The 57671-nt window shown below is 74.9% G+C and carries 42 protein-coding genes and 2 pseudogenes (1 of these 44 running past the window's edge); 28 read left to right on the top strand and 16 right to left on the bottom strand.

What is annotated here, in order from left to right:
* From Sdia_RS00215 to Sdia_RS00205, 3 genes are all read right to left on the bottom strand, one after another.
* Positions 1-875: the 5' portion of a hydroxymethylglutaryl-CoA lyase gene (locus tag Sdia_RS00215; protein ID WP_115069856.1), read on the bottom strand. It extends 103 nt beyond the left edge of the window; only the first 875 of its 978 coding nucleotides appear in the window; it begins with the start codon at positions 873-875; its stop codon lies beyond the left edge, outside the window.
* Positions 872-2899, bottom strand: a complete 2028-nt coding sequence (locus Sdia_RS00210) for an acetyl-CoA carboxylase biotin carboxylase subunit (protein WP_100452638.1) — start codon at positions 2897-2899, stop codon at positions 872-874. The genes Sdia_RS00215 and Sdia_RS00210 overlap by 4 nt, the downstream gene beginning before the upstream one ends.
* Positions 2900-2961: 62 nt before the next feature.
* Positions 2962-4593, bottom strand: a complete 1632-nt coding sequence (locus tag Sdia_RS00205) for a carboxyl transferase domain-containing protein (protein ID WP_100452639.1) — start codon at positions 4591-4593, stop codon at positions 2962-2964.
* 124 nt (positions 4594-4717) lie between these two features.
* On the opposite strand from Sdia_RS00205, the gene Sdia_RS00200 reads away from it, so the two are divergent.
* The 3 genes from Sdia_RS00200 to tesB all read left to right on the top strand — a co-directional run bounded on the left by Sdia_RS00200 (position 4718) and on the right by tesB (position 7683).
* The gene (locus Sdia_RS00200; RefSeq protein ID WP_115069858.1) at positions 4718-5323 is read left to right on the top strand and encodes an SACE_7040 family transcriptional regulator; all 606 of its coding nucleotides are present in this window, start codon (positions 4718-4720) and stop codon (positions 5321-5323) included.
* A 254-nt stretch (positions 5324-5577) separates the two neighbouring features.
* Positions 5578-6735, top strand: coding sequence for an acyl-CoA dehydrogenase family protein (locus Sdia_RS00195; RefSeq protein WP_115069859.1), 1158 nt, complete (start codon positions 5578-5580; stop codon positions 6733-6735).
* Positions 6736-6807: 72 nt separating this feature from the next.
* Positions 6808-7683 (top strand): acyl-CoA thioesterase II, encoded by an 876-nt coding sequence (tesB, locus tag Sdia_RS00190; protein ID WP_124287184.1) that lies wholly within the window; start codon positions 6808-6810, stop codon positions 7681-7683.
* A gap of 57 nt (positions 7684-7740) precedes the next feature.
* Here the strand turns inward: tesB and Sdia_RS00185 are convergent, their stop codons facing one another.
* The 3 genes from Sdia_RS00185 to Sdia_RS00175 form a co-directional block, all read right to left on the bottom strand.
* Positions 7741-8724 (bottom strand): DUF5996 family protein, encoded by a 984-nt coding sequence (locus Sdia_RS00185; protein ID WP_115069861.1) that lies wholly within the window; start codon positions 8722-8724, stop codon positions 7741-7743.
* Between the two features lie 99 nt (positions 8725-8823).
* Positions 8824-9606, bottom strand: coding sequence for a phosphatase (locus Sdia_RS00180; RefSeq protein WP_100453321.1), 783 nt, complete (start codon positions 9604-9606; stop codon positions 8824-8826).
* Between the two features lie 112 nt (positions 9607-9718).
* Positions 9719-11284: a PucR family transcriptional regulator gene (locus Sdia_RS00175; RefSeq protein WP_100452644.1), complete on the bottom strand. Its 1566-nt coding sequence runs from the start codon at positions 11282-11284 to the stop codon at positions 9719-9721.
* A gap of 138 nt (positions 11285-11422) precedes the next feature.
* Between Sdia_RS00175 and Sdia_RS00170 the strand changes: the two genes are divergently transcribed.
* From Sdia_RS00170 to Sdia_RS00145, 6 genes are all read left to right on the top strand, one after another.
* A complete protein-coding gene (locus Sdia_RS00170; RefSeq protein WP_124287182.1) occupies positions 11423-12955 on the top strand; it encodes a sodium:solute symporter family protein in 1533 nt (510 codons plus the stop codon).
* An 88-nt stretch (positions 12956-13043) separates the two neighbouring features.
* The gene (speB, locus tag Sdia_RS00165; protein ID WP_100452646.1) at positions 13044-14015 is read left to right on the top strand and encodes an agmatinase; all 972 of its coding nucleotides are present in this window, start codon (positions 13044-13046) and stop codon (positions 14013-14015) included.
* Between the two features lie 292 nt (positions 14016-14307).
* Positions 14308-16008 carry a thiamine pyrophosphate-binding protein gene (locus tag Sdia_RS00160; protein WP_100452647.1) on the top strand — a complete coding sequence of 567 codons (1701 nt, stop codon included), beginning with the start codon at positions 14308-14310 and terminating at the stop codon, positions 16006-16008.
* Positions 16009-16105: 97 nt separating this feature from the next.
* On the top strand, positions 16106-16459 hold the full coding sequence (locus Sdia_RS00155; RefSeq protein ID WP_115069863.1) for a VOC family protein: 354 nt from the start codon (positions 16106-16108) through the stop codon (positions 16457-16459).
* Positions 16460-16549: 90 nt separating this feature from the next.
* Positions 16550-20413 (top strand): ABC transporter ATP-binding protein, encoded by a 3864-nt coding sequence (locus tag Sdia_RS00150; RefSeq protein WP_371874217.1) that lies wholly within the window; start codon positions 16550-16552, stop codon positions 20411-20413.
* Positions 20414-20595: 182 nt separating this feature from the next.
* Positions 20596-22035: a serine protease gene (locus tag Sdia_RS00145; protein WP_185392999.1), complete on the top strand. Its 1440-nt coding sequence runs from the start codon at positions 20596-20598 to the stop codon at positions 22033-22035.
* Positions 22036-22110: 75 nt separating this feature from the next.
* Here the strand turns inward: Sdia_RS00145 and Sdia_RS00140 are convergent, their stop codons facing one another.
* The gene (locus Sdia_RS00140) at positions 22111-23967 is read right to left on the bottom strand and encodes a glycoside hydrolase family 3 protein (RefSeq protein ID WP_189500422.1); all 1857 of its coding nucleotides are present in this window, start codon (positions 23965-23967) and stop codon (positions 22111-22113) included.
* A gap of 426 nt (positions 23968-24393) precedes the next feature.
* Here Sdia_RS00140 and recD2 point away from each other — a divergent pair, with 426 nt between their 5' ends.
* Positions 24394-26652: an SF1B family DNA helicase RecD2 gene (recD2, locus tag Sdia_RS00135; RefSeq protein ID WP_100452652.1), complete on the top strand. Its 2259-nt coding sequence runs from the start codon at positions 24394-24396 to the stop codon at positions 26650-26652.
* Between the two features lie 198 nt (positions 26653-26850).
* Positions 26851-28140, top strand: coding sequence for a citrate synthase (locus Sdia_RS00130; protein WP_100452653.1), 1290 nt, complete (start codon positions 26851-26853; stop codon positions 28138-28140).
* 537 nt (positions 28141-28677) lie between these two features.
* On the opposite strand, the pseudogene Sdia_RS00125 reads toward Sdia_RS00130, so the two are convergent.
* The 3 genes and pseudogenes from Sdia_RS00125 to Sdia_RS00120 all read right to left on the bottom strand — a co-directional run.
* A pseudogene (locus Sdia_RS00125) lies at positions 28678-29580 on the bottom strand (heavy metal translocating P-type ATPase); the annotation flags it as partial.
* Positions 29581-29780: 200 nt separating this feature from the next.
* A pseudogene (locus Sdia_RS30660) lies at positions 29781-29888 on the bottom strand (cation transporter); the annotation flags it as partial.
* Positions 29889-30070: 182 nt separating this feature from the next.
* Positions 30071-30373, bottom strand: coding sequence for a heavy-metal-associated domain-containing protein (locus Sdia_RS00120; RefSeq protein ID WP_115069867.1), 303 nt, complete (start codon positions 30371-30373; stop codon positions 30071-30073).
* A gap of 279 nt (positions 30374-30652) precedes the next feature.
* Here Sdia_RS00120 and Sdia_RS00115 point away from each other — a divergent pair, with 279 nt between their 5' ends.
* Positions 30653-31738 carry a zinc-dependent alcohol dehydrogenase family protein gene (locus tag Sdia_RS00115; protein ID WP_115069868.1) on the top strand — a complete coding sequence of 362 codons (1086 nt, stop codon included), beginning with the start codon at positions 30653-30655 and terminating at the stop codon, positions 31736-31738.
* A gap of 47 nt (positions 31739-31785) precedes the next feature.
* Here the strand turns inward: Sdia_RS00115 and Sdia_RS00110 are convergent, their stop codons facing one another.
* Positions 31786-31977 (bottom strand): MerR family transcriptional regulator, encoded by a 192-nt coding sequence (locus Sdia_RS00110; protein ID WP_100452656.1) that lies wholly within the window; start codon positions 31975-31977, stop codon positions 31786-31788.
* Between the two features lie 196 nt (positions 31978-32173).
* Positions 32174-33097 carry a sugar phosphate isomerase/epimerase family protein gene (locus Sdia_RS00105; RefSeq protein WP_100452657.1) on the bottom strand — a complete coding sequence of 308 codons (924 nt, stop codon included), beginning with the start codon at positions 33095-33097 and terminating at the stop codon, positions 32174-32176.
* 287 nt (positions 33098-33384) lie between these two features.
* Here Sdia_RS00105 and iolC point away from each other — a divergent pair, with 287 nt between their 5' ends.
* The 5 genes from iolC to Sdia_RS00080 are packed head-to-tail and all read left to right on the top strand — an operon-like array spanning position 33385 to position 39554.
* Positions 33385-34323, top strand: a complete 939-nt coding sequence (iolC, locus tag Sdia_RS00100) for a 5-dehydro-2-deoxygluconokinase (RefSeq protein ID WP_100453323.1) — start codon at positions 33385-33387, stop codon at positions 34321-34323.
* Positions 34320-35303, top strand: a complete 984-nt coding sequence (locus Sdia_RS00095) for a Cgl0159 family (beta/alpha)8-fold protein (RefSeq protein ID WP_185392998.1) — start codon at positions 34320-34322, stop codon at positions 35301-35303. Before iolC ends, Sdia_RS00095 begins: the two co-directional genes overlap by 4 nt.
* Before the next feature lie 5 nt (positions 35304-35308).
* Positions 35309-36157 carry a 5-deoxy-glucuronate isomerase gene (gene iolB, locus Sdia_RS00090; protein WP_185393741.1) on the top strand — a complete coding sequence of 283 codons (849 nt, stop codon included), beginning with the start codon at positions 35309-35311 and terminating at the stop codon, positions 36155-36157.
* Positions 36154-38040 carry a 3D-(3,5/4)-trihydroxycyclohexane-1,2-dione acylhydrolase (decyclizing) gene (gene iolD / locus Sdia_RS00085; protein ID WP_115069869.1) on the top strand — a complete coding sequence of 629 codons (1887 nt, stop codon included), beginning with the start codon at positions 36154-36156 and terminating at the stop codon, positions 38038-38040. Before iolB ends, iolD begins: the two co-directional genes overlap by 4 nt.
* 14 nt (positions 38041-38054) lie before the next feature.
* Complete coding sequence (locus tag Sdia_RS00080) at positions 38055-39554, top strand: CoA-acylating methylmalonate-semialdehyde dehydrogenase (protein ID WP_189500421.1); 1500 nt, start codon at positions 38055-38057, stop codon at positions 39552-39554.
* Between the two features lie 905 nt (positions 39555-40459).
* Here the strand turns inward: Sdia_RS00080 and Sdia_RS00075 are convergent.
* On the bottom strand, positions 40460-41395 hold the full coding sequence (locus Sdia_RS00075) for a peptidoglycan-binding domain-containing protein (protein ID WP_229831554.1): 936 nt from the start codon (positions 41393-41395) through the stop codon (positions 40460-40462).
* Between the two features lie 111 nt (positions 41396-41506).
* Positions 41507-41698 carry a hypothetical protein gene (locus tag Sdia_RS00070; RefSeq protein WP_100452661.1) on the bottom strand — a complete coding sequence of 64 codons (192 nt, stop codon included), beginning with the start codon at positions 41696-41698 and terminating at the stop codon, positions 41507-41509.
* A gap of 322 nt (positions 41699-42020) precedes the next feature.
* Between Sdia_RS00070 and Sdia_RS00065 the strand changes: the two genes are divergently transcribed.
* From Sdia_RS00065 to Sdia_RS00025, 9 genes are all read left to right on the top strand, one after another.
* Positions 42021-43151 (top strand): sensor histidine kinase, encoded by a 1131-nt coding sequence (locus Sdia_RS00065; protein ID WP_229831553.1) that lies wholly within the window; start codon positions 42021-42023, stop codon positions 43149-43151.
* Positions 43144-44232, top strand: coding sequence for a hypothetical protein (locus Sdia_RS00060; protein WP_229831552.1), 1089 nt, complete (start codon positions 43144-43146; stop codon positions 44230-44232). The genes Sdia_RS00065 and Sdia_RS00060 overlap by 8 nt, the downstream gene beginning before the upstream one ends.
* Complete coding sequence (locus Sdia_RS00055; protein WP_100452662.1) at positions 44220-44867, top strand: response regulator; 648 nt, start codon at positions 44220-44222, stop codon at positions 44865-44867. Before Sdia_RS00060 ends, Sdia_RS00055 begins: the two co-directional genes overlap by 13 nt.
* Positions 44868-44931: 64 nt before the next feature.
* Positions 44932-45165, top strand: coding sequence for an SDR family oxidoreductase (locus tag Sdia_RS00050; protein ID WP_124287175.1), 234 nt, complete (start codon positions 44932-44934; stop codon positions 45163-45165).
* Between the two features lie 410 nt (positions 45166-45575).
* The gene (locus tag Sdia_RS00045; protein WP_100452663.1) at positions 45576-48239 is read left to right on the top strand and encodes an alpha/beta fold hydrolase; all 2664 of its coding nucleotides are present in this window, start codon (positions 45576-45578) and stop codon (positions 48237-48239) included.
* Entirely contained in the window at positions 48236-49114 is an 879-nt protein-coding gene (locus Sdia_RS00040) for an ABC transporter permease (RefSeq protein ID WP_100452664.1), read from the top strand. Before Sdia_RS00045 ends, Sdia_RS00040 begins: the two co-directional genes overlap by 4 nt.
* A 99-nt stretch (positions 49115-49213) precedes the next feature.
* Positions 49214-49873: a GntR family transcriptional regulator gene (locus tag Sdia_RS00035; RefSeq protein ID WP_100452665.1), complete on the top strand. Its 660-nt coding sequence runs from the start codon at positions 49214-49216 to the stop codon at positions 49871-49873.
* Between the two features lie 78 nt (positions 49874-49951).
* Complete coding sequence (locus Sdia_RS00030) at positions 49952-50293, top strand: PadR family transcriptional regulator (RefSeq protein ID WP_181844151.1); 342 nt, start codon at positions 49952-49954, stop codon at positions 50291-50293.
* On the top strand, positions 50290-51027 hold the full coding sequence (locus Sdia_RS00025; protein WP_100452666.1) for a hypothetical protein: 738 nt from the start codon (positions 50290-50292) through the stop codon (positions 51025-51027). Before Sdia_RS00030 ends, Sdia_RS00025 begins: the two co-directional genes overlap by 4 nt.
* A 43-nt stretch (positions 51028-51070) precedes the next feature.
* Here the strand turns inward: Sdia_RS00025 and Sdia_RS00020 are convergent, their stop codons facing one another.
* Together Sdia_RS00020 and Sdia_RS00015 are read right to left on the bottom strand one after the other, a co-directional pair.
* On the bottom strand, positions 51071-52789 hold the full coding sequence (locus Sdia_RS00020; RefSeq protein WP_229831551.1) for an FUSC family protein: 1719 nt from the start codon (positions 52787-52789) through the stop codon (positions 51071-51073).
* Between the two features lie 1406 nt (positions 52790-54195).
* Positions 54196-55770: an alpha/beta fold hydrolase gene (locus Sdia_RS00015; protein WP_241193733.1), complete on the bottom strand. Its 1575-nt coding sequence runs from the start codon at positions 55768-55770 to the stop codon at positions 54196-54198.
* Positions 55771-56265: 495 nt separating this feature from the next.
* Here Sdia_RS00015 and Sdia_RS00010 point away from each other — a divergent pair, with 495 nt between their 5' ends.
* Positions 56266-57270 (top strand): helix-turn-helix domain-containing protein, encoded by a 1005-nt coding sequence (locus Sdia_RS00010; protein ID WP_100452669.1) that lies wholly within the window; start codon positions 56266-56268, stop codon positions 57268-57270.
* Positions 57267-57671, top strand: a 405-nt coding sequence (locus Sdia_RS00005) for a helix-turn-helix domain-containing protein (protein WP_262417641.1), incomplete at its 3' end; no start/stop codon positions are given. The genes Sdia_RS00010 and Sdia_RS00005, both read left to right, overlap by 4 nt.

Here is a 57671-nt window from a genome sequence, read left to right as displayed (position 1 = left end):
CCGGTGTCGATGCCGAGGCCGTGCAGCATCCACACCAGATCCTCGGTGGCCAGGTTGCCGGTGGCGCTTCGGGCGTACGGGCAGCCGCCGAGGCCGCCGGCGGAGGCGTCGACGACGGTGACGCCGTGCTGGAGCGCGGCGAGGGTGTTGGAGAGCGCCTGGCCGTAGGTGTCGTGGAAGTGGACGGCGAGGGAGCCGGGGCCGACGCCCGCCGCGTGCAGGGCGCGCAGCAGCGAGCCGACCTGGCCCGGGGTGGCGACACCGATGGTGTCGCCGAGGGACAGCTCGTCGCAGCCCATGGCGTGCAGGGCGGTGGCGACCTGGACGACCTGGGCCTCGGGGACCGGGCCTTCCCACGGGTCGCCGAAGCACATCGAGAGGTAGCCGCGCACCCGCAGGCCCTCGGCCTTGGCGCGGGTGACCACCGGCTCGAACATGGCGAGGGACTCGGCGACGGTCCGGTTGAGGTTGCGGCGGGCGAAGGTCTCGGTGGCGGAGGCGAAGACCGCGACGTGCCGGGCGCCGAGCGCCAGGGCCCGGTCCAGGCCACGGGCGTTGGGGACCAGGACCGGCAGGTCCGTGCCGGCCTCGCGGAGGTCGTCCAGCATCGGGAAGAGCAGTTCGGCGTCGGCGAGCTGGGGCACCCACTCGGGGCGGACGAAGCTGGTCGCCTCCACGGTGGTGAGCCCGGCGGCCGCGAGCCGCCGTACGAACTCGGCCTTCACCTCGGTGGGGACGACCGTCTTCTCGTTCTGGAGGCCGTCGCGCGGGCCCACCTCGTGGACGCGGACCCGCGCGGGCAGCCCGTCGGCGCGGACCACCATGGGCAGGCCCGGGGTGCCGGGCGCGGCGGCGGGGGCGGGTGATTCCGTCATGCCTGGGCCTCCTCGGCGGGGGTGGCGGGAGCCCGCCGTGCGCCGGCGGCCTCGGCGGGGGCTTCCCCGGACGGGGCCTCGGGGGCCTCGGGCGGGGCGACCACGGCCAGGACCTGGTCCATGGCGACCGTGGTGCCCGGGGAGACGTCGAGTTCGGTGACCGTGCCGGCGTGCGGGGCGCGGATGAGGTGCTCCATCTTCATCGCCTCCACCACCAGCAGGCCCTCCCCCTCCTCGACCTCCTCGCCGACGGCGACCTTGACCAGCGTCACCGTGCCGGGCATGGGCGCGGTCAGCGCCTTCGCCCCGGCCGCCCGGTCGGCCCCGGCCAGCGCCTCGGCGACCGGGTCGACGTCGGTGACCTGCCAGGCGTCGCCCTCACGGGCCAGCCACTGTCCGGCCCGGCGGAAGGAGTGGCGTACGCCGTCGAGGGTGACGGCGACGGTGTCGGCGGTGACCCGGTGGGTGCCGGGGGCCTCGGCGGTGTACGCCACGGTGTCCTGGCCGGGGACGCGGAGATGGTGGACGACCGGCGCGGGCGGGCCGGCCAGCCGCCAGCCGTCGGTGGCGGCGAACGGGTCGCTCCAGCCCCGCGCGTCGGGCACCGGGGCCAGCTCGGCCAGGCGGACGGCGGCCGCCGCCTCGTACACCTCCGGCGGGACGCCCGGGTCGGCGAGGGCGTCGGCCTCGCGGGCGACGAGGCCGGTGTCGAGGGCGCCCGCGACCACGTCCGGGTGGGCCAGGAGGCGGCGCAGGAACCCGGCGTTGGTGGGAACGCCGAGGGTGACCGTGTCGGCGAGTGCGGCGCGCAGACGGCGCAGGGCGGTGGGGCGGTCGGGGCCGTGGGCGATGACCTTGGCCAGCATCGGGTCGTAGAGGCTGGTGACCTCGGTGCCCTCGTCGAGGCCCGAGTCGGTGCGGACGCCGGGGCCGGCCGGCTCGGTGAGGGCGAGGACGGTGCCGCCGGAGGGCAGGAAGCCGCGGGCGGGGTCCTCGGCGCAGAGGCGGGCCTCGACGGCGTGGCCGGTGAGGGTGATGGAGTCCTGGGTGAAGGGGAGCGGTTCGCCGGCGGCCACCCTCAGCTGCCACTCGACCAGGTCGATGCCGGTGATCAGCTCGGTGACGGGGTGTTCGACCTGGAGGCGGGTGTTCATCTCCATGAAGCAGTACCCGGCCGGGTCGTCGCCCGGGACGATGAACTCGACCGTGCCCGCGCCGGTGTAGCCGCAGGAGCGGGCGGCCTGGACGGCGGCCTCGCCCATCGCGGCCCGGGTCGCCTCGTCCAGCAGGACGCTCGGCGCCTCCTCGACGATCTTCTGGTGGCGGCGCTGGAGCGAGCACTCGCGCTCCCCGAGGTGCACGACGTCGCCGTGGCCGTCGGCGAGCACCTGGATCTCGATGTGCCGGGGCCGGTCGATCCACCGCTCCACCAGCAGGGTGTCGTCGCCGAACGAGGCGCGGGCCTCGCGCCGGGCGGCGGCGATCTCCTCGGCGAGCGCCGCCTCCTCGCGGACCAGCCGCATCCCCTTGCCGCCGCCGCCCGCCGAGGGCTTCAGCAGGACGGGCATGCCGATCTCGCGGGCGGCGGCGGCCAGCTCGGCGTCGGTCAGGCCGCTGCCCGAGGAGCCGGGGACGACCGGGACGCCGGCCGCGCGCACCGTCTCCTTGGCACGGATCTTGTCGCCCATCAGCGCGATGGCCTCGGCGGGCGGCCCGATGAAGACCAGCCCCTCCTCGGCGCAGGCCCGCGCGAAGGCGGCGTTCTCGGCGAGGAAGCCGTACCCGGGGTGGACCGCCTGCGCGCCGGTGCGGCGGGCGGCGGCCAGCAGGGCCGGGATGTGCAGGTAGCTCTCGGCGGCGGCCGGCGGTCCGATCCGTACGGCCGTGTCGGCCTCCCGGACGTGCCGGGCGTCGGCGTCGGCGTCGCTGTGGACCGCGACCGAGCGCACCCCCAGCTCGCGCAGGGTGCGGATGACGCGGACCGCGATCTCGCCCCGGTTGGCGACGAGCACCGTGTCGAACATGGTTCTGGCTCCTCCTGGTGCGGCGGGGGCGCTGGGTGCTGCCTGGTGGATGTCCATGCCGCTCACATCCGGAAGACGCCGAAGCCCTGGGCCTCGCCGTCGCGTGCCGGGACCGGCGCCTGGGCGCAGGCGGTGAGGGCCAGGCCGACGACGCGGCGGGTCTCCAGGGGGTCGATGACGCCGTCGTCCCAGAGACGGGCGGTGGCGTAGTAGGCGTCGCCCTGCGTCTCGTACTGGGCCCTGACCGGGGCCTTGAACTCCTCCTCGGCCTCGGCGGGCCACTCCTCGCCGCTCGCCTCCAGCTGGTCGCGCTTGACGGTGGCGAGGACGGAGGCGGCCTGCTCGCCGCCCATCACGGAGATCTTGGCGTTGGGCCACATCCACAGGAAGCGGGGGCTGTAGGCCCGGCCGCACATCGAGTAGTTGCCCGCGCCGTACGAGCCGCCGACGACGACGGTGAGCTTGGGGACGCGGGCGCAGGCGACGGCGGTGACCATCTTGGCGCCGTGCTTGGCGATGCCGCCCGCCTCGTAGTCCCGGCCGACCATGAAGCCGGAGATGTTCTGGAGGAAGAGCAGCGGGATGGAGCGCTGGTCGCACAGCTCGATGAAGTGCGCGCCCTTCTGGGCGGACTCGGAGAAGAGGATGCCGTTGTTGGCGACGATGCCGACCGGGTGGCCGTGGATCCGCGCGAACCCGGTGACGAGGGTCTGCCCGTACTCCTGCTTGAACTCGGCGAAGCGCGAGCCGTCGACGATCCGCCCGATGACCTCGCGCACGTCGTACGGAGTACGTGAGTCGGCCGGGACGGCGCCGTAGAGGCCGGCCGGGTCGAGGGCCGGCTCCTCGACGGGGAGCAGCTCCCAGCTCGGCTCGGGGGAGGGCGGCAGGGTGGCGACGATGTCGCGCACGATGCGCAGGGCGTGCGCGTCGTCCTCGGCGAGGTGGTCGGTGACGCCGGAGGTGCGCGAGTGGACCTCACCGCCGCCCAGCTCCTCGGCGGTGACGACCTCGCCGGTGGCCGCCTTCACCAGCGGCGGCCCGCCCAGGAAGATCGTCCCCTGGCCGCGCACGATGACCGCCTCGTCGCTCATCGCCGGGACGTACGCGCCGCCCGCCGTGCAGGAGCCGAGGACGGCCGCGATCTGGGCGACGCCCGAGCCGGAGAGCCGGGCCTGGTTGTAGAAGATGCGGCCGAAGTGGTCCCGGTCGGGGAAGACCTCGTCCTGCATCGGCAGGAAGGCGCCGCCGGAGTCGACCAGGTAGAGGCAGGGGAGCCGGTTCTCCAGCGCCACCTCCTGGGCCCGCAGGTGCTTCTTGACCGTCATCGGGTAGTACGTGCCGCCCTTGACCGTGGCGTCGTTGGCCACGATCACGCAGAGCCGGCCCGAGACCCGCCCGATGCCGGCGATCACCCCGGCGGCCGGGGCGCCTCCGCCGTACATCCCGTCGGCCGCCAGCGGGGCCAGCTCCAGGAAGGGCGAGCCGGGGTCGAGCAGGGCGTCGACCCGGTCGCGGGGGAGGAGCTTGCCGCGGGCCACGTGCCGGGCCCGGGACCGCTCACCGCCGCCGAGACGGGCCGCGGCCAGCTTCTCGCGCAGCCGGGCGGCGAGCTCGGTGTGTGCCTCTTCGTTGGTCCGCCAGGTGTCGGACGCCGGATCGGCGGCGCTCCCCAGCACTGGTGCCTCTCGCATGGCCTGTGGCTCCCTTGCCGTGACCGGGGCGGCCTCCGGTGGGGCGACCGCTCCGGCGTTAATGACCGTTAACGCGCTGTCGACAGGTTAACGACCGCTAACGACCCTGTCTAGAATGAGTTCCATGACTCCCACCGCCGCCCCCACCCGCCGCGAGCAGATCCTCAAGGAGGCCGCCCGCCTCTTCGCCGAGCGCGGCTTCCACGGGGTCGGCGTGGACGAGATAGGGGCCGCCGTCGGCATCAGCGGGCCCGGCCTCTACCGCCACTTCGCGGGCAAGGACGCGATGCTCGCCGAACTGCTCGTCGGCATCTCCGAACAGCTCCTGGAAGGCGGAAGGCGGCGCACCGAGGCGGCCGGACGCGCCGCGCCGGAGGCCGTCCTCGACTCGCTCATCGCGGGCCACATCGACTTCGCCCTCGACGACCGCCCCCTGATCACTCTCCACGACCGCGAGCTGGACCGCCTGCGTGACGCCGACCGCAAGCGGGTCCGCCGCCTCCAGCGCCAGTACGTCGAGCTGTGGGTCGAGGCCGTGCGCCGCCGCTACCCGGAGTTCCCCGAGCCCGCCGCCCGCGCGTGCGTCCACGCGGTGTTCGGCCTGCTCAACTCCACGCCGCACCTCGGCCGCCCCGGCGCCCTGCCCGGCCGCGCGGGCACCGCCGAACTGCTGCACCGCCTCGCCCGGGGCGCCTTCGCGGCCGGTGCCGAGGTGCCGGCAAGGGGCTGACGGGAGCGGTGGGGCTCGGCTTCGCCCAAGCGACGCGCCCTGTGGGCGAGACCCCGGGTGACGGCCGTCGCACGCCCTGGACAGTCACCGGAACCGCCGGGTAACTTGCGTCTGAGCAAGCGCTTAGCCGGGTGGTCTGTGCTGGTTGGCGAACCGTGCTTGCGCGCCCATGGCCGGACCGGAGACGCGGCCCGGACGAGAGTGGGCCGACCGCCCCCGTGGCGGCCGGTCACGAGCCGACTAGGAGCATGACCATGCGTCGTACGGTGTACAACGAGGACCACGAGGCGTTCCGCGACACCCTCCGGTCCTTCATCGAGGCCGAGGTCGTCCCGGTCCACGACGAGTGGCTCGCCGCCGGCCAGGCGCCGCGGGAGTTCTACCACAAGCTCGGTGAGCTGGGGATCTTCGGCATCGAGGTGCCCGAGGAGTTCGGCGGCGCCGGCGAGGAGTCCTTCAAGTACCAGGCGATCATCTCCGAGGAGTGCGCCCGCGCCGGCGTCTCCTTCGGCGGCTCCGGCGTCCACGTCGCGCTCTGCCTGCCCTACCTCAAGGCGTACGCCACCGAGGACCAGAAGAAGCGCTGGCTGCCCGACTTCGTCACCGGCGCGAGCATGTACGCCATCGCCATGACCGAGCCCGGCACCGGCTCCGACCTGGCCGGCATGAAGACGACCGCCAAGCTCTCGGCCGACGGCAGCCACTACGTGCTCAACGGCGCCAAGACCTTCATCACCGGCGGCGTCCACGCCGACCGCGTCATCGTCTGCGCCCGCACCGCCGCGCCCACCCCCGAGGACCGCCGCTTCGGCATCTCCCTCTTCGTGGTCGACACCACGTCCGAGGGGTACGCCGTCGGCCGCAAGCTCGACAAGCTGGGCCTGCGCACCTCCGACACCGCCGAGCTCTCCTTCACCGACGTCAAGGTCCCCGCCCGGGACCTGCTCGGCGAGGAGAACAAGGGCTTCGCCTACCTCGGCCAGAACCTCCCCCAGGAGCGCCTGGGCATCGCGGTGGGCGCCTACGCCCAGGCCGCCGCCGCCATCCGGTTCGCCCAGGAGTACGTCCAGGACCGCGCGGTCTTCGGCAAGACGGTCGCCTCCTTCCAGAACACCAAGTTCGAGCTGGCCGCCTGCCAGGCCGAGGTCGACGCCGCCGAGGCCGTCTGCGACCGCGCCCTGGAGGCCCACGACGCCGGCGAGCTGAGCGCCGCCGAGGCCGCGTCCGCCAAGCTGTTCTGCACCGAGGTCGCCTCCCGCGTCATCGACCGCTGCCTCCAGCTGCACGGCGGCTACGGCTACATGAACGAGTACCCGATCGCCCGCCTGTACGCGGACAACCGCGTCAACCGCATCTACGGCGGCACCAGCGAGGTCATGAAGATGATCATCGCGAAGAACATGGGGCTCTGAGACCTCAGGGCCCGGCAGCGGTCCTCACCCAGCAGTCCGTCCAGACCCGACCGGAAGCGGAGCCACCCACAAGTGAACGACGCACTGGCCGGACTGCTGGCCCTGCTCGACCTGGAGCGGATCGAGCAGGACATCTTCCGCGGACAGTCCCGCTCGGCCGTCATCCCCCGCGTCTTCGGCGGCCAGGTCGCCGCCCAGGCGCTGGTGGCGGCCGGGCGGACCGTCCCGGACGACCGGCACACCCACTCCCTGCACGCGTACTTCCTGCGCCCCGGGGACCCGGGCGCGCCGATCGTCTACACCGTCGACCGCATCCGCGACGGCCGCTCCTTCACCACCCGGCGGGTCGTCGCCGTCCAGCACGGCCAGCCGGTCTTCCACCTCTCCGCCTCCTTCCAGAGCGGGGAGGAGGGCCTGGACCACCAGGAGCCGATGCCGCCCGCGCCGGACCCGGAGACCCTCGCCACCGCCGAGGAACTGGTCCCGCGCCACGCCGCCGCCTTCACCGACGAGGGCGTCGCCGACCGCCTCCTGGAGGCCCGGGCCGCCGTCGACCTGCGCTACGTCCACGAGCCTCCGTACGCCACCCGCGGCACCCCGCGCGACCCCCGCTCCCAGGTCTGGTTCCGCACCAACGGCAAGCTCGGCGACGTCGACCCGCTCACCCACGTCTGCCTGACCACGTACGTCTCGGACATGACGCTGCTCGACTCGGTCCTGCTCGCGCACGGCCGGGGCGGCTGGGCCACCGGCGACATCACCGGAGCCAGCCTCGACCACGCCATGTGGTTCCACCGCCCGCTCCGCGCCGACGACTGGCTCCTCTACGACCAGTACTCCCCGTCGGCCTCCGGCGGACGCGGGCTGGGACAGGGCCGCATCTACACGCGGGACGGGAAGCTCGCCGTCACGGTGATCCAGGAAGGGGTCATGCGCGTCCCGCGCTGACCCGCTCCCGTCTCCGCCCTGGGCCTCGCGAGGACCGGGGGGTCGTTCCGGACGGGGTCAGTCGCGCGCGTGGACGTGCTCGTGCCACTCCTGTTCCAGGCGCTGCACCTCCGCGGTCGGGGTGCGGCTCATGTACCAGCCGTCCACGCGCGGGCAGACCAGGTCGTCGGGCCAGCCCGCCAGGTCGACGGCGGCGGCCTGGACCGCGTCGCCGAAAGCGACGACCGACCGGACGGGGTCCGGGGTCCGCATGAGGGCCGGCCAGGGGAGCTGGACCAGGCCCGCGTCCGGGTGCCAGGCGGCGCCCTCGACGCCCCAGGCGCGGGAGCCGAGGCCGTCGGGCTGGGGCCAGAGGTAGGCGTACATGCCGGGGTGCGGGGACCGGGAACTGCCGAAGGAGAAGCCGACCGAGAGGTACGCGTGCAGTTCGGCGTTCTGCTGGAAGGCGGGCCGGCCGGGGGTGGGGGTGGTGCGCTGGGGGCGCCAGCGGGTGGCCGAGAGGTCGAAGCCGCCCCACATCACGCCCACGCGGGGGCGGTGGCCCAGGTAGGGGGCCTGCCAGGTCTCCAGGCCGTCGGCGGCGAGGTTCACGGCGGTGTTCATCAGGCGGGCCGCGTCGGCGTCCCAGTCGCGCGGGACGCGGTCGTCCTCGAAGGCCGGCGGGGAGCCGGGGATCTCGCAGATCAGCGAGGAGTTGGGCGGGCCGATGCCGAGTCCGGCCGCGGTCCCGCAGAACGCCCGGTAGAAGGAGGCGACCGACTCGTGGCGCAGGGAGAGGGTGCGGGTGCCGCGGTCGGACTCGATCAGCACGTCACCGTCGAGCAGCCGGTAGTGGACCCGGAAGGCGACCTCGGGATGCCGGAAGGTGCGGGTGGAGAGGCCGCGCGGGGTGACGTCGAGGACGACGTTGCCCCAGCCGACCTCGAAGGGCTCGTCGAGGGTGTACTTGCCCGCGACCTGCACCACCCGGTTCACGTAGTCGACCGTGGGTGCCAGTTGCTCGTAGTCGAGGTCGGGCCGCGCGGTGCCGCGTTGGCTCATGGGACCTCCCCGGTGCCGGACGGAGACGGGGTGATGCCTCCATTCTGGCAGCGGGCGCGGGCTTCGGCACGTCCTCCGGACGGGCCGGGCCCCCACAGGTCAGGGCGTCAGCCCCGCCGCGTCCAGCAGGTAGGCCGTCATCGGGTCGTAGAAGCGCGGGTCCAGGACGTGGTCGTCCAGGGGGACGGTGACCTGCATGGTGCCCTCGGCCTCGCCGATGAAGAGGGCCGGGTCGTTGCAGTCGGCGTAGCCGAGCGAGTCGAGGCCGCGCTGGGCCGCGCAGCCCGCCCAGCCGTGGTCGGCGACGACCAGGTCGGGCAGCGGGCTGCCCTCGCGCTCCAGGCCGTCGAGGATGACGGTCATCGGCTCGGGGGAGTGGGTGTGCCAGAGAGTGGCGCCGCGCTCCAGCATCGCCACGTCGGCGAACTGGAAGACCATGCCCTCGGAGGTGCGCAGCCCGCCGGGGATGACGACGATGTCGCAGCCCGCGGCGCGCAGGGCTGCGGCCGTGGCGCGGTGGACGTCGAGGAGGCCGCCGGGGTGGCCGGTGGCGAAGAGGACGCGCTCCTGGCCCTCGGCCGCCTTGCGGAGCCTGGCCGCCATGCGCTCCAGGCCGTCGACGGTCAGCTCCGGGTCGATGGTGTCCTGGCCGTGCCGGTGCTCCGGGTCGTCGCTGACGCCGCACCGCTCGGCCATCACGGCCAGCACGTCCTGCTCGTCGGCCCAGCGGTCGCCCAGCTCCAGCCCCAGCCAGTAGTGGCGGTCACCGTTGGCGAGCCTGCGGTAGTGGTCGAGGTTGTTGTCGCGGGGCGTGGCGACGTCACCGGCGATCCGGGCGCGGACGAGATGCTCGACGAGGGTGGCGCGACTGGGTATCGACATGGAGACCATTGTGCCCGGCGGCCCCGCCCCCTGGGGCGGCTCGCGAGGGTTGGCTGCGCCTTTCGTGCCGGTCGGGCGGGTTCCGCATCGCGTACGCCGCACACCGGCCCCCTCACTCCCCACCCCGCCCCAACGCGAACCACAGCTCCATGCGGACGTCCGCGTCGTCCAGGTCGGTGGCGAGCAGGCGGGCGCAGCGGGTGATGCGGCCGCGGACGGTGTTGCGGTGGACGGCCAGAGCGGTGGCTGTCCGGTCCCAGCTGCCGTGGAGGGAGAGCCAGACGCGGAGGGTCTCGGCGAGTTCCGGGGCGCCGTCGAGCGGGGCCAGCAGATCGCGGGCGTACGCCTCCGCGTCGGCCGGGTCGACCAGCGCCGCCAGTCCCCGGGCGGCGTCCGCCCGGTCGCGGACCAGGGGGTGGTGGGTGGCGCGGGCGCGGTCCAGGGCGCGGGCCGCGCGGGCGTCGGCGGCGGGGAGGTCCGGCGGGTCTCCGGCGGCGGTGGCGGCGCCCAGGGTCCAGCCGCGTTGCGGGGTGGGTTCGGCGCCGGCGGGGAGGAGGACGCGGACCGTGTCGGCGCCGGGTCCCGTGCCGACCAGGGTGGAGCCCAGGGCCGTACCGAGTCCGGAGGCGGCCAGGGGGTCGACCGGGCCGCCGTGCGGGGAGCGGCGGGCCCGGACCACGGTCCACGGGCCGGCGGAGAGGGAGCCGGCGACGGTGGCGGGCGCGTCGCCGAGGAGCAGGGCGACCAGGGCCGAGGTGCGGCCGGCCCAGGAGGCGCCGGGCCGGCCGGCGGTGAGGAGGGAGAGGAGGACGACCGCGATCTGGGCGAGGGCCTGTTCGCCCTCGGTGCCCGCCGGGCAGACCGTGCCCAGGGCGTGGCCGCCGGTGCCGGTCAGCGCGTACACCGCGATGCGGTCGCGGCCCGCCGTCTCCGTGGCCGAGGCGGGGGCGGGGCGGGTGGCCGGGCCCGGGCGGAGCTTGGTGGCGAGGCCGCCGAGCAGGGCGCGGGCCGGGTCCGGCGGGGCGCCCCGGCCGCCGGGGACGAGGATCTCGCCGGTAGGGCCGAGCAGTACCGCGTACCCGTCGAGGAGCGCGGCGAGGCGGGTCAGCACGGCGTGGACCGGGTCGGGTCCGGCGGCCGCCGTGGCCAGGCCGCGCTGGGCCTCGGCGGCGCGGCGCAGCCCCGCGTGCCGGGACTCCGCCATCAGCCGCCACACCGCGCGCGCCACCGCGCTGAACGGGGTCGCCGACGGCACCTCGACCAGCGGCAGCCCCCAGCGGTCGCAGGCCGCGACCAGGCCGCGCGGCACCGCCTCGTGCACCGGCGCCACCCCGAAGCCCAGCGCGGCACCGCCCGCCGCCACGATCCGGCCCACGTACGCGTCGAGGCGGGCACCCGCCCCCGCCGCCTCCGGCAGGTGCAGCCCGGCGCTGAGCAGCAGCTCGCCGCCGAGCAGGTACGGGTACGGGTCCTCCATCTCCGAGGTGTGCACCCACTGCACCAGCCGCTCCCCGTCCCCCTCGTCCACCGGCGGCCCGCCCACCTGACGCAGCCCGAGGCCGAGATCGGCGCGGCCGAGCAGCGCGGAGAGGCGGACCGGCGGGGTCGGCGGCAGGACGGCGGACGGGGGCTCGGCCGGGGAGGCGGCCGAGGAGCCGGGCGGAGGGGTGGTGCTCATGGGTGGACGATCCATCCAGCGAGAGGGGCGAAGAGGGATGAAACCTACACTTCAGCCCGGCCCGGGGGCGACCTAGGGTCGAGCCACGCCCGCGTCCCCTCCTTCCCCTCCTCCGCATCCGGACGAACGGAGCCCCCCGTGGCAGTCGACTACGCGGTCATCCTTCTCTACCTGACCGGCATGCTCGCCATGGGCTGGTGGGGCATGCGCCGGGCCCGCTCCAAGAGCGACTTCCTGGTCGCCGGGCGGCGCCTCGGCCCGGTCCTCTACTCCGGCACCATGGCCGCCATCGTCCTCGGCGGCGCCTCCACCATCGGCGGCGTCGGCCTCGGCTACAAGCACGGCCTCTCCGGCGCCTGGATGGTCCTCACCATCGGCTTCGGCCTGCTCGCCCTCTCCCTCTTCTTCTCCGCGCGCATCTCCCGGCTGAAGGTCTACACCGTCTCCGAGATGCTCGACCTGCGGTACGGCGGCCGGGCCGGGCTCATCACCGGGCTGGTGATGTGGGCGTACACGCTGATGCTCGCCGTCACCTCGACCATCGCCTACGCCACCATCTTCGACGTCCTCCTCGACGTGCCCCGCACCCTCGCCATCGTGCTGGGCGGCGGCATCGTCGTCGCGTACTCGACGCTCGGCGGGATGTGGTCGATCACCCTCACCGACATGGTGCAGTTCGTCGTGAAGACGATCGGGGTGCTGCTCCTGCTGCTGCCCATCGCCGTCGTCAAGGCCGGCGGCTTCGGGGCGCTCCGGGACGCGCTGCCCACCCCCTACTTCGAACCGCTCGGCATCGGCGGCGAGACGATCTTCACGTACGTGCTGATCTACACCTTCGGCATGCTCATCGGGCAGGACGTCTGGCAGCGCGTCTTCACCGCCCGCGACGACCGCACGGCCCGCTGGGGCGGCACCGTCGCCGGCACGTACTGCCTGGTCTACGCGATAGCCGGCGCCGTCATCGGCACCGCCGCCAAGGTCATGTACCCCGACCTGGCCAGCGCCGACGACGCCTTCGCCACCATCGTCACCCACGAACTGCCCATCGGTGTCCGGGGCCTGGTGCTGGCCGCCGCGCTCGCCGCCGTGATGTCGACCTCCTCCGGCGCTCTCATCGCCTGCGCCACCGTCGCCAACAACGACATCTGGTCCCGGCTGCGCGCCGCCGCCCGGGGCGGGGAGCCCGCGCCCGACGGGGGCGCCCACGACGAGGTGCGCGGCAACCGCCTCTTCATCCTGATCATGGGCGCCGCCGTGATCGTCATCGCCATCGCCCTCAACGACGTGGTCCAGGCCCTCACCGTCGCCTACAACCTCCTTGTCGGCGGGCTGCTCATCCCGATCCTCGGCGGCCTGCTGTGGAAGCGCGGCACCGTGCAGGGCGCGCTCACCTCCGTCGCCGTCGGCGGCCTCACCGTCTCCGCCCTGATGGGGCACTACGGCATCCTCGCCGACCAGCCCATCTACTACGGCCTGCTCGCCTCCCTCGCCGCGTACGTGGTCGTCTCCCTCCTCACCCCGCCCACCGACCCGGCCGTCCTCGCCACCTGGCGCGAACGGCTCGCAGGCCGGGGCGCGCCCGAGAGCGCGTACGCCCCGGCGGCTGAGGGAGCCCAGGCCGCGCCCGGCGCGTACGCCGAGGCGCATCCTGGGCCTGGCGACGGACGCTGACCCCCGCGCCGCCGCCGACCCGCCCGTACCCGGGCGACCCGCACCCGCACCCGCCCCCGACCGGGGCCCACGGAAGGAACCCGCACCCATGACCGCATCCGCCTCCTCGCCCCGCCCCGAGCCGCGCGGCCCCGTCGACTCCTCGCGCGTCCCGCGCTTCGCCGGGCCCGCCACCTTCGCGCGGCTGCCGCGGCTGGACGAGGTCGGCTCCGCCGACATCGCCGTGGTCGGCGTCCCCTTCGACACCGGCGTCTCCTACCGGCCCGGCGCCCGCTTCGGCGGCAACGCCATCCGCGAGGCGTCCCGGTTGCTGCGGCCCTACAACCCGGCGCAGGACGCCTCCCCGTTCGCCCTCGCCCAGGTCGCGGACGCCGGCGACATCGCCGCCAACCCCTTCCACATCGAGGAGGCCGTCGAGACCGTCGAGGCCGCCGCCGACGACCTGCTGGCCACCGGCGCCCGCCTCATGACGCTGGGCGGCGACCACACCATCGCCCTGCCGCTGCTCCGCTCGGTCGCCAAGGTGCACGGGCCCGTCGCCCTGCTCCACTTCGACGCCCACCTCGACACCTGGGACACCTACTTCGGGGCCGAGTACACGCACGGCACGCCCTTCCGCCGGGCCGTCGAGGAGGGCATCCTCGACACCTCCGCCCTCTCCCACGTCGGTACCCGCGGCCCGCTCTACGGCAAGCAGGACCTCGACGACGACGAGAAGCTCGGCTTCGGGATCGTGACCAGCGCCGACGTGATGCGGCGCGGGGTCGACGAGATCACCGACCAGCTGCGGCAGCGGATCGGGGACCGGCCGCTCTACATCTCCGTGGACATCGACGTCCTCGACCCCGCGCACGCGCCCGGCACCGGGACGCCCGAGGCCGGGGGGCTGACCTCGCGGGAGCTGCTGGAGATCATCCGGGGGCTCGCCTCGTGCCGCCTCGTCTCCGCCGACCTGGTCGAGGTCGCGCCCGCCTACGACCATGCCGAGATCACGGCGGTGGCCGCCAGCCACACGGCGTACGAGCTGACCACGATCATGGCGCGCCAGATCTCGGCCTGACGGCCGGGGCTCGGGGACTGGGCCTTGCCCGCGCTGGGCTCCGCCCGGTCCCCGGCCTGGGGCGGCCTTAGACGCCGGCCGGGCTGTTGTGGCCTCAAGCGCCGGCCGGGCTGAGATTGGCAGAGCGCTCAGCCACACGACAGCCCGGCCGGCGCTTGAGGCCACCCCAGGCCGCAGGCCGGGCCAACAACCCCCACCGAGGCCAGCCCCCGTCAAGGCACCCCACCCCCCACGACCAGCCAAGTGACACCATGGCCAAAACCCACCGACCCGACACGAGGCCACCCGCACCATGACCCACGACCACCACGGCCCCGAGCTGATCCCCACCCCCGCCCAGACGGCGGCAGCCCTGTCCCCTCCGCCCGGCCGCACCGGTGGTGACCTGGTCATGGAGACCCTGCACGGCCTCGGCGCCACCACCGTCTTCGGCCTGCCGGGCCAGCACGCGCTCGGCCTGTTCGACGCCTTGCGGCGCGCCCCCATGGAGTACGTGGGCCTGCGCGTCGAGAACAACGCCGGGTTCGCGGCCGACGCGTACGGCCGGGTGACGGGTGAGGCGGCCCCGCTGCTGCTGTCCACCGGCCCGGGGGCCCTCACCTCGCTGGCCGCGCTCCAGGAGGCGGCCGCCGCCAGTGCCCCGGTGCTGGCGGTCAGCAGCCAGGTCCCGGCGGCGGGGCTCGGCGGCGGGCGCCACGGGTACCTGCACGAACTGCGGGACCAGCAGGCGTCGTTCCGGGACGTGGTGAAGTCCGTGCACACGGTGCGTACCGCCTCGCAGATCCCGACCGCGATCGCCGAGGCGTGGCGGAGCGCCCTGACCGCGCCGCACGGTCCGGTGTGGGTGGAGATCCCCGCCGACATCCTCAGCGCGCGGACCACGGTGCCGCAGGTCACGGCCCCGGACGCGTTCCCGGAGGAGCCGGCGCCGCGTCCCGAGCTGACAGCGGTGGCGGCGGACTGGCTGGGCCGCGCCGAGCGGCCGGTGATCATCGCGGGCGGCGGCGTGGTCCGCGCCGACGCGGCCGGCAAGCTGACCGCGCTGGCCGAACGCCTCCAGGCCCCGGTGGTCACCACCTTCGGCGGCAAGGGCGCCTTCGCCTGGGACCACCCGCTCTCGCTCCGGTCGTGGATGGAGGACCGGCACACCACGGCCTTCCTGGAGGAGGCCGACGTGGTGCTCGTCGTCGGCTCCGGCCTCGGCGAGCTGTCCTCGCACTACGGGACGTTCACCCCGCGCGGCCGGATCGTCCAGATCGACGCCGACCTCGGCAAGCTGGAGGCCAACTACCCGGCCCTCGGCATCCACGCCGACGCCCGCCTCGCGCTCACCGCCCTGCTGGAGACCGTCCCGGAGCGTACGGACACCGGCGCCCCGGACCGCGTCGCCGCCACCCTCGCCGCGATCCGCGACCGGATCGACGGCCAGGGCCTCGACACCGAGCAGCGCGTCCTGGCCGCCGTCCGCGAGGCGCTGCCCGACACCTCGCCCAGCTTCTGGGACATGACGATCCTCGCCTACTGGGCCTGGTCCGCCTTCGACCCCCGCCAGGGCGCCTTCCACTCGGCCCAGGGCGCGGGCGGCCTCGGCTACGCCTACCCGGCCGCGCTCGGCGCCGCCGTCGCGGACCCGACCCGCCCGGTGCTCGCCGTCTCCGGCGACGGCGGTGCGCTGTACTCGATCGCCGAGCTGGCCACCGCCCGCCAGCACGACCTGGACGTCACCTGGCTCATCGTCGACGACGGCGGCTACGGCATCCTGCGCGAGTACATGCACGACGCCTTCGGCACCACCACCGCCACCGAGCTGAGCCGCCCGGACTACGCGGCCCTCGCCGCCGCCTTCCACATCCCGGCCACCACCACCTCGGTGGAGCACCTGGCCACGGACCTGGCGAAGGCGCTGGCCGCCCCCGGCCCGTCCGTGGTCGTCCTCCCGGTCCACCTGCGGATGTTCGCCGCCACCCACGAGGAGGAGCGCGCCGCGGAGTGACGTACGCGCCCCGTTGTGTTGGAGTGCTCCCGTCGCGGGGCACTCCGGCCGGGAGCCGCCCGGCCCGCCCGCGCGGTCACGGCATGAGGAGCCGATCATGAACGTACGGCGGGTCGTCCCCAACCTGCGGACCGAGGACCCCGAGGCGTGCGGCGCGTTCTACGCCCGCATCGGCCTCAGCCCCGCGATGGACCTCGGCTGGATCACCACCCTGACCGGCACCGGCGGCGGCGCCTCGCCGGTCCAGCTCAGCCTGATGACCGAGGACCTGACCGGCCCGGTCGTCCCCGACCTGAGCATCGAGGTCGACGACGTGGACGCCGCGTACGAGGAGCTGCGGGCGGCCGGCGCCGAGCTGCTCTTCCCGGTCCGCGACGAGGAGTGGGGCGTCCGCCGCTTCTTCGCCCGCGACCCGGACGGCCGCGTCGTCAACGTCCTCGGCCACCGCTGACGGCTCCGCCGCCCGCGCCCTCCCGACTCCCGTCGCACACCCGTGCGCCCCACCCGGTTCGTTGCGGCGGGATGAAATCCCCCGCTCCGGATGTTGGCGCTGGCGGTAGTGCAGGAGACCGGACGACGGAAGGACCACGGGGTGGCGGGCGCGCGGCAGGACCGGCAGGAGCGGGGGGAACCGGGGCGTACCCCGGTGGCCGGGCCTGAGGCGGCGATCGAGAACCGGGGCTGGGTCAAGCGGCTCACCGCGTACGCCTGGCGGCACCCCAAGGACGTGATCCTCTCGCTCGGCGCCTCGCTCGCCGGGATGGGCGTCATGGCGCTGGTCCCCCTGATCACCAAGATCGTCATCGACGACGTGATCGGCGGCAGCCGCTCCCTGGCCCTGTGGGCCGGGCTGCTGATCGCGGCCGCCCTGGTCGTCTACGGGCTGACGTACGTCCGCCGCTACTACGGCGGACGGCTCGCCCTGGACGTGCAGCACGAGCTGCGCACCGACATGTTCGACACCATCACCGAGCTGGACGGCAGACGCCAGGACGACCTCTCCACCGGCCAGGTCGTCGGCCGCGCCACCAGCGACCTCCAGCTCATCCAGGGCCTGCTCTTCATGCTGCCGATGACCATCGGCAACGTCCTGCTCTTCCTCATGTCCCTGGCGATCATGGCGTGGCTCTCGCTGCCGCTGACCCTGGTCGTCGTCGCCGTCGCCCCCGCCCTGTGGTGGATCGCCCGCCGCAGCCGCACCCGGCTCCACCCCGCCACCTGGTACGCACAGGGGCAGGCCGCCGCTGTCGCCGGGGTGGTCGACGGGGCCGTCTCGGGCGTCCGCGTCGTCAAGGGGTTCGGCCAGGAGGACCAGGAGACCGGCAAGGTCCGCGAGGTCAGCCGCCGCCTCTTCGCCGGCCGCCTGCGCACCGTCAAGCTCAACGCCCGCTACACCCCCGCCCTCCAGGCCGTCCCCATGCTCGGCCAGGTCGCCATGCTCGCCCTCGGCGGCTGGCTGGCGGTGCGCGGGCAGATCACCCTGGGCACCTTCGTCGCCTTCTCCACCTACCTCGCCCAGCTCGTCGGCCCGGTCCGGATGCTCGCCATGGTCCTCACCGTCGGCCAGCAGGCCCGGGCCGGCGCCGAACGCGTCCTGGAGCTGATCGACACCGAACCCTCGATCGCCGACGGCACCCGCGAACTGCCCGCCGACGCCCCCGCCACCGTCGAGTTCGACTCGGTCACCTTCGGCTACGGCGAGGGCCGCCCCGTCCTCGACGGCTTCAGCACGGAGATCCGCGAGGGCGAGACCCTGGCCCTGGTCGGCGCCTCCGGCAGCGGCAAGTCGACCGTCTCGGCCCTGCTGCCCCGCTACTACGACGTGAGCGCCGGCGCCGTCCTCGTCGGCGGCCGCGACGTGCGCGAACTGACGCTCGACTCGCTGCGCGCCGCCATCGGCCTGGTCCCCGAGGACAGCTTCCTCTTCTCCGACACCATCCGCGCCAACATCGCCTACGGCCGCCCCGACGCCACCGACGAGCAGATCACCGCCGCCGCCCGGGCCGCCCGCGCCGACCGGTTCATCGCCGACCTGCCCGACGGCTACGACACGGCCGTGGGCGAGCACGGCCTGACCCTCTCCGGCGGCCAGCGCCAGCGACTGGCCCTGGCCCGCGCGCTGCTCACCGATCCCCGCCTGCTCGTCCTGGACGACGCCACCTCGGCCGTCGACGCCCGTGTCGAGCACGAGATCCACGAGACCCTCGCCGAGGTCATGGCGGGCCGCACCACCCTGCTCATCGCCCACCGCCGCTCCACCCTCAACCTCGCCGACCGCATCGCCGTCCTCGACGAGGGCCGCGTCGCCGCCGTCGGCACCCACGCTGAGCTGGAGCGCACCTCCCCGCTCTACCGACGCCTGCTCACCGACCCCGAGGCCCTCGGCGGCACCTCGCCCGGCCACACCCCGCGGCAGGCCCCGCTCTCCGTGCTCCCCGAGGAGGAGACGCTCACCGACGAGCTGCGGGACGAGCTGGACGCCGAGTTCGACGCCGAACGCGGCATCACCCCGGCCCTGTGGGTCCGCGACAAGGAGGCCCGCGACCCGGCCGCCGCCCTCGCCGGGATGCCCGCCACCCCCGAACTCCTCGCCCAGGTCGAGGCGCTGCCCCCGGCCGACGAGAAACCCCGGGTGGACGAGGCGCGGGCGGTCACCCCGGAGGACTCCTACGGCCTGCGGCGGCTGCTGCGCGGCTTCGGCCGGCCGCTCGCCGTCGCCTTCCTCTTCGTCGCGGCCGACGCCGGGCTCGGCCTGCTGCTGCCGGTGCTGATCCGGCACGGCATCGACGAGGGGGTCAACCAGCTCGCGCTCGGCGCCGTCTGGACCGCTGCCGGGCTCGCCCTGCTCGCCGTGATCGCCCAGTGGGCCTCGCAGACCGCCGAGATCCGCAAGACAGGCCGCACCGGCGAGCGGGTCCTGTACGCGCTCCGGCTGAAGATCTTCGCCCAGCTCCAGCGGCTCGGCCTGGACTTCTACGAGCGCGAGCTGACCGGCCGGATCATGACCCGGATGACCACCGACGTCGACGCGCTCTCCACCTTCCTCCAGACGGGCCTGGTCACCGCCTTCGTCTCGGTCGTCACCTTCTTCGGGATCATGGGCGTGCTGCTCGCCATCGACCTCCAGCTCGCGCTGGTCGTCTTCGCGACGCTGCCCGTCCTGGTCGTCGGCACGTACTTCTTCCGCAAGCGCAGCGTCAAGGCGTACGAGCTGGCCCGTGAGCGGGTCTCCGGGGTCAACGCCGACCTCCAGGAGAACGTCGCCGGGCTGCGGATCGTGCAGGCGTTCCGCCGCGAGCCCACGACCACCCGCGAGTTCGCCGCGCACAGCGACTCCTACCGGCGGGCGCGGCTCAAGGGGCAGTGGCTGATCTCCGTCTACTTCCCCTTCGTGCAGCTCCTCGCCTCGGTGGCGGCCGCCGCCGTTCTCATCGTCGGCGCCGGCCGGATCGAGGCGGGCACGCTCACCACCGGCGCGCTGGTGGCGTACCTGCTCTACATCGACCTGTTCTTCGCCCCGGTCCAGCAGCTCTCGCAGGTCTTCGACGGGTACCAGCAGGCCACCGTCTCGCTCGGCCGCATCCAGCAGTTGCTGCGCGAGAAGCCGTCCACCGGGCGGGCCGCCGAACCGCTCGACGTGCGCTCACTGCGCGGCGAGATCGCCTTCGAGAACACCGGCTTCGCCTACCGCCCGGCCGACGGCGACGGCCAGGCCGAGGAGGCGCTGACCGGCGTCGACCTGAGGATCGCGCCCGGTGAGACGGTCGCCTTCGTCGGCGAGACCGGCGCGGGCAAGTCGACCCTGGTGAAGCTGGTCGCCCGGTTCTACGACCCGACCAGCGGCCGCGTCACCGTGGACGGTACCGACCTGCGTGACCTCGACCTGACGTCCTACCGGCACCGGCTCGGCGTGGTCCCGCAGGAGGCGTACCTCTTCGAGGGCACCGTGCGGGACGCCATCGCCTACGGGCGGCCCGAGGCGAGCGACGCCGAGGTGGAGGCGGCGGCCCGCGCGGTCGGCGCGCACGACATGATCGCCCGGCTGGAGGGCGGCTACCTGCACACCGTCGCCGAACGCGGCCGCAACCTCTCCGCCGGGCAGCGCCAGTTGATCGCGCTGGCCCGCGCCGAACTGGTCGACCCGGACATCCTGCTGCTGGACGAGGCGACGGCCGCCCTCGACCTCGCCACGGAGGCCCTGGTCAACCAGGCCACCGACCGGATCGCGGGCCGCCGCACCACGCTGGTCGTCGCCCACCGGCTGACCACCGCCGCCCGCGCCGACCGGGTCGTCGTCATGGACCACGGCCGCGTCGCCGAGACCGGCACCCACGACGAACTCCTCGCCGAGGACGGCGCGTACGCCGCTCTGTGGGGCGCCTTCGTCGGAGCGCCCGCCGCCTGACAGGCCGTCGGCCCCCGCGCGGCGCCCCCTGCTCCCGCCCGGACAGGGGGTGCCGCGCGCACGGGCACCCGTCACCTCCCCCCCCCCCCACGAGCAGGCGTTCTGGTGGAGCGGCCCTCACTCGGCTAAGTTCCGGCGGGCCGGGACGCGCCCGGAGTGACGATCGGAACAGGGGAGGGCTCATGCGCACGGTGTTGCGCTGGCTGCTGTCGCTCGTGGTCCTGGCGGGGGCCGTCACGGCCCAGGCCGGCAGCGCGGTGGCGGACCAGGACCCGGCACGCGACGGCCGGGACATCCTTCAGCGGCTGCTGGCGGTCAAGGGCGTCAAGCTCGTCGAGGAGAAGCCGTACGAGGGCTACCGGTACTTCGTCCTCACCTACACCCAGCCGGTCGACCACCGGCACCCCGGGCGGGGCACGTTCGATCAGCGGTTCACCGTGCTGCACAAGGACACCTCGCGGCCCACCGTCTTCCACACCTCCGGCTACGGCGTCTCCACCTCGCCCGGCCGCAGCGAGCCGACCCGGATCGTCGACGGCAACCAGATCTCCCTGGAGTACCGTTACTTCACCCCGTCGCGGCCCGAACCGGCCGACTGGTCCAAGCTGACGATCTGGCAGGGCGCCAGCGACCAGCACCGCCTGTTCACCGCCCTCAAGCCGGTCTACGGCAAGAAGTGGCTGGCCACCGGCGGCTCCAAGGGCGGCATGACCGCCACCTACTACGAGCGGTTCTACCCCCGCGACATGGACGCCGTCGTCGCCTACGTCGCCCCCAACGACGTGGTCGACGACGAGGACTCCGCCTACGACCGCTTCCTCGCCGACGTCGGCACCGCCGAGTGCCGCGAGGCCCTCCACGCCGTCCAGCGCGAGGCCCTCCTGCGCCGCGGGCCCCTCAGTGAGCGGTACGCGGAGCTGGCCGGGAGGACCGGGGCGACCTTCACCACCGTCGGCAGCCTCGACAAGGCGTTCGAGGCCGTCGTCATGGACCTGGCCTGGGGCTTCTGGCAGTACGCCGACGAGGCCGACTGCGCGGACGTCCCCGAGGCCGGTAGCGCCACCGACGCCGAACTCTTCGCCTACGTCGACGAGGTCTCCGGCTGGTCCTTCTACACCGACCAGGGCCTCGCCCCGTACACGCCGTACTACTACCAGGCCGGCACCCAGCTCGGCTCGCCCGGCATCGCCCAGCCGCACCTCGCCGACCTCAGCCGCTACGGCTACCAGGCGCCCCGCGAGTTCGTACCGCGCTCCATCCCCATGCGGTTCGAGAAGCACGCGATGCGCGACGTCGACACCTGGGTCCGCCACCACGCCCGGCGCATGATGTTCGTCTACGGCGAGAACGACCCGTGGAGCGCCGAGCCGTTCCGCCTCGGCGCCGGCGCCCGCGACTCGTACGTGCTGACCGCCCCCGGTGCCAACCACGGCGCCAACGTCGCCGGCCTCGTCCCCGAGGAGAGCGCCCGCGCCACCGCCCGCATCCAGCAGTGGGCGGGTGTCGCCCCCGCCGCCGTCCAGAGCGACCCGGCCGCCGCGGCGCCGCTCGCCGCCTACGACCACACCCTGGACTCCCTCGACGAGCGGCTGCTCCAGAAGTACCGGGGCGGCAGGCTCTGACCTGACCCGGCCCGCGCACGGAGGCGCCGCCCGCACCCTCGGACCACGGGTGCGGGCGGCGCCTCCGTCCGTGCGTCAGTACCGCAGGCCGTACCCGAGCGGCAGCAGTTCCTTCGAGGGGTCGTCGGCCCGCTGCACCGGCACCGGCAGCTTCCCGCGCGGCCGCGCCCGTCCGGCCAGCACCCGCACGGCGGCCCGCAGCTCCACGTCGGTCCACGAGTAGGTGGCGAGTACCGCGTCCGCCTCCGGCAACTGCGCCACGTCGTACGGGTTGCGGATGGCCAGCACCACCACCGGCACCCCGGTCGCGGCCAGCGCCCGCACCAGCTTCTGCTGGGCGCTGCCCGCCGTCACGTTGTACGTCGCGACGATCACCGCGTCCTTGCCCTCGGCCGCCGCCACCGCCGCGTCGATCACCGCCTGGGTGGGGGCGGTCCCGGTCGGCAGCGTGGTCACCCGGAAGCCGAGTTCCTTCAGCTCCCCGGTGAGCGTGGTGGTCGGCGGACCGGTGGTGCCCGACGGGGAGGCCGGATCGGCGCCGAGGACCAGCAGGTCCCGATGGGTGCGCCGGTTCAGCGGGAGCAGGCCGTCGCGGTGGGCCAGCAGGGTCGTGGTGCGCTCGGCGATCCGGTCGGCCTCGGCCAGGTGCCCGCGCGTCCCCACGGTCCGGTCGACCTCCCGGCGTGTCACGTACGGATCCTCGAACAGGCCGCGCTTCGCCTTCAGTTCGAGGATGCGCAGCACCGAGGTGTCGATCCGCTCCTCGGTCAGCTCACCGTCGCGCACCGCCGCCAGCACCGCGTCGTACGCCACCTTGATGCTCGGCGGGTTGAGCAGCTGGTCCACCCCGGCCAGCAGGGCGAGCACCGGCACCCGGTCGTCGCCGTACTTGGTGCGCACCCCCTCCATGCCGAGCGAGTCGGTGACCACCACCCCGTCGTAGCCCAGCTCCTCGCGGAGGATGCCGGTCAGGATCGGGCGGGAGAGCGTCGCCGGGTCCTCGGACGGGTCCAGGGAGGGCACCACGATGTGCGCCGTCATGATCGAGTCGATGCCCGCCGCGACGGCCGCCCGGAACGGCGGCGCGTCCAGCCGCTCCCACTCCTCTCGGGTGTGGTTGATGGTCGGCAGCGCCTCGTGGCTGTCGGTGGTGGTGTCGCCGTGGCCGGGGAAGTGCTTGGCGCAGGAGGCGACCCCGGCCCCCTGGTACCCCTTGACCTGCGCGGCCACCAGCTCGGCCACCGCCTCGGGGTCGGAGCTGAAGGAGCGCACGTTGATCACCGGGTTGGCCGGGTTGACGTTGACGTCGGCGTCGGGCGCGTAGTTCTGGAGGATGCCGAGGGCGGCCAGTTCGGCGCCCGCGATGCGCGCGGCCCGCCGGGTGTCCGAGCGGCTGCCGCCCGCGCCCAGCGCCATCGCGCCCGGCAGCAGGGTGGCGGGCGCGCCGACCCGGCAGACGATGCCGTGCTCCTGGTCGGTGGAGATCAGCACGGGCAGGCCGTTCCTCCGGCCGAGGGACGCGCGCTGGATGCCGTTGGAGAGCCCGGCGATCTGGTGCGGGTCGCGGGTGTTGTGCGCCCAGGTGAAGTAGATGATGCCGCCGACGTGGTACGTGGAGATCAGCTCGGCGGCGTCGCGGACGCCCAGTTCCTCGAGGTTGGCGTCGACGTCCGCCTGGTCCGGGTCGGTCGCGGTGTGGCCGTAGACCCGCATGACGAAGAGCTGGCCGACCTTCTCCTCCAGGCTCATCCGGGAGAGCATCGCCCTGAGCTGCTTGCGGGTCGGTCTGCGCGCGGCGGGTGTGACGGCGTTCGCCGCGCCCTGGGCGCCGACGGCCGCGGAGGCGGAGGTGCTGACGGTGGCCGCGGCGGCGGCTCCCGCGCCCGCCGCCAGCACGGCGCGGCGGGAGGTGCCGGGGGATCGGTGGTGCACGTGCGCTCCTTCCGGTGGGAGGGGCGCCGGGCGGGTGCGCGCTGCCCGTGCCGCCTCGACGGACAGCCCCTGAAGGAAACTGCCAGGAATCACGGATAGCCCGAAGATTTCTGCCAGTCAAGGGGCGGGGCGCGTGTTGCGGACGAGGCCCGCGCCGCTTGTCCGCCTTTGCCTCGACTGGGGCAGGCCCGCACATCGTTCGAGGGGCCCGGTCCACGGACCGGGCCCCTCGTGTCTCCCCCCCCCCGGAGGTCCCCCCTCCAGCTCAGGACTCCCTGCATCTCCCCCCGGAAATCCCCCCGGAAGCCCTGACGTCACGTAAGACAGTCGTCCCTCACCAAGGGTTGTACGGAGAACGCGAGGAGTTGCGAGGAGATTTCCCCGGCCCCCTCCGGCCCCACCGCCGCCCGGGCGTACGGTCGGCCCATGGCCAGCACTTCCCCGCACGGGCCCCGCCCCGCCCTCGCCGTCCTGGAAGCCGTCCTCGAACGGATCACCTACGCCAACGAGGAGAACGGCTACACCGTCGCCCGGGTCGACACCGGCCGCGGTGGCGGGGACCTGCTCACCGTGGTCGGGGCGCTGCTCGGGGCGCAGCCGGGGGAGTCGCTGCGGATGGAGGGGCGGTGGGGGTCGCACCCGCAGTACGGCAAGCAGTTCACCGTGGAGAACTACACGACGGTGCTCCCCGCCACCGTGCAGGGCATCCGCCGCTACCTCGGCTCCGGCCTGATCAAGGGCATCGGCCCGCGCATCGCCGACCGCATCACCGAGCATTTCGGCGTCGACACCCTCGACGTCATCGAGACCGACGCGAAGCGCCTGGTCGAGGTCCCCGGGCTCGGCCCCAAGCGGACCAGGCTGATCGCCGCCGCCTGGGAGGAGCAGAAGGCGATCAAGGAGGTGATGGTCTTCCTCCAGGGCGTCGGTGTCACCACCTCCATCGCGGTACGCATCTACAAGAAGTACGGTGACGCCTCCATCTCCGTCGTCCGCAACCAGCCCTACCGGCTCGCCGCCGACGTCTGGGGCATCGGCTTCCTCACCGCCGACCGCATCGCCCAGGCCGTCGGCATCCCGCACGACAGCCCGGACCGCGTCAAGGCCGGCCTCCAGTACGCCCTCTCCCAGTCCAGCGACCAGGGCCACGTCTACCTCCCCGAGGACCGGCTCATCGCCGACGCCGTCAAACTCCTCCAGGTCGACACCGGCCTGGTCATCGACTGCCTCGCCGAACTCGCCGAGGACGAGGAGGGCGTGGTCCGCGAGAAGGTCCCCGGACCCGACGGGGAACCCGTCACCGCCGTCTACCTGGTCCCCTTCCACCGGGCCGAACTCTCGCTCGCCGCCCAGCTGCTGCGCCTGCTGCGCGCCCCGGACGACCGGATGCCCGCCTTCCGCCACGTCGACTGGGAGAAGGCGCTCGGGTGGCTGGCCCACCGCACCGGCACCGAACTCGCCCCCGAACAGCGGGACGCCGTCCGGCTCGCGCTCACCGAGAAGGCGGCCGTGCTCACCGGCGGGCCCGGCTGCGGCAAGTCCTTCACCGTCCGCTCGGTGGTCGAACTGGCCCGCGCCAAGGGCGCCAAGGTGGTCCTCGCCGCCCCCACCGGCCGCGCCGCCAAGCGGCTGGCCGAACTGACCGGCGCCGAAGCCTCCACCGTCCACCGCCTGCTGGAACTGCGGCCCGGCGGGGACGCCGCGTACGACCGGGACCGGCCGCTCGACGCCGACCTCGTGGTGGTCGACGAGGCGTCCATGCTGGACGTGCTGCTCGCCAACAAGCTGGTCAAGGCGGTCGCGCCCGGCGCCCACCTGCTCTTCGTCGGCGACGTCGACCAGCTGCCCAGCGTCGGCGCCGGCGAGGTGCTGCGCGACCTGCTCGCCGACGGCGGACCGATCCCCTCCGTCCGGCTGACCAGGATCTTCCGCCAGGCCCAGCGCTCCGGCGTCGTCACCAACGCCCACCGCATCAACGCGGGCACCCCGCCGCTGACCCAGGGGCTCGACGACTTCTTCCTCTTCGTGGAGGACGACACCGAGGAGGTCGGCCGCCTCACGGTCGACGTGGCCGCCCGCCGGGTCCCGGCCCGCTTCGGCCTCGACCCGCGCCGCGACATCCAGGTCCTCGCCCCCATGCACCGCGGCCCGGCCGGCGCGGGTGCCCTGAACGGCCTCCTCCAGCAGGCCATCACCCCGCCCCGGCCCGACCTTCCCGAGAAGCGGTTCGGCGGCCGCGTCTTTCGCGTCGGGGACAAAGTCACCCAGATCCGTAACAATTATGAGAAAGGGCTCAACGGCGTCTTCAACGGTACCGTCGGGGTCGTCACCGCCCTGAACGCCGAGGAGCAGCGGCTGACCGTGCTCACCGACGAGGACGAGGAGGTCCCGTACGACTTCGACGAGCTGGACGAGCTGGCGCACGCCTACGCCGTGACGATCCACCGTTCGCAGGGCAGCGAGTACCCGGCGGTGGTGGTGCCGGTGACCACCAGCGCCTGGATGATGCTCCAGCGCAACCTGCTCTACACCGCCGTCACCCGGGCCAAGAGGCTGGTGGTCCTGGTGGGCTCGCGGAAGGCGCTCGGCCAGGCGGTGCGCACGGTCTCCGCGGGGCGCAGGTGCACCGCGCTGGACCACCGGCTGCTCTCCGGAGCGCCGAGCCGGTCGTTCCATCAGAAATGATCGATCAAAGCGGTGGGATACGTCACGGAGCCCTTCCGGAACCGGGGGGAGAGGGGCAGGATGAACAGGTTGGCGGCACTGAGTGCCGCCAAAGGGCCGAAGGGTCGACCCCGAGTGCACTCTCCTGAGCCAAATGGGGGATGGTAGAGACAGTCAGGGCACCTCGAAGATGAGGCACTACGTCGGTGAGGGAAAGACGTGAGCGACAACTCTGTAGTACTGCGGTTCGGCGACAGTGAGCACACCTACCCGGTGATCGACTCCACCGTCGGCGACAAGGGCTTCGACATCGGGAAGCTTCGCGCCCAGACGGGTCTGGTGACCCTCGACAGCGGCTATGGCAACACCGCGGCGTACAAATCCGGGATCACGTATCTCGACGGTGAGCAGGGCATCCTCCGCTACCGCGGGTACCCCATCGAGCAGCTGGCGGAGAACTCCGCCTTCACCGAGGTGGCGTACCTGCTGATCAACGGCGAGCTGCCGACCGTCGACCAGCTCGCGGAGTTCAAGAACGAGATCACGCAGCACACGCTCCTCCACGAGGACGTGAAGCGGTTCTTCGACGGCTTCCCGCGCGACGCCCACCCGATGGCCATGCTGTCGTCCGTGGTCAGCGCGCTGTCGACGTTCTACCAGGACAGCCACAACCCGTTCGACGAGGAGCAGCGCCACCTCTCGACGATCCGCCTCCTGGCCAAGCTGCCCACCATCGCGGCCTACGCCTACAAGAAGTCGATCGGTCAGCCCTTCGTCTACCCGCGCAACGACCTGGGCTACGTCGAGAACTTCCTGCGGATGACCTTCTCGGTCCCCGCCCAGGAGTACGAGCCCGACCCGGTCGTCGTCTCGGCGCTGGACAAGCTCTTCATCCTGCACGCCGACCACGAGCAGAACTGCTCCACGTCCACGGTGCGCCTGGTCGGCTCCTCGCAGGCCAACATGTTCGCCTCCATCTCCGCCGGCATCTCCGCGCTGTGGGGCCCGCTGCACGGCGGCGCCAACCAGTCGGTGCTGGAGATGCTGGAAGGCATCCAGGCCGACGGCGGCGACGTCGACTCCTTCATCCGCAAGGTGAAGAACAAGGAGGACGGCGTCCGGCTGATGGGCTTCGGCCACCGCGTCTACAAGAGCTTCGACCCGCGGGCGAAGATCATCAAGGCGGCGGCGCACGACGTCCTCTCCGCGCTCGGCAAGTCCGACGAGCTGCTGGACATCGCGCTCAAGCTGGAGGAGCACGCGCTCTCGGACGACTACTTCGTGTCGCGCAACCTCTACCCGAACGTGGACTTCTACACCGGGCTGATCTACCGCGCCATGGGCTTCCCGACCGAGATGTTCACGGTGCTGTTCGCGCTGGGCCGCCTGCCCGGGTGGATCGCCCAGTGGACCGAGATGATCAAGGAGCCCGGATCGCGCATCGGGCGCCCGCGCCAGATCTACACCGGCGAGGTCCTTCGCGACTTCGTCCCGGTCGAGTCCCGCTGACCGAGGCGCGCGCTCCGGCGCGCAGCAGGGGCCGCGCCCCACTTGGCCCGTCTTTTCCCCGTACCGCGGGGAAGGGGCGGGCTTTCGGCCTTTCCGGGCCCGGGGCGGCGGCCGGGGGAGGGTCGCCGGCGGTCCCGGGTGCGGCACGGCGAAGGGTGCGCGTGAGCGTAGAAAGCGCCCCGGCATCAGTCCCCCCACGGGCCGATGCTCGGGGCGCTTTCCAGTGTCCCGAGCGGATTCCCCCCACGGGATCCGGCCGGGCGTCTGTGCGGTCTGCCAGGACACGTACGTACGGGAGGGCCGCTCAAAGCTCCCCGGTGCACGTGCCCCGGCCTACACGGTGTCGAAGAACGTCCCCCAAGACGTCCTCCCGATTCCGGAAACGTCCCCCAAGACATTTCCGGTATCGCCTTCTTAGACTCACGAGCCCCCCACTTGGTTACGTTGTGGAGAGTGTGATCTGCGTCTCTCGCATGACCTGAATACCGCTGCGAGAGCCCCGGGGCCCGGGGTCCAAGAGTAAGGGTAGTGCGTCAACTATGTGAAGGACTTGAGGCGAAGACTGTTGGTAACGACGAAGACCGAGGAGAAGGCCATCGCGGCCCCCGCGATCATCGGGTTCAGCAGTCCCGCGGCGGCCGGCGGAAGCGCCGCCACGTTGTAGCCGAAGGCCCAGCAGAGGTTGCCCTTGATGGTGGCCAGAGTGCGCCGGGAGAGCCGGATGGCGTCGGCCGCCGCCCGCAGGTCCCCGCGGACGAGCGTCAGGTCCCCGGCCTCGATCGCCGCGTCCGTCCCGGTGCCCATGGCGAGCCCCAGGTCGGCGGTGGCCAGCGCCGCCGCGTCGTTGACGCCGTCGCCCACCATCGCCACCGTACGCCCCTCGGCGCGCAGCCGCTCCACCTCGGCGACCTTCCCCTCGGGGAGCACCCCGGCCACCACCCGTTCGATCCCGACGGCGCGGGCGACCTCGGCGGCCACGGCGGGGTTGTCCCCGGTCAGCAGGACCGGCGTGAGGCCGAGTGCGCGCAGGTCGCGCACAGCCTCGGCGCTGGTCTCCCGGAGTGTGTCGGCGAGCGTCAGGAGTCCGCGTACGGCTCCGTCCCGGCCGACCGCCACCACGGTCCGCCCGCGCGCCTCGGCGGCCGCCAGCTCCCGTTCCAGCTCCTCGGGGAGCGGCATCCCCTCCTCGGTCAGCAGCCGGGGCCGCCCGGCGGCGACCCGGCGGCCCTCGACGGTGCCGCGCACGCCGAGCCCGGACGTACTGGTGAAGCCGGAGACGGGCGGGAGCGGGCCGTGGCGTTCCTCGGCGGCCCGGGCCAGCGCCCGGGCGACGGGGTGCTCGGAGGCGTGCTCCAGGGCGCCGGCGAGCCGCAGCAGCGCCGCCTCGTCGGTGCCGGTGGCGGGAAGGACCTCGGCCAGCTCCATGCGGCCGGTGGTGAGGGCGCGGCGAGCAGCGCGGAGACGGTGAACCGCTGCCGCAGGGCCCCGGTCTCGGCGTCGCCGGACGCACCGGAAGCCCCGGGCCCGCCCTCCGGGGACTTCGGGACCGGTCCGGGCTCCGGCGGGCGGATCTCCTCGGCGGTGTAGCCGGTGCGGACCACGGTGGCGATCAGGTCGGCCACGCCGAGGTCCTCGCCCGGCGTGTAGGCGACCTTCGCCTTCTCGGTGGCGTAGTTGACGGTGGCGGTGACGCCGGGCACGCGGTTGAGCTTCTTCTCCACCCGGGCCGCGCAGGAGGCGCAGGTCATCCCGCCGACGCTCAGCTCGACCTCGGTGGTCGCGGGTGCTGCCGGCCGCTCGGGGGCCGTGCTGGTGCTCATGGTCTGGCGGTCTCCGCTACGGGACTGGGGGAGGGGCCGGGCGGACCGGCCCGTCCGTGGTGCGGCCCCGCCCGGCGTACCGGGGCGGGGCGGGGGCGTGCGCGCCGGGGTCAGGCGCGGCCGGTCAGTTCGTAGCCGGCCTCGTCGACGGCGGCGCGGACGGCCTCCTCGTCGAGCGGGGCGGCGGAGGTGACCGTCACCCTGCCGGTGGCGGCCTCGGCGTTGACCGAGGAGACGCCGGGGAGTGCGGAGACCTCCTCGGCGACGGCCCCCTCGCAGTGGCCGCAGGTCATGCCGGTGACGGTGTAGACCGTGGTGAGTGCGCCGGTGTCCGCGCAGCCGCCGGAGGAGCCGGCCGGCCCCGAGCAGCAGGAGCCGGTGGCCTGCGTCTGGTCCTGGGTGTCGTTGGTCATGGTGTCCTCCTGACGGGCCGTCCCGTTCGGGCGGGTCCGGCCGCGATGGCGTGGATGGTACGGATGGTCGTGATGTCCAGGATGGGCGGCGGTGGTGCGCGCGGCACCGGTGGGGTGGGCGTGCGGGCCGGTGCTTCCCGGGCAGGTGAGGTCAGAGGTGCGCCCGGGAGGGCCGCCCATGAGTGCAGCCTATACCCCTAGGGGGTATGAATCCACCTCCCGGGCGGCACAGTGAGCCGCGTGGCCCGCCCCGGGGCCGCCAGGAAGAAGGGTGATCCGATGCGCGCAGTGGTCTTCGAACGGTTCGGCGGGCGTCCCGAGGTACGGGAGCTCCCGGACCCCGCGCCCTCACCCGAAGGGGTGGTCGTGCGGGTGGAGGCCACCGGCGTCTGCCGCAGCGACTGGCACGGCTGGCAGGGCCACGACCCGGACATCGCCCTCCCGCACGTCCCCGGCCACGAGCTGTCCGGCACGGTCGCGGCCACCGGGGCCCGCGTCACCCGCTTCCGGGCCGGGGACCGCGTCACCGTCCCCTTCGTCTGCGCCTGCGGCACCTGCCCGGCCTGCGCCCAGGGCGACCAGCAGGTCTGCGAGCGGCAGACCCAGCCCGGCTTCACCCACCACGGCTCCTTCGCCGAGTACGTCGCCCTCGACCACGCCGACACCAATCTGGTCGGCCTCCCGGACGGCCTCGCCCACCCGACCGCCGCCGGACTCGGCTGCCGCTTCGCCACCGCCCACCGTGCCGTGACGGCGCGGGGCCGGGTCGCCCCCGGCGAATGGGTCGCCGTGCACGGCTGCGGCGGGGTCGGCCTCTCCGCCGTGATGATCGCGGCCGCCGCCGGGGCCCGCGTCCTCGCCGTCGACGTCTCGCCGGACGCCCTGGAGCTGGCCCGCCGCTTCGGCGCCGAGGTCTGCCTCGACGCCCGGGTCGGCGTCGTCCCCGCCGACAGCGCCGTCCGGCCCGGCTCCGGCGGGGAGGTCGCGGCGGCCGTCCGCGAACTCACCGGCGGCGGCGCCCACCTCTCCCTCGACGCCCTCGGCTCGCCCGCCACCTGCGTCGCCTCGGTCGAGGGGCTGCGGCGCCGGGGCCGCCACGTCCAGGTCGGCCTGCTCCCGCCCGCCACCGGGCGCCCCGTCGTCCCGATGGACCGCGTGATCGCCCACGAGCTGGAGATCCTCGGCAGCCACGGCATGGCCGCCCACGCCTACCCCGCCCTCCTGGCCCAGGTCGCCGACGGCACCCTGCGCCCCGACCTCCTCGTCACCGCCGTACGCCCCCTGGCGGAGGCCCCGGACGCGCTGGCCGCCCTGGGGGCGGCGCCGGGGGTGCCGGGGATCACGGTGATCGAGCCCTGGGCTTGAGGCCGGCCGGGCCGGAACACGCCCGCTGCGAGCGGGCGCGGGGTGCCCTACCTCCCCCGGTTCCGTGGCCGCCCGGCCACCCAGCGGCGAACGGTGTCGGCGTGCCAGTAGGGCCGGCCGGCACGGGTCAGGTCGGGCGGGGGGAGCTGCCCGCTCTTGCGGTAGGAGCGCACGGTGTCGGGCCGGACCCCGATGTGCGCGGCGATCTCCCGGTACGACCACAGGTCCCGGTCGCTCACGTGGACACCTCCCGTCCGCGCGCCCCCTGGGCGGCGCTCCGTCGCGCCGCCGAGGTGCCAGGGGCCCGCTCTCGGACGGTGACCACCCTGGTGCGGCGGGCACCGCCCGCCCGGGAGCGCGGGCGGTGCCGTGAAGCGACCGTGACAAAGGTGTGGCGGGACCAGGACACCTCGGGGCCCCGGACGGGGTGGCCGCTCACCCGTCCAGGTAGGACTCCAGCAGGGCCCGGGTGCGTCGCGCCACCGGCAGCGGGCGGTCCGGCGGGCACGGGTACATGTCCTGCTCGACGATGGCGAAGAGGTCGACGCCGAGCGGCCGGGCCGCCGCCAGCACCGGCTCCAGCGCGGGCACGCCGAGCGGCGGCTCGCACATCACGCCCTGTGCGACCGCCGGGCCGAACGGCAGGTCCTGGGCGCGCACCCGGGCCAGCACCTCCGGGTCGACCTGTTTGAGGTGGAGGTAGCCGAGCCGCCGGCCGTAGGTCTCGATCAGGCGGACGCTGTCACCGCCGCAGTAGGCGTAGTGGCCGGTGTCCAGGCAGAGTTCGACCAGGTCCGGGTCGGTGGTGTCGAGGAGGCGGACGACGTGCTCCTCGGTGTCCACGTGGGTGTCGGCGTGCGGGTGGACCACGGTGCGCAGTCCGTACTCCTCGCGGACCCGGTGGGCCAGGCGTTCCGTCAGCCGGGACAGGTCGCGCCAGGCGGCCGGGGTCAGCTCGCGGTCCTCCAGCACCTCGCCGGTCTTGTCGTCGCGCCAGAAGGCGGGGATCGCCACCAGGTACCCGGCGCCCGCCTCCCGGGTCAGTTCCGCGACCTTCGCGACGTGCGCCCAGGTCTCCTCCCAGACCGCCTCACCCCGGTGCAGGCCGGTGAAGACGGTGCCCGCCGACACGCTCAGCCCGCGGCGCGCCGTCTCGTCCCGCAGCCGTGCCGGGTCGGTGGGGAGGTAGCCGTACGGCCCCAGCTCGATCCAGGTGTACCCCGCCTCGGCCACCTCGTCGAGGAACCGGTCCCAGCCGACCTGGTGCGGGTCGTCGGGGAACCAGACGCCCCACGAGTCGGGCGCCGACCCGATCCGCAGCCGGGAGGCCGGGGGCCGGGGCTCGTTCGTACGGTGCATCAGATGTCCGCCTTCCGGTCGCCGTCCGGGACGGCGCGGTGCCGTCCGCCCTTCCCGGCCAGCCTGCCCGATCACGGGCGCGGGGGTTCGTCCGAATGTCCGGACAAAATGTTGACAGGGTTCCGTGCCGCCGACTAGACCTGGGCACGCCCCGGGTCCGGTCCCGTACCGGCCGGGGCGGACCGCCGCAGCGACGACGCAGCGAGGGGGAGACCGTGACGGGCGCACAGCCGGGACGCGGAAGCGGGCAGCAGCCATCCGGGCCGCCGGACGACGCGGCGTACGACCTGATCGCCCTCGGGCGGCTCGGCGTCGACCTCTACCCGCTGCGGACCGGAGTGCCCCTCGCCGAGGTGGACACCTTCGGGAAGTTCCTCGGCGGCTCGCCCGCCAACGTCGCCGTCGCCGCGGCCCGGCTCGGACGGCGTACCGCCCTGGTCAGCCGGACCGGTGACGACCCGTTCGGCGACTACCTGCGGGCCGAGCTGGAGCGCTTCGGCGTCGACGCGCGGTGGGTGGCGCCCGTACCCGACCTGCCCACCCCCCTCACGTTCTGCGAGATCTTCCCGCCGGACGACTTCCCGCTCCACTTCTACCGGCGGCCCCAGGCACCCGACCTCCGGATCACCGCCGACTCCCTCGACCTCGACGCGATCGGCGCCGCCCGCGTCCTGTGGACCACCGGTACCGGGCTGAGCGCCGAACCGAGCCGCGCCGCCACTCTCGCCGCCCTCGCCCACCGGCGCCGTACCGCCCACACCGTCCTCGACCTCGACTGGCGGCCCATGCTCTGGGACGAGGCCGAGCGGCCCCGCGCCCGCGCCCACTACGCCGACGCCCTCGCCCTCGCCACCGTCGCCGTCGGCAACCTCGCCGAGTGCGAACAGGCCACCGGCCACCGCGCGCCGGACGCCGCCGCCGACGCCCTGCTCGCCGCCGGAGTCACCCTCGCCGTCGTCAAACAGGGACCGGACGGCGTCCTCGCCGCCCACCGCGACGGCACCCGGGTCACCGTCCCGCCCGTCCCCGTCGAGGTGGTCAACGGCCTCGGCGCCGGGGACGCCTTCGGCGGCGCCCTCTGCCACGGCCTGCTCGACGGCCGGCCGCTGGAGTGGACGGTCCGGTACGCCAACGCGGCCGGGGCCCTCGTCGCCGGACGCCTCGCCTGCTCCTCCGCGATGCCCCGCGCCGACGAGATCGACGCGCTCCTCGGCGGTGCGCGGTGAACGCCCCCCACGCCGTCGACGCGGCCGCCCTCGCCCGGCTGCGGGCCCACCACCCCGAGGCGGTCGCCGAGGCCGCCGCCCGCCGCCGCCGCGGACCGCTGCCTGCCCCGGACGGCCGGCTGCTGATCCTCGCCGCCGACCATCCCGCCCGTGGCGCCCTCGGCGCCGGCCGCGGCGACCACGCCATGGCCGACCGTGCCGGACTGCTCGCCCGGCTGCGCCTCGGCCTCTCCCGACCCGGCGTCGACGGCGTCCTCGCCAGCGCCGACGTCCTCGACGACCTGCTGCTGCTCGGCGCCCTGGAGGGCAAGGCGGTCATCGGCTCGATGAACCGCGGCGGCCTCGCCGGGGCCGCCTTCGAACTCGACGACCGCTTCACCGGCTTCCGTCCCGAGGACCTCGCCCGCTCCCGCTACGACGCCGGGAAGCTGCTGCTGCGCCTCGACTACGACGACCCCGGCTCCCTCACCACCCTGCACGCGGCGGCCCGCGCCGTCGACGCCATGGCGGCGCTGCGGCTCCCCGTCTTCGTCGAGCCGTTCCTCTGCCGCCGGGTCGGCGGGGAACTGCGGACCGACCTGGGCGCCGACGCCGTCACCACCTCCCTCGCCGTCGCCTCCGGCCTCGGCGGCACCTCCGCCTACACCTGGCTCAAGGTGCCCGTCACCGACGACGCCGACGACATGGCGCGGGTCACGGCCGCCTCCACGCTGCCCGCCGTCCTGCTCGGCGGACCGGTCGGCCCGGCGGGCGAGGGGGAGGCCACCTACGAGCGGTGGCGCACCGCCCTCGCGCTGCCCACGGTGTGCGGCCTCGTCGCCGGACGCGCCCTGCTCTACCCGCCCGACGGGGACGTGGCCGCCGCCGTCGACACCGCCGCCGCCCTCGTCCACGGGGCGGCCCGGACCGAGGCGACCCGAGCCCTGCCCGGCCGGTCGCGCGGCCTGCCGGCGCCGCGCGGGGTAGGAGAGCACCCATGACGACGATGCCGCCGGCCGACCCGCACCCGCTGCACCTGCGCCCGGACCCCGGGCCCCGCGCCGGCCCCTACCGCCTCACCGCCGGTCCGGACCAGGGGCTGCGCCACACCGCCCTGCGCGTGCTGGAGCTGGCCCCCGGCGCCGCCCACACCTTCGCGACCGGAGAAGCGGAGTGGATCGTGCTTCCGCTCTCCGGTGGCGGTACCGTCCGGGTGCGGCCTGAGGGCAGTCAACAAGGCGGCGAGGAAGCGGAGTTCACTCTGCGAGGCCGCCCGGACGTGTTCGCCGGGCCCACCGACTTCGCGTACGTCCCCCGGGACGCGCGCGTCGAGATCACCTCCGGCGCCGCCGGCCGGTTCGCTCTGGCAGGAGCGAGGTGCGGGCGCCGACTCCCCGCCCGCCGCGGCCCGGCGCCGGAGGTACCCGTCGAGGAGCGGGGCAGCGGGACGTGCGCGCGGCAGGTGCGCAACTTCGCCGCCGCCGACGCCTTCGCCTGCGACCGCCTGATCGCCGTGGAGGTCGTCACCCCGCCCGGCCACTGGTCCTCGTACCCGCCGCACAAGCACGACGAGCACCGGCCGGGGGAGGAGAGCGAGCTGGAGGAGATCTACTGGTTCGCCCTCGACGGGCCCACCCCCGCCTTCCACCGGGTGGCACCCTCCCGGCCCGGCGGCGCCGACCTGCTCGCCGAGGTCCGCGACGGGGAGGCGGTACTCGTCCCCGACGGCTGGCACGGCCCGTCCGTCGCCCCGCCCGGCCACCCGCTGTACTACCTCAACGTCATGGCGGGCCCCGGACCCGGCCGCGAATGGCGGATCACCTTCCACCCCGACCACGCGGAGGGCTACCGGTGAGGCTGACCACCGCCCAGGCACTCGTCCGTTTCCTCTCCGCGCAGTACAGCGAGCGGGACGGTGCGCGGCAGCGCCTGATCCCCGCCGTCTGGGGCGTCTTCGGCCACGGCAACGTCGCCGGGATCGGGCAGGCCCTCGCCGAGCACACCGCCGAGCGGCCCGGAGGCGCCGGCGCGCTCCGCTTCCACCAGGGCCGCAACGAGCAGGCCATGGTGCACGCCGCGACCGGCTTCGCCCGGCAGCGCCGCCGTCTCGCCACCCACGCCGTCACCACCTCCATCGGGCCGGGTGCCACCAACCTCGTCACCGGCGCCGCCCTCGCGACCGTCAACCGGCTGCCCGTCCTGCTGCTCCCCGGCGACACCTTCGCCACCCGCCCCGCCGACCCCGTCCTCCAGCAACTGGAGGCCCCGTACGCCGGGGACGTCACCGTCAACGACTGCCTGCGGCCCGTCTCCCGCCACTTCGACCGCGTCACCCGGCCCGAGGCGCTGATCCCCGCCGCCCTCACCGCGATGCGCGTCCTCACCGACCCGGCCGCCACCGGCGCCGTCACCCTCGCCCTGCCCCAGGACGTGCAGGCCGAGGCGTACGACTGGCCCGAGGAGTTCTTCGCCGAGCGGACCTGGCACATCCGCCGCCCCGCCCCCGACACCGCCTCCCTTGCCGAGGCCGCCGCGCTGCTGCGCGAAGCCCGCCGCCCCCTCGTCGTCGCGGGCGGCGGCGTGAAGTACGCCGGGGCCGAGGCGGCGCTCGACGCCTTCGCCCGCGCCACCGGCATCCCCGTCGCCGCCACCCAGGCCGGGAAGGGCGCCCTGCCGCACGATCACCCGCAGGACGTCGGAGCGATCGGCCACACCGGCACCGCGACCGCCGACGACCTGGCCCGCACCGCCGACCTGGTCCTCGCCGTCGGCACCCGCCTCACCGACTTCACCACCGCCTCCCACACCCTCTTCGCCGCCGACGGCGTCCGCTTCGCCCACCTCAACCTCGACCCCGCCGACGCCCACAAACTCGCCGCCCACGCCCTCGTCGGCGACGCCCGCGAAGGGCTCACCGCCCTCACCGGCCTCCTTGAGGGGCACCGCCTCCCGGCCGCGCGCCTCGCCGCGTACACCACCGCCAAGGCCGACTGGGAGACGCGCGTCGACGCCGCCTACAGCGCCCCCGACCCGGGCGCCCGACCCACCCAGACCCAACTGCTCGGCGCCCTCGACGCCCTGGTCACGGACGAGGACGTCCTCGTCAACGCCGCCGGCTCGCTCCCCGGCGACCTGCACCGCCTCTGGCGGGCCCGCTCGGCGGACCAGTACCACGTCGAGTACGGCTACTCCTGCATGGGCTACGAGATCCCCGGCGCCCTCGGGGTGCTGCTCGCCGCCCCCGACCGGCCCGTCTGGGCACTGGTCGGGGACGGCACCTACCTGATGAACCCCACCGAACTGGTCACCGCAGTCCAGGAGTCGCTGCCGCTCAAACTGGTCATCATCGACAACCACGGGTACGCCTCCATCGGGGGCCTCTCCCGCGCGGTCGGTGGAGAGGGCTTCGGCACCGCCTACCGGATGCCCGGGCCCGGCGGACTCCTCGACGGGGAGCCGCTGCCGCTCGACCTGGCCGCCAACGCCGCCTCGCTCGGCGTGCGGATGCTGCGCGCCGACACCGTCGCCGAACTGCGCGAGGCCCTCGCCGAGGTGCGCGAGGCCACCGCCCCCACGGGTGTCTACGTGCGGACCGAAACGCCCGACACAGTGTCCAGCCCCACGCCCGCACAGGCGTGGTGGGATGTTCCCGTGGCCCGGACCGCGCACCGCGAGGAGGCGGCCCGCGCCCGGCAGGAGTACGACCGGAACGTCGCAGCCCGGCGCCGTCATCTGTGAAGGAGCGACACCGCATGAAGACCGTCAACCACTGGATCGGCGGCCAGGCCGTCGACGGCGCGTCGGGCGAGTTCGGCCCCGTCACCGACCCCGCCACCGGCGAGGTCACCACCCAGGTCGCGCTCGCCTCCGCCGAGGAGGTGGACGCCGCCGTCGCCGCCGCCAAGGCCGCCCACGCAAGCTGGGGCACCTCCTCGCTGGCCCGGCGCACCACCGTGCTGTTCAAGTTCCGTGCCCTGCTCGACCAGCACCGCGAGGAGATCGCCCGGCTGATCACCGCCGAGCACGGCAAGGTCCACGACGACGCCCTCGGCGAGGTCGCCCGCGGCCTGGAGGTCGTCGACCTGGCCTGCGGCATCACCGTGCAGCTCAAGGGCGAGCTGTCCACCGAGGTCGCCGGCCGGGTGGACGTCGCCTCGATCCGCCAGCCGCTCGGCGTGGTCGCGGGCATCACACCGTTCAACTTCCCGGCCATGGTGCCGATGTGGATGTTCCCCCTCGCCATCGCCTGCGGCAACACCTTCGTCCTCAAGCCCAGCGAGAAGGACCCCTCGGCAGCCCTGAAGCTGGCCGAACTCCTCGGCGAGGCCGGGCTGCCCGACGGCGTGTTCAACGTCGTCAACGGTGACAAGGCGGCCGTCGACCGCCTCCTGGAGCACCCGGGCGTCGCCGCCGTCTCCTTCGTCGGCTCCACCCCGATCGCCCGCCACGTCCACGCCACCGCCTCCGCCCACGGCAAGCGCGTGCAGGCCCTCGGCGGCGCGAAGAACCACATGCTCGTCCTGCCCGACGCCGACCTCGACGCCGCCGCCGACGCCGCGGTCTCCGCCGCGTACGGCTCGGCGGGGGAGCGGTGCATGGCCGTCTCCGCCGTCGTCGCCGTCGGCGCGATCGGCGACGAACTGGTCGCCAAGATCAAGGAGCGGGCCGAGAGGATCACCATCGGCCCCGGCGACGACCCCGCCTCCGAGATGGGCCCGCTCATCACCGCCGCCCACCGCGACAAGGTCGCCGGGTACGTGGCGGGCGCCGCCGCGCAGGGAGCCGAGGTCGTCCTCGACGGCACCGGCTTCACCGTCGAGGGGTACGAGCGGGGCCACTGGATCGGCCTCTCCCTCCTCGACAAGGTCGCCACCGACTCCGACGCCTACCGCGACGAGATCTTCGGCCCGGTCCTGTGCGTCCTGCGCGCCGAGACCTACGAGGAGGGCCTCGCCCTCATCAACGCCTCGCCGTACGGCAACGGCACCGCCGTCTTCACCCGCGACGGCGGCGCCGCCCGCCGCTTCCAGATGGAGGTCGAGGCGGGCATGGTCGGCGTCAACGTCCCGATCCCGGTCCCCGTCGGCTACCACTCCTTCGGCGGCTGGAAGGACTCCCTCTTCGGCGACCACCACATCTACGGCAACGACGGCACGCACTTCTACACCCGCGGCAAGGTCGTCACCACCCGCTGGCCCGACCCGGCCGACGCCCCCGCCGGGGTGGACCTGGGCTTCCCCCGCAACCACTGACCCCGCACCGCCCCCCCCGCACGCCCCGGCGCTCCCCCCAACGAGCGCCGGGGCGCGCTGCGTCCACGCAATGATCAGCTGACTCCCGGCGGCCGGACGAGTCGCCGCCCCGCGCACCACGTTGAGCCGCACCCAGCCTCCTCGCCGTCCTCGACCGAGCCGTCGCCCGCGCCCTGCCCGGCTGGTACCTCATCGCCGGCTGCCGCCACCGGACCGTCGGGAACGTCACCGCGGGCCACCCGCCCGCACAGGGCGCCAAGAACCACGGCCTCGTCCCCCTCCACCCTCCGGCCCCTCCCACGGGGGCCGAGGAGCGCGTCCTCCCCGCCGGCCGCGAGGTGTGCGCCGGTCTCCCGGCCGAGGCCGAGATCCGCGGCCACGCCCGCGTCCACCTCCGCTGCACGCGGGGGTCCGGCGTCCCTGCCCGCCGCGCACCTCCACCGAGGCGGCCGTCGACGCCTTCGCCGCCACCACCTGCTGCCTCGGCCCGCCCCGGCCCCGACGCCCACGGGCGCGTCCCCGCGCCCCACGGCCTCGCCGGCGCCCGCGGCCCCGGCCTCGTCCTGCGTCCCGACCCGCCACCGGCTCCCCGTGAGGTCCACGAGACGAAGGCGGTCCGGTGGCGGGAGGAGTGGCCCGGACCGCCATTGGTGCCCTGGGAGGCGGGCTGACGGCGAGGCGGGCCCGGAGACCGGGCGCGCGCAGGCCGGGTACCGCCGCCCGCGCGCACGCACGGGTTCCCGGCCGTCACCTCCGGACCACCCCGAGCCGCCCCCCGTAGCGGCTCGGGATGATCCTGAGGCGGCGGCCGGGAACCCGTGCCCGCCGCGCCCGCGGCGGTCGCGCGTGCCCCTCCCGGTCCCGACCGGCGGGACGCGGAACCGGGAGGGACGTCCCGTGGAGGGTCAGCCGGCCATGCCCCTCGCCTGTTCGATCAGGGCGCGTGCGGTGCCCTCCGCGGCGTCGTAGCGGTCCGGGTAGGCCGAGATCTGCACGGCCTGGGCGACCTGGCCCGCCGTGTGGTCCGGGTGGGCCGCGGCCGCGTCGACGGCGCGGGTGAAGAACGAGTGGGAGGCGTAGGCCACGTCCATGATCTGCTCCGGAGTGCCCCAGCCCTGCGAGGGCCGCTGCTGGAAGACGCCGAGGGAGTCGCGGTCGCCGCAGTCCAGGTTGTTCATGTTCGACTCGACGACCCCGGCCTCGAATCCGGCCAGCAGGACGCGGTCGTCGACGCCGAGTTCCATGGCCTTGCCGTAGACGGCCTTGAGCACCTCGGGATCGGCGTCACCCGGGACGGTGCAGCCGCCACCCCCGCCGTCCTCGCCGGAGCCGACCAGGTGCTGCCAGGTCTCGGGACCGACGACACCGTCGGCGGTGAGGCCCTGGGCGGACTGGAAGCCGGTGACCGCGGCGGCGGTGCCGGCGCCGAACCGGCCGTCCACGGCCAGCTTGTGGCCGTGCTTGTTCAGGGCCGTCTGGGCGGCGGCCACCGCGTCTCCGGAGTCGCCCTCGCGCACCGTGACGATCAGCCCCGGCCAGGTCTCGTTGCCGACCACACCGTCCGCGCCGTACCCCTTGGACTCCTGGAAGGCGAGCACGGTGTTCCGGGTGGCGGGGCCGAAGTCGCCGTCGACCGAGACGTCGTACCCCTTGTCGCGCAGCAGGTACTGGGCGGTGGTGACGTCGGCCCCGGTGGTGCCCTGGGAGAGGGCCGGCCAGGCCGGTGCGGCGCTGGCCCACGGGGCGTGGGCCACCACGGCCACCAGGGTCGCGCAGACGGCGGCGAAGGCGACCAGGACGCGGAGTACGGGTGGACTGGCGAGCGGTGTCGGGGTTTTCAACGCGGGCTCCCGGTACGGGTGGGGGACGTGGGGGTGAGGACGCCGGGCGGGCCCCGGGCCGGCCTGTGGGGGTTGGCTCCCGTGGCCCGGGGCCACGGCGTCCGGGGAGGTCTACCCGATGCGGCCGCCGGTCGGGAGGCGGTCGGCCGCGGGCAGCGGGGCTCCGTCGTGGGCGGACCGGGCGGTGCCGACGCCCACGCCCGAGGAGCCGTCGCCGGGGACCGGCCGGCCGGGGGCCGCGGCGCCGGCCCGCGGGGTGAGGCCGAAGTCCGTCACCAGGGCGGCGCGGACCGCGGTGACCACGGACCACGCCCGACGAGGGCTCCTTGTCGTCATCAACCCGGCCTTCAGCGTCGAGGAACAGGGGCCCTGAAGCTAACAACCGGAACCGGGGCACACATCGCGCGTTCGACCGACCCGCCGGAGCGGAGAGAAGACGGAAGGAGGCCCAAGGCAGGGGCACCGCACCGTCGTTCGGCTTCGGTATAGTCCGCGGTTCATCGGAATCCGGCCGCGTGGCAGCGGCCGAGACCAGTCCGGGAGGCGGTGAACCGGTGCCTGCGCGGACGCCCCCTGGGGCGGCGGTGAGAACGGGGCGCACCGGCCGGGCCCGCGGGCCCCTGCGGTGACCGGGGCGCGAGCGGCCCACCGGCCCGGCGGGGTCGAGTCCCTGCTCCTGGCCTCCGCGCGCCGGCTGGCCGGCCCCGTACGCGGCCTCGGGACCGTGGTCATCAGCGCCTTCGGCCTGCTGGGGCTCCCTGAGCAGGCCCTGCCCCTGGGATACGCGCTGTTCGGGCTGGTGCTCGCCGGCGCCGCGGTGGACTGCTGGTCGGGGCTCACCGGGCGGGCTCCCGCGCTGTCGCTGGGCTGCGCCGTCGTCCGGGTCGTGGCGGTCTGCGCCTGCCAGGAGTGGACCGGCGGCGGGCGGGGCCTCTGGGCGCTCAACGTCCTGACCACCACGGCGATCACCCTCCAGTGGGAGTGGCCCCCGGCGGTGACCGTCCCCGTCACGGCCGGACTGCTCGCCGTCGACCTCGCCGTGGCCGGCGGTGAGGACATCGGCACGCTGGTGCCCCGGCTGGTCTTCGAATGCCTGCTGGCCCGCCTGGGGTTCGTGCTGCTGCGCCGCTCGGGACGGACCGTCGACGAACAGCACCGCCGCAGGTCGGTGGTGGCGCGGGCCGAGGCGCTCTCCTCGGCCCGGCACCGCCGCGAGCGGGAGTACCTGGCCCTGCTGCACGACACGGCGGCCTCGACCTTCCTCATGGTGGCGGTGGGCGGCAAGGACGCGGACCCGGCCGAGGTCGCCGCGTACGCCCGGCGCGACCTCGCCATCCTCACCGGCGCGGCGGGCGGAGCGACGGCACGGGACAGCCCGGTCGACCTGCCCGCCTCCCTGCGCGGCCTCCTCGACCGTGACCGGCCCGCCGTCGAGTTCCGCGACACCGGCGAGGCGATACCGGTGCCCGCCTCGGTGGCCCTCGCCTTCGTCCGCGCCGTGCACGAGGCGCTGGTGAACGTCGAGCGCCACGCCCGGGTCGACGCCGCCGTGCTCCGCGTGGGCCGCGAAGGGAACGCGGTCGTCGTCCTGGTCGAGGACGACGGTGTGGGATTCGCGCCCGAGGAGGTCGCCGTCACCCGGCGGGGGGTCCGCTGCTCCATCGTCGAACGCGTGGCCGCCGTCGGCGGACACGCCACGGTGGTCTCGCGACCGGGCCGCGGGACCCGCGTACGTCTGGTGTGGCCCGGTGACTGAGGCGGACAGGGCGGGGGAGCACGTGCACGCGACCATGCGCGTCGTCCTGGTCTGCGCCACGACCGTCCTGATGTTCGGCCTGGCCCTGCGCCCGCTGCTCGAACAGGACTACCGCCACCCCGGTCTCGCCGTGCTCGCCTTCGCCGTGCTGGCCGGTGTCACCGGCTGCTGCTCCCGCTGGGTGCTCCGCCGCAGACCGCTGCCGGCCGCGCTCGCCCTCACCGGGACCCTGCTCGTCCTCGCCGCCGCGCTCACCGCCACCCTCGCGGTCGCCCCCGACCGGCGCTTCCAGGCACCGGACTGGGCCTACGGCCTGGTGGGCTGGCACTTCCTCCTGCTGCTGCTGGACCGGGTGCGGGTGCTGGTCACCGTGCTGGCCGTGCACGTGGCGCTGAGCACGGCGCTGTTCCTGCACGCGGGCGTACCCGACCGCGCCGCGCTCGGCACGGCCGGCACGGCCACCTTCAGCGCGGTCACGGTGCAGCTCGCGGTCGTCGTGATCACCAGGGTGCTGTGCCGCGGCAGCCGCGAGGCGGCGGCGGTGGCCGAGGAGCGGGACCGGCTCCGGACCAGGATGCTCGCGGCCGAGCAGTGGCAGAAGGGCCGACGCGACCTGTTCACCGGGCAGTTGGGCGCGGTTCTCCCGCTGCTCGCCGCGCTGGCCGACGGTGTCACCGACCCGCGCGACGAGGAGGCTCAGCGCCAGTGTGCCCTGCGGGCCACGCAGTTGCGGCGGCTGTTCGCGCAGAACGACGAGGTCCCCGACCCGCTGGTGCACGAAGTAGCCGCCTGCGTGGACGTGGCGGAACGACGAGGTGTGGACGTGTCCTTCGCGGTCAGCGGTGCGGCGGTGTCCGTGCCCGTGGCGGTACGTCAGGAGTTGACGGGGCCGCTCGTGAAAGCATTGTCGGCGGCACGGCTGCGTGCCAGGGTGAGTGTGCTGCGCACCGGGAAGGACGTGCGGATCGCCGTGATCACCGACGCCCACACCGTGGTCGCCGCCACGTCCACCGCGTCGGTCGAGGTCGAGTACGGCCAGTACGGGGAGTTCCAGCGCTTGGAGACACGATGGCGGAACTGACGGCGGTCATCGTCGACGACCACCCCGCGGTACGGGCCGGGGTCGCCCACTGGCTGACCGCGGGCGACCCGCCGATCCGGGTCGCCGCTTCCGGGGACAACGCCCGGGCCGCCTGGACCGGCGAGGGCGCCACCGCGGACGTGGTCATCCTCGACCTGCACCTGGGCGGGCCCGCACCGGCCATGGACGAGCTGCGCAGACTGACCGAGGCGGGGCGGCGCGTCGTCGTCTACACGATGCGGGTCGACGGCGACCTCGCCCTCCAGTGCCTGGAGTTGGGCGCGCTGAGCTACCTGACCAAGGACGAGGGCGCCGAACACCTCCTGGAGGCCGCCGCCGCGGCGGCGGAGGGCCGTGCGTACACCCCGCCGTCGCTGGCGGGTGCCCTGGCCGGGGACCGCTCGGCCACCCGCCCGGCCCTCTCGGCCCGCGAGACCGAGGTGCTCATCGAGTGGTTCCAGTCCGAGTCCAAGGCGTTCGTGGGCCGACGCCTCGGCATCTCCCCGCACACCGTCAACACCCACCTCGAACACATCCGCCTCAAGTACGCGATGAGCGGCAGGCAGGCACCCACCAAGGCCGCGCTGCTGGCACGGGCGATCCAGGACGGGCTGGTCGGACTGGACGACCTGTGACGAGGCGGTCGCCGTCGCCGCGGCACCGGCCCTCTTCGCGACGGCATCCGGTAAGGAGCGGCCCATGACCGCCCGCGCCAGGACGGGACCGTCATCGGCATCCGCACCGCCACCGGCGCCGTTTGCCGGTGCCTTCGCGCGTGGGCGGGCGACCGCGACCGCCGCCGGAGCCCGGGTGCCGACCGGCCGCGTCGCCACCACCGGCGAGGTCGTGAGCGCGGCGCTGTGGCCGGCGTCCGCCGGGCCGAGCTATGCCGTCGGCCACGACCTCGTCGTCGACGGTGGCGTCACCGGCTGACGTCCCTCACCCGGACTCCCACCCCGGCACCGCGACCGCCCGCCGTTCACCGCCCCGTGCTCCGCCCGCCCCTGCCCGGGTGCGCCCCCTCCGCCGCACGCCCGAAACGAAGCCCGCGGCTTCGCTCTCGGCGTACGCGGGGCAGGGGTGACGCCCCTCACGTCCGTGGCGGCCGGGGGCGCGCGCCGGCCGGCCGGGCGGCGGCCAACCCGCCCCGCCCGGCGCGGAGTTCGGCCAGCCGCGAGCAGGGCGGTCGTCCGGCGCGGCCGGCGACCCGGGCGGGCTCACAGCTGTGGGTACGGCCTACCACGGATGCGGTACGCCGCACGCGGGTATACGCCTCGCGCAGCACGTCGGGGTCGTGCTGGAGGGGGCGCGGAGCACCCCCCGCGCGCCCGTACCGTGGGTCCATGCGTCTCAACAAGCACGGACCGCCCCGGTGGAGGGCCGCCCTCGCCTCGGCCGGTGTCCTGGCCGCGCTGCTCGCCCCGGCGGGCTCCGCGTCGGCGGCCGACGACAGCGGCGTGAAGCGGCAGGACCAGATCCTGCGGACCGGCGACGGGGTCCGGATCGACACCTCGTACTTCACCGCGGGCGGCGAGGGACGCCGTCCCGCGGTGCTGCTCGCCCACGGCTTCGGCAGCACCAAGGCCGACCTGCGCGACCAGGCCGAGAAGCTGGCCCGGAACGGGTACGCCGTCCTCACCTGGACCGCCCGCGGCTTCGGCGGGTCGACCGGCAGGATCGGGCTCAACGACCCGAAGGGCGAGGTCGCCGACGCCTCGAAGCTCATCGACTGGCTCGCCGAACGCCCCGAGGTCCAGCTCGACGCCGAGGGCGACCCGCGCGTCGGCATGACCGGCGCCTCCTACGGGGGCGCCGTCTCCCTGCTCACCGCCGGCCACGACGACCGGGTCGACGTCATCGCCCCGCTCATCACCTGGTGGGACTTCCCCGAGGCGCTCTTCCCGAACGGCGTCTTCAAGAAGCTGTGGACGGGCATGTTCCTGTCCACCGGCGGCGGGTGCGAGCGGTTCGAGGCCGAGCTGTGCGCGATGTACAACCGCGTCGCCGTCTCCGGCAAGCCCGACGCGAAGGCCGCCGAGCTGCTCGCCACCCGCTCCCCGAAGTCGGTCGCCGACCGCATCAAGGTGCCCGCCCTGTTCGTGCAGGGGCAGCAGGACTCCCTCTTCCCGCTCTCCCACACCGACCAGGCCGCCAAGGCGCTGAAGAAGAACGGCCAGCCCGTCGCCGTCGACTGGATGGCCGGCGGCCACGACGGCGGCAACCCGGAGGCGGCCCGCGTCGAACAGCGCGTCACCGACTGGTTCGACCGCTACCTCAAGCAGGACGAGGACGCCGACCCCGGCCCCGCCTTCCGCGTCACCCGCACCGGCGGCGTCGACTCCACCAACGGCGCGGCCCAACTGCGCGGCGCCACCGGCGGCAGCTACCCCGGCCTCGGCCACGACCCGGTGCGCGTCCCGTTGAGCGGCCGCGAGCAGAAGGTCGACAACCCGGCCGGAGCCGTCCCGCCGGCCATCTCCACCCTGCCCGGCCTCGGCGGCGGCGGACCGGGCGGCGGCGAGAGCGCCGACGACGGCAGCAGCCTCGCCCGGCTCTCCTCGCTCGGCGTCGGCGTCTCCTTCGACTTCCCCGGCCAGCACGCCCGGTTCGACTCCGCGCCGCTCAAGAAGGACCTGCGGATCACCGGCTCCCCGACGGTCCGCGTCAAGGTCGCCGCCGACACCGAGGACGCCGTCCTCTTCGGCAAGGTCTACGACGTCGGCCCCGGCGGCAAGAGCCAGGTGCTCCCCGCCCAGCTGGTCTCCCCGGTCAGGGTCACCGGCGCCGACCAGGGCCGCACCCTCACCCTGAAGCTGCCCGCCGTCGACCACGAGGTCCGTCGCGGCCACTCGCTGCGCGTCGTCCTCTCCGCCACCGACCTCGGCTACGCCTCACCCGCCGAACCGGCCACCTACCGGATCGCCGCCGAGGGCGACCTGCACGTGCCCACGGCCCCCGCCGTCCGCACCGCCGCGACGCCGCTGCCCGCCTGGGTCTGGGCGCTGCCGCTCGGCGCGGCCGTCCTCGCCGCCGGGCTGCTCCTGCTCGGCCGCCGCCGCACCAGCGCGCCCCCGGCCGACCCCGAACTGGCGGCGGTACCGCTGAGGATCACCGGCCTCAGCAAGAAGTACGCCGGTTCCACCGACCGGTACGCCGTCCAGGACCTCTCCTTCGGCGTCGAGCGCGGCCAGGTGCTCGGTCTGCTCGGCCCCAACGGCGCGGGCAAGACCACCACCCTGCGCATGCTGATGGGGCTCATCCGGCCCGACGAGGGCGAGATCCGCGTCTTCGGCCAGGCCGTCCGGCCCGGCGCGCCCGTCCTCTCCCGGGTCGGCGCCTTCGTCGAGGGCGCCGGGTTCCTGCCGCATCTCAGCGGCCGCGCCAACCTCGACCTGTACTGGCAGGCCACCGGCCGCCCCGCCGAGGACGCCCACATCGAGCAGGCCCTGGAGATCGCCGGGCTCGGCGGCGCCCTGGAACGCGCGGTCCGCACCTACTCGCAGGGTATGCGGCAGCGGCTCGCCATCGCCCAGGCCATGCTGGGCCTGCCCGACCTGCTGATCCTGGACGAGCCCACCAACGGGCTCGACCCGCCGCAGATCCGCGAGATGCGCGAGGTGATGATCCGGTACGCCTCGGCCGGGCGCACCGTCATCGTCTCCAGCCACCTGCTCGCCGAGGTCGAGCAGACCTGCACCCACCTGGTCGTCATGGACCAGGGGCGGCTGGTGCAGGCCGGGCCGGTCGCGGAGATCGCCGGCAGCGGCGACACCCTGCACGTCGGGCTGGCAGCGCCCGTGGACGCGCCGCTGGCCGACAAGGTCGCGGCGCTGGACGGCATCGCCGCCGTCGACCCGACCGAGAACGGCCTGCTGGTCCGGCTCGACGGCCTCGGCGCCGACCAGCTCGTCGTCGAACTCGTCCGCCTCGGCGTGCCGGTGAGCTCGGTCATGCCGCACCGCCGCCTGGAGGACGCCTTCCTCACCCTGATCGGAGGTACCGGATGAGCACCCCCGGCACCCTCACCGGCCCCGCCCGCACCGACCCGACCGCCCCGGGCTACCGGCCCGGCCGGACCCTGCCGCTGCGGGTCGAGGCGGTCCGTCAGCTTCGCCGGCGCCGTACCCAGGTGATGGCGGCGGTGCTGGCCCTGCTGCCGGTCGTCATGGTGGCCGCCTTCGCCATCGGCGGCGAGCCCGAGCGGCGCGGCCGGGTCAACCTCATGGACACCGCCACCGCCTCCGGGCTCAACTTCGCGGCGGTCTGCCTCTTCGTCTCCGCCGGGTTCCTGCTGGTCGTCCCGGTCGCCCTGTTCTGCGGCGACACGGTGGCGAGCGAGGCGGGCTGGTCCTCGCTGCGGTACCTGCTGGCGGCGCCCGTGCCGCGGGCCCGCCTGCTGTGGAGCAAACTCGTCGTCGCGCTGGCCTTCAGCGCCGCCGCGATGGTGCTGCTGCCCCTGGTCGGCCTGCTCGTCGGCATCCTCGCCTACGGCTGGGGGCCGCTCCAGATCCCCACCGGCGGCGCCCTCCCGGCGGGTGAGGCCCTCGGCCGCCTCGCCGTGGTGGTGGCGTTCGTGTACGTGTCGCAGCTCGTCACCGCCGGTCTGGCGTTCTGGCTCTCGACCCGCACCGACGCCCCGCTCGGCGCGGTCGGCGGCGCGGTCGGCCTGACCATCGTCGGCAACGTCCTGGACGCCGTGACCGCCCTCGGCGACTGGCGCGCCTTCCTGCCCGCCCACTGGCAGTTCGCCTGGGTCGACGCGCTCCAGCCGGAGATCGCCTGGTCCGGGATGCTCCAGGGCGCCTCGGTCTCCGTCAGCTACGCCCTGGTCCTCTTCGCGCTGGCCTTCCGGGGCTTCGCGGGCAAGGACATCGTGTCCTGACCCCCGGACCGCCAGGCGCCGGCCGCCCCTCCCCCGGAGATACCGGGGACGGGGGCGGCCGGCGCCCTCCCCCCGCGGTGCCGACCGGATAATGGCCGCATGGGACACGCGACACCGACCGCCGAGCGCGCCTACGAGCACGTGAAGGACCTCATCCTCGACGGCACCTACGGCAGCGGTGAACTCCTCACCGAAGGACAGGTCGCCACCGAGCTGGGCGTGTCCCGCACTCCGGTCCGCGAGGCGTTCCTGAGGCTGCGCTCCGACGGCTTCCTGGAGCTGTACCCCAAGCGGGGCGCCCTCGTCGTCCCCGTCTCCGTCGGCGAGGGGCGCGACATCATGCAGGCCCGCCTGCTCCTGGAGAGCTTCGCCCTCGACACCCTCGCCGCGCGCGGCCACGAGGCGCTGCGCCGCGTCGGTGCCGACCTGGCCGCCCGCTGCGGGCCCGCCGCCACCCCGCGCGAGGCCCGCGACGCCGGGCGCGCCTACCACGCGGCGCTGGTCGCCGCCGCGGGCAACCGCACCGTGACCGGCCTCTTCGCCACCCTCTGGCACCAGCACCAGCGGTTCACCGCCGCCGCACTCGCCGGCCGCCAGGAGGTCGCCGAGGACACCGCCGAACACCTGGCACTGGCCCGTGCCCTCCAGGACGGCGACGCGCCGGCCGCCAAGGAACTCCTGCACCGGCACATCGGCTCCATCCTGCGCCGCGCCGGGGTGGACGGTACGGAACTGGACCTCCCGGACCGGGTCGGCTGACCCCGCCCCTCGGAGCGGGGCGAATTCCCCATGGCTATCTAGGTTGCGTTCCTACCTAGCTCGTGGTCCTATCTCCCCATGGTGACGGACAGGAGGGCCAGCTGGCTCAGAGGCGTGCTCGATCTGCTGGTGCTGTCCTGCCTGACGGACGGCGAGAGCTACGGCTACGAGATCGCCAAGCGCCTCGACGAGGCCGGCCTCGGCCAGATCAAGGGCGGCACGCTCTACCCCGTACTCAACCGGCTGGAGGAGGCCGGTCTCGTACGGGCGGAGTTCCGGGCCGCCGAGCGCGGCCCGGGGCGGCGCTACTACCGGTTGACCCCGGAAGGCCGCCGGGGCCTCAAGGAGCAGGGCGCGGCGTGGCGGGCGTTCCACCGCGCCGTCGAGGACGCGCTGGTCCGGGGGGAGAAGGACGTATGAGCAGGGAGAGGACCGCGTACTTCGAGGAGCTGTCCGCGCTGCTGCGCGAGCGGGACATGCCGCCGGCCCGCGTCGACGCCCTCGTGCGGGAGCTGGCCGCGTACGCGGTGGAGGCCCGCAGCCCGCTGGTGGAGGAGTTCGGCCCGGCCGGGGAACTGGCCGACCGCCTGACCGACCGGCAGAGCGCGGACGCCGCGGACGGACCGGAAGCCGGGGCGGAGACCTGGGTGTGGACCGCCGACGCGCTCCAGGAGGTGCGACTGCTGGAACGGTTCGGTGGCCAGGGGTGGGAGGTGGAACGCCTCGACCGCCTCGGCCGCTTCGTCTGCCGCCGCGACCGGCAGCACCCCCTGCGATGGGCCTACCGCCGCGAGGCGGCCGGGCCGCGCGAGCGTGAGCGGCTCACCGGCCGGCTCGCCACCGAGGGCTGGGAGCCCTGCGGCGTCTGGGGTCCCTTCGCGTACTTCAAGCGGCCCGAGGCCGCCGTCACCGGCCCCGCGGCCCGGTTGTCCCGGCCTCCCGCGCCTCCCCGGCGGCGGGTCTACTTCGCTCCGCGGCTCTGCGTGACGCTCGTGGCGAGCGTGCTCGTGGCCGTGGTCATGGTCCGGCTCGGGGCCTCGGGTACCGGTTCGACGGACGGCGAGACCCTGGCGGGAGCCCTCGTCGGCCTGGCCGCCGGCGGCCTCCTCGGTGCCCGGGTGTGGAAGTCGGCCTCGCGCAAGCACTCCGGGTAGCCCTTGCGCGGCTCCGGCCCCGGCTCCGGCTCCGGCTCCCGGCTCAGCGCCGCCCGCCGGCCACCACGTAGGCCGTGACCGCGTCGCACCCCTCCTCGGCGCGGGCCACCCGGCGCTCCAGCACCGGGAAGCGCTCGGGATCCCGGTGCGGTTCGGCGCCGGCGGTCTCCAGCGCCTGGCGGGCCTCGGCGAGCCGGCGGTAGGCGGTACGGCGCAGCTCGTGCCGCTCGTCGGGGGAGGCGGCCGGGGCCCGCCGGTCGTAGCGGCGCCAGGCGCGGTCGGCGGCGGCGACGCGCAGTTCGGCCCGCACCCGCCACGAGTCGGGGCGGGTCAGGAAGTGCGCGGTGAGGACCAGGGCCGCGGCGATCACCGTCTCCAGGACCCGGGAGGGCAGGAGCTGCCGGTCGTCGCCGAGGAAGTCGATGAAGACGAAGACGATCACGGTCAGGCCGAAGGTGGAGAGCGCGTAGTGGTAGCGCACGCCCGCCGCCATCACCGCGCCGAAGGCCGCCGCCACCAGCGTCTGCGCCCACTGGTCGGTCACCAGCCACGCCACCAGCGCCACCATGCCGACCCCGGCCACCGTGCCGAGGCAGCGGTTGAGGGCCCGACCGAAGACCGGCCCGAGGTCCGGCTTGTACAGGAAGGCCACGGTCATCGGCAGCCAGTAGCCGCGCGGCCCGTGCAGAAGCTGCGCCACGACGACCGCGGCCAGCGTGCACCCGCCCAGCAGCAGGGCGAACCGCAGCCGGTCGGCGAGCCGCGGACCGTCGTAGGCGGGCGGGTCGGGCAGCAGCGTCAGCGAGCGGCCCGGCGCCCGGTACACCTCGGCCAGCGCCCGCAGCCCCGGCGTGTCGGCGGCGAACGGCGGCTCCGGCTCCGGGCCGTGCCCGGTCGCGCCGTCCGGCGCCGGGCGACCGGCGCGTACCGGCGGGACCACCCGGGCGGCCAGCAGCGAGGGCACCCGGAGCACCGCGGGCGGCAGCGGGCGGCCCTCCACCATGAGCGCGGTGACCGCCTCGACCAGGTGGACGGCGGCCCGGAACGCCGCGATCAGCCCGCCGACGGGCGTCTCCCGCTCGGCGTGCTTGCGGGAGCTGTGCACGGCGAGCAGGTCCTGCGCCGTGTTGAGCGCCAGTGTCATACGGGCCCGCGCCTCGGTCGCGCCCGGAGTGCCGGCCCGCGACAGGGCCCGCTCGGCCGCGTCGAAGACGGCGATGACCGCCTCCCGCTCGGGGCTGTGGCGCCGCCAGAGCCAGGGCAGGCAGGTCAGCGCCAGCGCGAACAGGGCGCCGCCCAGCAGTTCCAGCGGCCCCGCCCACCAGGGGCCGGGGACGGGGATGCCGGTGCCGACGGTCGCCCCCAGCAGCAGGTGCATCCCCGCCACCGAGGCGAGCGGCCCTCCGACGCTCACCCACCCCGACACCAGCCCCGCCACCGCCAGCAGCGCCGCGATCCCCACCGTGTCGCCGTACCGCAGGGCCGTCGCCCCGGCCAGCAGCCCGACCGCGGCCGACCCGCCGAGCGCCGCGATCCGCAGCGCCCGCGCCTTGTAGGGGGCGGCACTGTCCTGGCCGACCGCCCACAGTCCGCCGAGCCCGACGACGACCCCGGCCACGGGCTGGCCGAGCAGCAGCCCCACCATGAGCGGCAGCGAGACGGCCAGCGCCCCGCGCACCGCGGCGGCCCGCGGGAACGGCGCCCGCGCGGCGCGCAACGACCGCCCGAGCCACCCGGGCACGACGCGGCGCAGCGTGCTCACACGCACTCCCGCAGATCCCGGCCCACCGGGCTCGCGCATCCACGTCCTTCCGCTCACCACTTGCTCGACACCCCTCCTCCGGCCTGCTCGGCACCGACTCGACCGCCTCCGCGCGGGGTGGCCCGTCCCCCGGGCTCACTCACCGGGGAGGGCACGCGGCCACGGGGCCGGACAGGACCCGGGCGGCGCTGGAGGCATCCCCCGGGCGGCGGCGACCGGAGGGCGTTGCATACAAGGATAGATGCAACAGGTGCCGAGCGCGTTGCCCTCAGGTTTCAGTTCCCTGAACAGCTCCCGCCCGGCCCGGCGGCCCCCGCCGTCGACCCCGCCCGGCGACTCAGCCGTCCCCGGACCCCGCCCCGGCAGGAGTCCCGGCGCAGACGCCGCCCCGTACGGACCACCAGCGGCTGCCCCGACGCGGGGTGCCGACGCGGGGCCCCGTCGGCACCCCGAGGCGGCACGGCATAGGCGGCGACCACCGGTTCGGGCCGGGCCAGGGCGGTGCCCAAGGCCGCTCCGCCACCGCCTCCCGCGCCCCCGTCGCGCAGCCGTACCAGGCAGCGGCCGGCGTCCGGTGCCGCGCTCACCATGCTCGATGACGGCAGTCGCCGGAACGCCTCCGGGGTCCACTCGTCCCTCCGGACCGCTCGCCCGGCCCTCGTAGCCCGGCAAGGCGCCGCTCGCAGCTCTCGGCCGGGGCGGCGGCCCCGTCCGGTCGGCGAGAGCCGCGAGCAGTTCCAGCACCTGAGGGACCTTGGCCGGCGGCCGCTCCTCCTCGGCCTGCTCGACGGCGTCGGTGGCGAGGGCGAGGGCGAGGGCGAGGGCGAGGGCGAGGGCGAGGGCGAGGGCCTGTCCCGTCTCCCCGGCGTCCGCGTGCACCCGGGCCGGTCACCAGCTTCAGCCGGGACCGTCGTCACGTCACCCGTGTCGCCCGCGTCGCCCGTCGCGCTCGCCCGTTGCCCGGCCCGTCGCCCGTCGCCCGTCGCCCGTCGCCCGTCGCCCGTCGTCCGTCACCCGTCTCCGGGCCAGCCGCGGCCCCGTCCTGGAGCCGCTTCGCCTCGTCGTGGTCGCCGCAGGCCCGCCGGCGTCCGCCAGATGGTGGCTCCGCACGACGACGCCGTGCTGGTCCCCGCAGCCGGTGCCGGCGGCCTCGACCGAGGAGGCGAACAGGGCACACGCGCCGGCCGCGTGGCCCGGCCGGGCCTCCGGCGCCGGCGCGTCGATGCGCCCCGCCTGCACCAGCGGGCGGACCACGGTCCCGCCCGGCGCCGTGCCGCTCACCGGCGGCACCCCTGCCCGCGTCGTCCCCGCCCACCACAGAACCCCTCCGCGCGGTCGGCTCCCCGAGCCCCACCCAGGTCTCCGCCTCCGCGCACGGAGTGAGTGGCCGCGAGGCCGCCCCGGCGTCAGGGCTCGCACACCGCCTCCCGTGCCGGCGTCTCCTCCGGCCTGGTGAAGAACGCCGTGACCCGGCCCGCACAGGCCCCGCCCGTCACGGTGGCGTGCTCGCCGTCGGCCACCACAAGCAGGGAGCCTCCGGTGCGGGCCCGCATCGCCCGCGCCCACGGCAGCGGTGTCACCACCTCGTCCCGGTGGGCCACCAGCAGCAGAGGGCCGCCGGCGCGGCCGGGCTCGACCGGTGGCCGGTCCGGCGCGGGCAGGCCCGCGCAGGTGCTGGTGCCCGGCACCTGACCACTGCCGGGGAACATCGGACGGGACCCTCCCAGCACCGGGTAGGTGGTCCGCCGTTCACCGTAGGCCGCCCACTGCTCCGCGAACGACCCCGCATGGGTCACCTGCGAGCAGAGCAGCGCGGTCCCGGCGAACGGCGCCACCAGCGGCGGCGCCGCGACCCGCGCCTTCCCGTCCCCGCCCCCGTCCGGCGCCCGTCCCCGGGCCAGCGCCGCCAGCGCGGCCGCCGCCCCCGCCCGGTCGGCCGGCTCGGCGTCCAGATACTGCTCGGTCTCCGCCGACCCGTACGTTCCCGAGGGCGTCCGCAGCGGACGCTCCGTCAGCCGGTCGCGCAGGGCGAGCAGCCTGGTGCGTACCGCCTCGGCGTCCGTGCCGAGCCGGTAGCGGGCGGAGCGGTCCGCGAGCCACGCCGCGAACCGTTCGAACCGCTGCTCCCGCGCCCGCGTCACCCCGTCCAGCAGTCCCCGCAGATCCGGGTCGGGCGCCACCACCGACTCCAGCAGCATCCGGCCGGACCGGCCCGGGAACAGCGTGCGGTACGTGACGCCGAGGCTCGTCCCCCACGACACCCCGTAGTAGTGCAGCCGGGGCGCGCCCAGCGCCGCACGCAGCGCCTCCAGGTCGCGGGCGGCGTCGGCGGTGGTCAGGGAGGCGACCCAGGCCGGGTCGGCCTCCGCGCACGCGGCGTGGGCGCGCGCCAGCCGATCCCAGTGGGCGCGGGCGGACCGGCGCGAGGGGGCGGCGGACGGCGGACCGGCGTCCAGGGACTCGGCGGCCGGACAGACCGCGGGACGCGAGCGGCCGGTGCCGCGCACGTCCAGGCCCACCAGGTCGTACCGGTCCAGCAGCCCACGGGCGCCGCCGCCCGCCACGCCCACCGGCATCAGCCGCCCGGAGACCCCGGGACCGCCCGGGTTGAGCGCCAGCGGTTCGGCCCGGCCGCCGCCGGTGGACGGCAGCACCGCCACCGCGAGCCCGAACCGCCGTCCCTCCGGCGCCGACCAGTCCACCGGCACTGTCAGCGTGCCGCACCGCAGCCGCCCCGCGTGCCGGGCGTACGCCGGACGGTGCTCCGCCGCGCCCCACACCTGCGCCTCGGCCTCGCTCGGCTCGGGGCAGGTGCCCCACACCAACGCGCCGGCCCGTTCCCCGGCACCGGTCCCCACCGCCACCGGCTGCCCGCCGCCGCCCGCGCACCCGCCCGCCAGCACCCCGCCGAGCAGCACCGCGGCCAGGCCCCGCACCGCCCGGGACCGTCCGCCGCCCACCACACCTCCAGCCGTCGACACCCGGACCGCCCCGACGATAGGCAACGCACCCCGACCGGCCCCGCGACGCGCCCCACGGCAGGGCCGACCGGGTGCCGCCCGGCCGGGCCACGCAGGGGCGGTGGACAGCACAGTGAGGGAGCGGCTGACAGTTCGTACGATGTCCGGGGCGGTCCGGGGCCGACGGCCACGCGGCATCCGGAGGCTCACCGGTACGGGGCGGGGTGCGCGGAGAGGCGTGCAGCGCCTTCCCGGCCGGACCCCCGTGCCGGCCCGGAAGGCGCTGGTGACGCCGTCCTCGCGGCCGCCCGGACCGCCGGTCCGGAGGGACCGGGGAGCGCGGGGTGGCGCTGAGTGACGGGCCCCAGCTTGGCGAGGGGCGGCCGATCGCCGCCACCTGGCCGGGCGACTTGGCGGTATTCTGGGTCGTCCCAGGCTCTGACCAGGGAGTTTTCCCGCCCAGGAGAGCATGCTGGGGGCCACCGGAGCCGGGGCGAGTGGGGGAGGACACACAGCATGGCGCCGTGGAAGACGCTTCCGGAACACCTCGATCCACAGGCCAGGCGGCTGGTGGACAGGCTGAGGAGGCTCAAGGACGCCACCGGGCTCAGTTTCACGGCCCTGGCCACGAGGACGAGTTACAGCCGTTCCTCGTGGGAGCGGTACCTGAACGGCCGTAAGCTCCCGCCGTCCGACGCCGTCGCCGAACTCGCCGCCCTCGCGGGCGCCGACCCGGACCGCATGCTCGCCCTGCACACCCTCGCCGCCCAGACCTGGACGGCACCTCCGCCGAGGGCGACCGCTCCGGCCAAGGCCGCTGGGCCGGCGGAGGCGGGCACCGTTGCGGCCGGTCGGGCCGACGTGCCCGCGGAGCCGGTCCCGGGGAAGCGCGCGCCGGCAGGGTCCGCGTCCGCGTCCGTAACCGCATCCGGGAACGTTGCCGGCCCCGAGGTGGCTCCCGAGGCCGAAGCCGCCGGGCCCGGCGAGCCGGGCGCCCCGGGCGTACCGGAGGAGCCCGCCGGCCAGGGGCGCGGCGACACCGTGGTCATCGGCGGCTCAGCCGCTCCCGCGAAGTCCGCCCCGCGACGGCCCGCCCGCCGCGGCCTGCTGGTCGCCGGCACCGCCCTGGTCGTCGTGGCCGGCGCGCTGGCCGTCGTCTTCGGCCTCGTCCTGCCCGGGACGGGCGCCGCCGAGGCCGACGAGGAGCAGCACCGCCGGGTGGCCGCCGAGGAGTTCACCTTCGAGCCGGGCCGCACCCACCCGTGCGACATCCACCGCTTCGAGGGCCGCCTGTACGCGGGGCACAGCGACACCACCGAGGCCCTGCTCCAGCAGATCTCCACCACCTGGGACGTGGTCGAGGCGCAGTGCCTGCTGGAACACCGCGGGTACCGCATCGGCAGCGTCGACGGGGCCTACGGGGCGGCCACCGAACGGGCCGTCAAACGCCTTCAGGACAAGGAAGGGCTGGTCGTCGACGGGATCATGGGCCCGCACACCTGGGAGGTGCTGCGACGGTGACCGGCGAGCCGTCCCTGGAATGCGCCCACCTCGCCCGCGAGCTGGCCGCCCTGCGCGCCGCCACCGGACTGAGTCTGGCCGGGCTCGCCGCCCGCACCACCGCCAGCAAGTCGTCCTGGCAGCGCTATCTCGGCGGCGTCCTCATCCCGCCGCCGGAACTGGTCGGCGAACTCTGTGCCCTCGCCGGTGAACCGCCCGCGCGACTGCTGGCCCTGCGGGAACTGGCCGAGCTGTCCCGACGCCACCCCCGCCCGGCCCCGGAACCACCCGCCCCGACCCGAGCCGCCACCCCGGCCGCCCCCGAGATCCCCGGGCCGAGGCGACAAGCGGCGCCCGGCACGGGAAACGACGCATCCGCAGAGGCCGCCTCCGACACCGCGCTCCGGCCGACGCGCCTTATC

The sequence above is a fragment of the Streptomyces diastaticus subsp. diastaticus genome (genome assembly GCF_011170125.1).
Classification (GTDB): Bacteria; Actinomycetota; Actinomycetes; order Streptomycetales; family Streptomycetaceae; genus Streptomyces; species Streptomyces diastaticus.
This window is presented reverse-complemented; position numbering and strand designations above follow the sequence as displayed.

Bases quoted from the DNA above. Each gene is read 5' to 3' on its own strand.
- Sdia_RS00210 (WP_100452638.1), bottom strand. From the start codon at position 2,899: ATGTTCGACACGGTGCTCGTCGCCAACCGGGGCGAGATCGCGGTCCGC.
- Sdia_RS00205 (WP_100452639.1), bottom strand. From the start codon at position 4,593: ATGCGAGAGGCACCAGTGCTGGGGAGCGCCGCCGATCCGGCGTCCGAC.
- Sdia_RS00200 (WP_115069858.1), top strand. From the start codon at position 4,718: ATGACTCCCACCGCCGCCCCCACCCGCCGCGAGCAGATCCTCAAGGAG.
- Sdia_RS00195 (WP_115069859.1), top strand. From the start codon at position 5,578: ATGCGTCGTACGGTGTACAACGAGGACCACGAGGCGTTCCGCGACACC.
- Sdia_RS00185 (WP_115069861.1), bottom strand. From the start codon at position 8,724: ATGAGCCAACGCGGCACCGCGCGGCCCGACCTCGACTACGAGCAACTG.
- Sdia_RS00180 (WP_100453321.1), bottom strand. From the start codon at position 9,606: ATGTCGATACCCAGTCGCGCCACCCTCGTCGAGCATCTCGTCCGCGCC.
- Sdia_RS00175 (WP_100452644.1), bottom strand. From the start codon at position 11,284: ATGAGCACCACCCCTCCGCCCGGCTCCTCGGCCGCCTCCCCGGCCGAG.
- speB (WP_100452646.1), top strand. From the start codon at position 13,044: ATGACCGCATCCGCCTCCTCGCCCCGCCCCGAGCCGCGCGGCCCCGTC.
- Sdia_RS00160 (WP_100452647.1), top strand. From the start codon at position 14,308: ATGACCCACGACCACCACGGCCCCGAGCTGATCCCCACCCCCGCCCAG.
- Sdia_RS00155 (WP_115069863.1), top strand. From the start codon at position 16,106: ATGAACGTACGGCGGGTCGTCCCCAACCTGCGGACCGAGGACCCCGAG.
- Sdia_RS00150 (WP_371874217.1), top strand. From the start codon at position 16,550: ATGTTGGCGCTGGCGGTAGTGCAGGAGACCGGACGACGGAAGGACCAC.
- Sdia_RS00145 (WP_185392999.1), top strand. From the start codon at position 20,596: ATGCGCACGGTGTTGCGCTGGCTGCTGTCGCTCGTGGTCCTGGCGGGG.
- recD2 (WP_100452652.1), top strand. From the start codon at position 24,394: ATGGCCAGCACTTCCCCGCACGGGCCCCGCCCCGCCCTCGCCGTCCTG.
- Sdia_RS00120 (WP_115069867.1), bottom strand. From the start codon at position 30,373: ATGACCAACGACACCCAGGACCAGACGCAGGCCACCGGCTCCTGCTGC.
- Sdia_RS00115 (WP_115069868.1), top strand. From the start codon at position 30,653: ATGCGCGCAGTGGTCTTCGAACGGTTCGGCGGGCGTCCCGAGGTACGG.
- Sdia_RS00105 (WP_100452657.1), bottom strand. From the start codon at position 33,097: ATGCACCGTACGAACGAGCCCCGGCCCCCGGCCTCCCGGCTGCGGATC.
- iolB (WP_185393741.1), top strand. From the start codon at position 35,309: ATGCCGCCGGCCGACCCGCACCCGCTGCACCTGCGCCCGGACCCCGGG.
- Sdia_RS00080 (WP_189500421.1), top strand. From the start codon at position 38,055: ATGAAGACCGTCAACCACTGGATCGGCGGCCAGGCCGTCGACGGCGCG.
- Sdia_RS00055 (WP_100452662.1), top strand. From the start codon at position 44,220: ATGGCGGAACTGACGGCGGTCATCGTCGACGACCACCCCGCGGTACGG.
- Sdia_RS00050 (WP_124287175.1), top strand. From the start codon at position 44,932: ATGACCGCCCGCGCCAGGACGGGACCGTCATCGGCATCCGCACCGCCA.
- Sdia_RS00045 (WP_100452663.1), top strand. From the start codon at position 45,576: ATGCGTCTCAACAAGCACGGACCGCCCCGGTGGAGGGCCGCCCTCGCC.
- Sdia_RS00040 (WP_100452664.1), top strand. From the start codon at position 48,236: ATGAGCACCCCCGGCACCCTCACCGGCCCCGCCCGCACCGACCCGACC.
- Sdia_RS00035 (WP_100452665.1), top strand. From the start codon at position 49,214: ATGGGACACGCGACACCGACCGCCGAGCGCGCCTACGAGCACGTGAAG.
- Sdia_RS00030 (WP_181844151.1), top strand. From the start codon at position 49,952: ATGGTGACGGACAGGAGGGCCAGCTGGCTCAGAGGCGTGCTCGATCTG.
- Sdia_RS00025 (WP_100452666.1), top strand. From the start codon at position 50,290: ATGAGCAGGGAGAGGACCGCGTACTTCGAGGAGCTGTCCGCGCTGCTG.
- Sdia_RS00010 (WP_100452669.1), top strand. From the start codon at position 56,266: ATGGCGCCGTGGAAGACGCTTCCGGAACACCTCGATCCACAGGCCAGG.